Here is a 57,671-nt window from a genome sequence, read left to right as displayed (position 1 = left end):
ATCAGATCGGCAGTGTGCTCAGCGCCGCCGCCGGATGGATCGCGTTGTGGGCGGTCGCCGGCACACCGGCGAGGCGAGCCGACACGTCGGAGGATGTGCTGGACCGGCTGGCCGATCTCGTCGGGCGGCAGTGGGAGCGGGAGGCGGTTCGGCGGGGGCTGCGTGGCACCTCGCCGATGCGGATCCGGTGGCGGATCACCGAGCGGCCGGTCGGCGTACCGCCGGATGAGGTGACCGACCTCGGTCCGGCGCGGGTGACCCGGTTGCGTCTCGCGGGGGAGGTCCAGGACCTGGCCGAGACGTGGCGGCGGCTGCCCTTCCGGCGGCTCGTCGTGATCGGACGGCCGGGTGCCGGCAAGACGTCGGCGGCGGTTCTGCTCACCTGCGGGCTGCTGGCCGACCGTCGGCCGGGCGAGCCGGTGGCGGTGCTGCTGGATCTGGCCGGGTGGCGTCCGTCCAGCGAGGAGTTCGAGGCCTGGCTGGGGCGGACCCTGGCCGGGCGGTACGGGTTGCGGGCGGCCGCGCGGGAGGCCGGCCGGCTGGTCGCCGAGCGTGGTGTGATCGCGGTGCTGGACGGTCTGGACGAGATGCGGCCGGAGGACCGGGCGGCCGCGGTGACCGTGCTCAACGAACTGGTCGACCTGCCGCTGGTGGTGATGAGCCGGGCCGAGGAGTACACGGCGACCGTCACGGAGACCGGTGAGCCGCTGCACCGGGCGCTGATCGTCGAGTTGGACCCGTTGAGCCCGCAGCAGGCGGCCGGATATCTGCCGGGCGGGCAGGCCGGGGATGCGGATCGGTGGGCGCCGGTGGCCCGGGAGCTGGTCCGGAATCCGTCCGGTCCGCTGGCGGTGGCGTTGTCGAGTCCGCTGATGACGTATCTGGCGCGGACCGTGTACCGGGTGCCGGGTTCGGATCCGGCTGAGTTGATCGAGTTGGCCGAGGGCGGTGAGCTGGAGCGGAGGTTGTTCGACAGGTATCTGCCGGCGCTGTATCCGGAGCGTGGAGCGGCGCGGTCGCGGTTCGCGGCGGGCAGGGCAGCGGCGTGGCTGCGTTTTCTGGCCCGGCATCTGGATCGGCAGGCGCAGCAGGATTTTGCGTGGTGGCGTATCGGCTGGGTCTCCGGCAAGCCGATTGCTGCCGCGCGGGTGGCGGTGCTGCCCGGGATCGTGGTGCCGTTCCTGCTGTTCTTCGCTCTGACCGGCGAGTTCGGAATCGAGACGTTGCTCTTCGCCGCCGCGATCTTCGGATTCGGGTATTTTCTTCCGGGCGCGAGTGCTCCCGAGGAGCCGCGCCAACTGCGGTTTCAAGCTCGGCGTCTGCGGACGGCCGCGGTCGGCGGGATCCTTTTCGTCGCGCCGATGATGTTCGCCCAGGAGTTGCTGTTCCCGGTCGGGCCGTGGGTTGTGATGGTGCTGTCGGTCGCCTCGGTGGTCGTGGCGTTGTGGGCGACCCGCTCGGTCTGGCGTGAGGTGGCGCTGTGGGGCGTGTGGCTGGGGCGCGGGGGCCGGCCGAGGAACGTGGCGCCGGTGCTGCTGGCGGGGGTTCAGGGGCCGGCGATGGCTTTTCTGGCAGGGCTGGCGCTGTGCCTGGTGCTCGGTCTGTGGAATGACCCCGAGGCGCGGGATCCACTCGGACCGGCGTTGTTCATCGCTGTGACGATGTCGGTCGGCCTGGGTGTGCCACTGGGTCTGGTGTTCGGCCTGGCCTCGGCGTTCATCCGGCCGGCGCCCGTGGACGAGTTGTGGGATCCGGAGCGGACGCTGCGTGGTGACCGCGCGGCGTTGCTGGTGCCGCCGCTGCTCATCGGTGCGGTGGCGATGGTCGGCGTGGGGGCCGGCGGGTCGGCGGAGATGTGGGATCTGGGTCCGGCGCCGTTCTGGTACGTCGTCCGGGCCGGCCTGATCGCCGGGGCGCTCGGATGGTTCGTGGCGATCGCGCTGGGCTCGTCGGCGTTGTCGGCCTGGCTCACGTACACGGTGGTGCGGTTGTGGTTCGCGGCTCGGGGGTGGCTGCCGTGGCGGCTCATGCCGTTTCTGGCGGATGCGGCTCGGCGTGGGGTGTTGCGGCGTAACGGGGCGGTCTACCAGTTCCGGCATGAGCGGTTGCGGGGCCATCTGGCTGAGGCAGGCGGTGTGCGGCGCCTGGAGTGACACCGGGACCGGCGCCGCACACCTGGCTCAGTGGTTGCCGCCGGTCGGGCCGAAGGCGGTGAAGAAGCGGTCGCGGAAGGTGTTCATCGGCCAGACCGGGGCGTCGGTCGCGGGCTTGAGGCTGGGGGTCCAGTTCCAGCTCGCGATGCGGTCGAGGACGGCCGGGTCCTTGGCGACGATCGTGATCGGTACGTCGTGGCTGGCGTTGTCGCCGGTGACGACGCTGGACGGCTGGTGGTCGCCGAGGAAGACCAGGACCAGGTTGTCGTTGCCGTATTTCTCGACCCAGGAGATCAGGGTGGTGAGGGTGTAGCGGATCGACCGGCCGTACTCGCGGCGGACCTTGGCGGCGCTGGTCCAGATGTCGGCCTTCTGGGCGCCGTCGGCGGCGATCGCGTTGTAGACCGAGCCGTCGCCGACCTGGTCCCAGTCCATGAACGTGGGGATCGGGGCCCACGGGGTGTGGCTGGAGATCAGCGGCATTTCGATCATCAGTGGTTTGCGGCCGGGTCGGTTGTATTCGACCTCGTTGAACTGCTTGAGGGTGTACTGGTCGGGCATCTGTGACCAGCTGAACCTGGGGCCCTGGTAGGAGAGGTTGCGGGAGTCCCAGATCCGGTTGTAGCCGTAGAACTTGCCTTCGGGGAAGGCGCGGGTGGCGCCGGGCATGACGCTGACGGTGTCCCAGCCGGCCTTCTGCATGGCGCTGGGGATGGTCAGTCGGTCACTGGCGGTGAGGTTGCGGTAGCGGGACTGGTTGTTGATCCACAGTCCGGACAGCAGCGTGGAGTGGGCGAGCCAGCTGTTGCCGCCGTAGGTCGCGGAGGTCAGCCAGCCGCTGCGGTAGGCGAATCCGGCTGCCTTGAGTTGGGCGTCGCCGTCTTCGAGGACGGCCGTGGTGCCGGCGGCGAGGCTGGGTGATTCGACGGCGTTGCGGCCGTAGCTCTCGACGAAGGTGAACATGACGTCCTTGCCGCGCAGGGCGGTGAGGATCTGGTCGGCCGGGACGTTCTTGTACGGGTCGGTCTTGATCTCGTCGGCGAAGGCGGCCTCGTTGGCGATGCCCTCCTTGGCCTGCCAGGCGCGGTCCCAGGCGTAGGTGACCGAGGTGCGGGCGGCGACCGGGACGGCCGGGATGAGCTGGACGCCGAGGGCCAGGGACAGCATCCAGGCGGAGGCGATGCCGGCGGCGGCCAGCGCGGATCGGCGGCGGTGTTCGGTGATCAGGGCGGCCAGTCGGAGTACGGCCCAGACCATCAGGGCGATCACGGCGGCGCCGAGTGTGATCGCGCCGATCGCGGCGCCCCAGGCTCCGGCGGCGCCGTAGGAGTCGCGGATGAAGTTGAAGGTGTCGTCGAACAGTTCCCAGTCGAGGATGACGTCGAACGGGCGGGCCAGGGTGTTGAACCAGCCCATGTCGAGGCTCTTCTGGATGAGCAGCCAGCCGAGGCCGGCGCCGAGGATCGAGCCGACGACCAGGCGGGGGCGGCGGGGGAGCGCGATCATCAGAAGGATGCCGAACGCGGCTTCGATCGGGATGCGGGCGAAGTTGCCGAGGGTGAGGCGGCGTAGGACGTTCGGGTAGAGCAGTGCGGCGAAGACCAGGGCGCCGGCCAGGATGTTCAGTCCGTGGAACATCGCTCGGGAGCGCAGGATCCGTCGTACTCGGCCCGGGGTTTTCTCGACCGGTTCGGCGGTGACGGCCGCAGGGACCTCATCGTCGGCCTTCTTGTCCGCCGACTTTTCGGAAATATCCGAATTGGAAGAGGTGTCTGCGCTGACCGGGTCCGAAGGGGCTGCCGGGTCCGAAGCCGGATCAGAAGGGGTCGCCGGGTCCGAGGCCGGGTCCGACGGGGCCGAAGGGGTCGCCGAGTCGGAGGCGATTTCCGCCTCGGAAGGGGTTTCCGCGAGGTTCTCCGAAGGGTCGGCGGCCGGTGTGGTGTCGACCGGTTTCTCGGACGGGTTCTCCGAGTCGGGGTTCTGGGGCGGGTCGGCGAGGTCTGTCGGCTGCACGTCATGGGACACGCATGTCGGCGCGGGATGGTTCAGGGGTGGGTTGGAAACATTGGGTGTCCAGGGTCTCAGCCTCTTGCCAATTTCCTATAGGGACGATAGGAAAAGTAGTATGAGCCGTACCCGATCCGCCGTCGCCGCCACAGCTCTCGCCCTAGTCGTCCTCACCGCCTGTTCGTCCGGGAGGTCCGGGAAGACGGAGGCCGGTGCCGAGGCCGGCCGGCCGGTCAGCGGCGGATCGCTGACCTGGGCCGTCGAGACCGAGCCGATCACCTTCAACCCGCATCAGTACGCCCAGGCCAAGGCCCGTCTGCTGGTCTGGAACACGTTCGAGGCCCTGCTCACCCACGACGGTCAGGGCGGCTACCTGCCGTGGCTGTCCACCGGCCACGAGGTGTCGGCCGACGGGAAGACCTACACGTTCAAGCTGCGTACCGACGTGACCTTCACCGACGGGACGAGATTCGACGCCGAGGCCGTGAAGGCGAACATCGACCAGTTCCGCGTCGACGGGTACAACCCGACCGTCCTGGCCGTGCAGCTACGCAACCTGGACCAGGTCGAGGTGGTCGACCCGGCCACCGTCGCCTTCCACCTCAAGCAGCCCGACGTGCTGCTGCTCGACTTCCTCTCCTCACCGCAGGGCGCGCAGGTGTCGCCGAAGTCGCTCAAGGAGGCGAAGAACCTCAAGGCCGGCGGTCCCGAGCTGGCCGGTACCGGACCGTTCCTGCTGGACCACTACACCGCCGGGCAGGAGGTCGTGTTCACCAGGAACCCGGCCTACGACTGGGCGCCGGCCAACGCCGGGCACAGCGGGGCGGCCTACCTCGACCGGATCACCTACCGGTTCCTGAAGGAGTCGTCGGTGCGGGTCGGGGCGCTCACCTCCGGCCAGGTGCAGATCGTCGAGGGTGTCCCGGCCACCGACGAGGGCCTGATCACCGCGAACCCGCAGCTGTCGCTGTCGCGGGGGCTCAACTCCGGGTCGGCGTACTCGTACTACTTCAACACCACGCACGCCCCGTTCGACGACCTCAAGGTGCGGCAGGCGTTCCGCGAGGCGGTCGACGTCGACGCGGTGCTCACCGGCGTCTACCGGGGCAGCGCCACCCGGGCGTGGAGCGTGATCGGTCCGACCAGCCCGTTCTATGACAAGTCGCTGGAGAAGACCTACGGCGGCGATGCCGCGAAAGCCAACCGGCTTCTCGACGAGGCGGGCTGGACGACGCGGGACGCCGACGGCTTCCGGACCAAGGACGGCAAACGGCTGACGGTACGGCTGGTGCAGTCGGCGCCGTTCGTCCGGGATCGCCGCGACGTGCTGGCCCAGGCCGTGCAGGCGCAGGTCAAGCAGAGCGCCGGCATCGATCTGAACGTGGCCGTGGTCGACCAGGGCACCGCCACCCAGGCGCTCGCCGACGGGCAGTACGAGGTGTTCGACAACTCCCGGGCCGACACCGACGCCGGGGCGGCCCTCAACCTGCTGCTGCACTCGGCCGGCGCGATCAACCGGACCGGTTTCCAGGACCCGGTGCTGGACAGGCTGCTCGAAGGCGGGCAGGCCGGCGCCGACCAGGCCCAGCGGCTGACCGCGTACCGGCAGGTGCAGAAGCTGACCATCACCGATCAGGCGCTGATCCTGCCGCTGTACGCCCCGGCCGACCAGGTCGCCGCCGACACGAGAGTCGGCGGGCTGGGCTTCGAGCCGACCGCCGGTGTGCCGGGCAGTGCCTACGACCTCTGGCTCAGCCGGTGACCAGGGTGATCGCCCGGCGGATCGTCTCCGGCGTCGTCGTGCTGTGGGCGGCGGCCACCGCGGCGTACCTCGCGCTGCTGGCCGCCCCGGGCGACATCGTCGACAGCCTGATCGGTGACGGTGCCGACACCCCGCAGATCCGGGCCCAGATCATCGCCGAGTGGCACCTCGATCGGCCCGCCGTCGTGCAGTACCTGGACTATCTGTGGCGGGCCGTCCAGGGTGACCTGGGCCGCTCCTACCTGCTGCAGCGGCCGGTCGGCGAGGTGATCGGCGACCAGATCCCGCCCACCTTGAAACTGGCCGTGGCGGCGGCCGTCTTCGGGGTGGTGCTGGCCCTGATCCTGGCCGTCACCACCAGGCACCGGTGGGTGCGGCGGGCCAGCTCCACGGTCGAGTTGATCATCGTGTCCACTCCGCCCTTCCTGATCGGGATCGTGCTGCTCAGCGTGTTCTCGTTCCGGTTCGGGCTGTTCCCGGTCTCCGGCGACCGGGGCTGGGCGGCGCTGGTGCTGCCGGCCGTCACGCTCGGCCTGCCGATCGCCGGGGTGCTGGCCCAGGTGCTGCGCGACGGGCTGGACCGGGCCCTGGACGAGCCGTTCGCGGTCACCGCTCGGGCCCGTGGCCTGCGGGAACGAGCGGTCCTGGTCCGGCATGCGCTGCGTCACGCGCTGATCCCGGCGGTCACCCTGCTCGGCTGGCTCACCGGTGTCCTGCTCGGCGGCGCGGTGATCATCGAGCAGGTCTTCGGGCGGCCCGGGCTCGGCCAGGTCACCCTGCAGGCCGTCGGTAACGGTGACATGCCCGTCGTGTTGGCCGTCGTCGTGTCGGCCGCTGCCGCCTTCGTCGTGATCAACACGGCGGCCGATCTCGCGTACCTGATCATCGATCCGCGGTTGCGAAGGAGCTGACCAGTGACGCTCGCCCTGTCCCGGCCGGTGGTGCGCCGGCTCACCCTGCGACGGCCCCGGCCCGGTCTCGCCGCCGCCGGGCTCGTCCTCACGCTGGCGTTGGCCGCGGTGCTGTGGCCGTCGCTGTTCGCCGGTGACCCGCTGGCCGCCGACCCGCTGCGGGTGCTGGAGGCGCCGTCGGTGGCGCACTGGTTCGGCACCGACCAGCTCGGCCGGGACGTGTTCGATCGGGTGGTGCACGGCGCCCGGCACTCGCTGAGCATCGGTGTCGCGGCCACCGTCATCGCGGTCGGCGCGGGCATCCTGCTCGGGTTGATCGCCGGGCTCGCCCACCGGGTCGCCGACGAGGCGCTCAGCCGCGGGTTCGACGCGCTCGCCGCGTTCCCGCTGGTTCTGCTGGCGCTGCTGTTCATCGCGATCGCGGGTACCGGCACGACCAGTCTGATCGTGGCCATCGGTATCGCCACCACACCGCACTACGCCCGGGTGGTGCGGGCCCAGACGCTCGTGGTGCGGCAGGCGCCGTACGTCACGCACGCCGTCGCCTTCGGACAGTCGCGGCTGCGGCTGGCGCTGCGGCACGTGCTGCCCAACGTGCTCGGCCCGATCCCGGTGCTGGCGATGATCGGGCTCGGCGAGGCGGTCCTGATCGCGGCCGGTCTCAGTTTCCTCGGGCTCGGTCCGCAGCCGCCGTCGCCGGAGTGGGGCGCGATGCTCTCCGAGGGCCGCGGTTACCTACACATCGCCTGGTGGGCGTCGGTGCTGCCGGGAGCGGCGGTCACCGCCACCGTCATCTCTCTCACCGTGATCGGTCGGTATTTCCAGAACCGGTTCGAAGGGCGACCGGCGTGATCGAGTGCACCGCCGCGAAGCACGGGCCGCGAGAGCACGCCAAGGAGGCTCAGTCTTGATCCACGTCGAGAACCTGCGGGTCACCTTCACCGGGAAACGGCAGGTCGAGGCGGTACGCGGGGTCGACCTCACGATTCGCGAGGGGGAATGTGTCGCGCTCGTCGGCGAGAGCGGCTCCGGCAAGAGCGTCACCGCGCGCAGCCTGGTCGGACTGGCCGGTCCGCATGCCCGGGTGCAGGCCGACACGTTCACCGTCGACGGCCGGGACGTGCGCGGGTTCGTCGCCCGGGACTGGCGGCGGCTGCGGGGCCGGTTCGCCGGGTTGATCCTGCAGGACGCCCTGGTCTCGCTCGATCCGCTGCGCACCGTCGGCGCGGAGATCGGTGAGGTGCTGCAGACCCATCGCATCGGTGAGCGTCGGGACCGGCCGCAGCGGGTCCGGCAGTTGCTCACCGACGTGCACGTGCCGGAACCGGATCGGCGCGCCCGGCAGTACCCGCATCAGTTGTCCGGCGGGTTGCGGCAGCGGGCCCTGATCGCGTCGGCCATCGCGGGCGGGCCACGGCTGCTGATCGCCGACGAGCCGACCACGGCCCTCGACGCGACGGTGCAGGCGCAGATCCTCACCCTGCTCGCCGAGCGCCGCGCCGGTGGCGAGACCCTGCTGCTGATCAGCCACGATCTGGCGGTCGTGTCGAAGCTCGCCGACCGGGTGCTGGTCATGAAGGACGGCCGCGTCGTCGAGGGCGGCGACACCCGCACCATCCTGGTCGGCGCCGGTCACCCGTACACCAGGGAGTTGATCTCAGCCGCCACCGGGAGACGGCGCGGGACCACCACCGAACCCGGCGACGTCGTCGCCGAGGCGACCGCGCTGCGCAAGGTGTACGGCGACCGCACCGTCGTGAAGGACTTCGGCCTGACGATCCGTCGCGGGGAGATCATCGGGCTGGTCGGCGAGTCGGGGTCGGGTAAGACCACCGTGGCGCAGCTGCTGTTCGGGTTGGTGGAGCCGACGTCCGGGCATGTGCGGTTCGAGGGCGCCGACTTCAGTGGGGTGCCGGAACGTGCCCGCCGGCCGATCCGCCGTCGTCTGCAGTTGATCGCGCAGGACCCGCTGTCGGCGTTCGACCCGCGGTGGACCGTGCGGCGCATCGTCGGCGAGGCGCTGCCCCGCGGCGAGGACCCGGAGCCGTACCTGGTCCGGGTCGGGCTCGGCGCCGACGTCCTGGACCGGTATCCGCGGCAGCTGTCCGGTGGGCAGCGGCAGCGCGTGGCCGTGGCTCGGGCGATCGCCCCACGACCGAGTCTGATCATCTGCGACGAGCCGGTCTCGGCCCTCGACGTGTCGGTGCAGGCGCAGGTCCTGGACCTGCTGGCGGGGATCCGCGAGACCGACGGGACCGCGCTGCTGTTCATCTCCCACGATCTGGGCGTGATCCGCGACCTGGCCGACCGGGTCCTGGTCATGCAGGACGGCCGGGTCGTCGAACAGGGCCCGGTCAAGGCCGTCTTCGACCATGCCGGTCACGAGTACACCCGGGCGCTGCTGGACGCCGTGCCCACTTTGGAGGTTTCCCGATGACATTGCATCTCGCGGTCGCTCTGGCCGGTGACTCGTTCGCCGCCGGTGACTGGATCGGCCAGGTCCGTCGGGCCGACGAGGCCGGGCTCGACTTCGTGACGTTCGACGACACGTTCGGGCGGTACGGGCCGGACGCGGTGCAGGTCGCCGCCCGGGTCGCGCCGCTGACCCGGCACGTCGGCCTGGTGCCGGTGGCCACCACCACCCACACCGAGCCGTTCCACCTGTCCACCGCGCTGGCCACCCTCGACTGGGTCAGCCGGGGGCGGGCCGGCTGGCAGGTGCGGATCTCGGCGGATCCGGCCGAGGCGGCGCTGCTCGGCCGGCGCGAGCCGCTGCCGGTCGACGAGCTGATCGGTGAGGCGTCCGACGCGATCGAGGTGGTGCGGCGGCTCTGGGACAGCTGGGAGGACGACGCGATCATCGCCGACGTCGCGACCGGCCGGTACATCGACCGGGAGAAGCTGCACTACATCGACTTCACGGGACCGCACTTCACGGTCAAGGGGCCGTCGATCGTGCCCCGGCCGCCGCAGGGCCGGCCGGTGGTCGCCGCGCTCGCCCACGGGCCGCAGGTGTGGGACGCGCTGGACGCCGACGTCTTCTTCGTGACGCCGTCGGACGCCGACGAGGCCGCTGCGATCGTCCGGAGGATCGTGCCGGAGAAGAAGATCTTCGCCGACCTGGCCGTCGACGGGACCCGCACACCGCAGGACCTGGCCGACCTCGTGCAGAACTGGTGGGTCGCCTCCGGGGTGGACGGGTTCCGGCTTCGGGTGGCCGACGTCGCCGACGTCACCGACGAACTCGTCCCGGAACTGCGCCGCCGTGGCCTGTTCGAGCCCTCCACCAAGCCGGTGCTCCGCGAGCGGCTCGGCCTGGGCACCGCAGTCAACCGCTATCAGGAGGCCGGACGTGCCTAAGCAGATCATCCTCGCCGCGCACTTCCCGGGCGTGAACAACACGACGGTGTGGAGCGACCCGCGCGCCGGCAGCCAGATCGACTTCGACTCCTTCGAATACCTCGCGAAGACCGCCGAACGGGGGCTGTTCGACTTCTTCTTCCTGGCCGAGGGGCTGCGGCTGCGTGAGCAGCGCGGCCTGATCCACGACCTGGACGTGGTCGGCCGGCCGGACACGATCACGGTGCTGACCGCCCTGGCCGCGGTCACCGAGCACCTGGGGCTGGCCGGGACGCTGAACGCCACCTACCACGAGCCGTACGAGCTGGCCCGTCAGCTGGCCACCCTCGACCACCTGTCCGGCGGGCGGGCCGCGTGGAACGTGGTCACCTCCCCTGGCGCGTTCTTCGGCGAGAACTTCCGGCGCGGCGGGTTCCTCGACCATGCCGACCGTTACGTCCGGGCCGGGGAGTTCATCGAAGCCGCCCGGACGCTCTGGGACTCCGACGCCGGAGAATTCGCCTACCGCGGCGCGCAGTTCGACATCAAGGGCCGCTTCGGGGTGCCGCGCAGCCCGCAGGGGCATCCGATCATCCTGCAGGCCGGTGACTCCGACGGCGGCCGGGAACTGGCCGCGAAACACTCCGACGCGATCTTCTCCCGGCACCACCATATCGACGACGCCCGGACCTTCTACCGTGACGTCAAGGACCGGCTCGCGAAGTACGGCCGGACCGAGGACAGCCTGAAGATCATTCCGGGGGTGTCCTATGTGCTCGGCGACAGCGACGCCGACGCCCAGGAGAAGGCCCACCACATCCGGCGCCGGCAGGTCAGCCCGCAGACCGCGATCCTGCTGCTGGAACAGCTGTGGAACACCGACCTGTCCGGCTACGACGCCGAAGGGCCGCTGCCGGACATCGACCCGGTCGTGGACGAGGACGACACGATCATCAAGGGCCGCGCCGGCATGTACCCGGACCGGCTGGCCACCGCCCGCGACTGGCGGGCCCGGGCCGAGGCGAAGAACCTGTCGATCCGGGACCTGATCATCGAGGTGACCGGGCGGCAGAACTTCATCGGCACCCCGGCCCGGGTCGCCGAACTGCTCGACGAGTACGTGCAGACCGACGCCTGCGACGGCTTCATCCTCGTCTCGCACCTGACCCCGGCCGGGCTCGACGACTTCGTGGACCAGGTGGTCCCGCTGCTGCAGGAACGCGGCGTGTTCCGGACCGAGTATTCCGGCACCACGCTGCGCGCCAACCTGGGGCTGTGATGCGCCCCGGCCGCTGCAGAACCCGATCACCGAGAAACAGAACCGGGCCGGCCTGGAACTGTTCGCCTCCGACATCGCCGGAGTGTTACGCCGACTGAAAGGGCGGTAGCCATGCCCGTACCCCTCTCGATCCTCGATCTGGCCCCGCTGGTCTCCGGCGGTGACGTGCCGGACGCGCTGCGCCGCACCCTCGACCTGGCCCGCCGGGCCGAGCAGTTCGGCTATCACCGCTATTGGGTGGCCGAGCACCACTTCACGCCGGGTGTGGCCAGCTCGCAGCCGGCGCTGCTGCTCGGCCAGATCGCCGCGGTCACCGACCACATCCGGCTCGGCTCCGGGGCCGTGCAGACCGGCTTCCAGACCGGCCTGTCCATCGTGGAGCAGTTCGGTCTGCTCGACGCGCTCTACCCGGGCCGGTTCGACCTCGGTTTGGGCCGGTCCGGGCAGGCCCGGAAGGAGGCCATCCGGGAGGCCGAGAAGCACCGGACGCCGCAGGAGGAACGCGTCGTCGACGGGCTGCTGATCCCGAAACCGTTCTCCTGGGCGCCGATCTTCGCGTCCAAGCGGACCGCCCTGGCCGGCAGTTTCCTCACCCAGCCGGGCGCCGAGCCGCTGGGCCTCGACGACGTTCTCGACCAGATCTCCGCGCTGCTGGCCGGGCCGGTCGTCGACGACGAGGGCAACGAGGTGACCGCCACCCCGGGCGCGGGCGCCGATCTGCAGGTGTGGCTGCTCGGCAGCTCCGGCGGGGAGAGCGCCCGCACGGCCGGGGCGCGGGGGCTGCCGTTCGCCGCGAACTACCACGTCGCCCCGGCGAAGGTGCTGGAGGCGGTCGCGGCGTATCGGGAGTCGTTCGTGCCGTCGGCGGCCCTGCCCGAACCGTACGTGATGGTCTCCGCCGACGTGCTGGTCGCCGAGGACGACGCGACCGCACGGCATCTGGCGAAACCGTTCGCCGTCTGGGTCCGCAGCATCCGCACCGGCCTCGGTGCCGTCCCGTTCCCGAGCATCGAGGAGGCCGAGGCGTTCACCTGGACCGAACAGGACCGGGCGATCGTCGCCGACCGGGTCGACACCCGGTTCGCCGGATCACCGCAGACCGTGGCAGAACGGCTCCAAACTCTGCAACGGGTCACCGGCGCCGACGAACTGCTGGTCACCACCATCACACACGACCACACCGACCGCGTCAGGTCCTTCGAACTGCTCGCCAAGGAGTGGTCGGCCTGACCGATCCCCTATGATCGGCGAGTGCCGGGTATCGAAGATCATGAAGTTGCGAGCCGGCCGCGGGCGATCAGCCGTCCGATGCGGAACCTGCTGGCGGGCTTCTACACGTCGGTGCTCGGCAGTCAGATGACCCCGGTGGCGCTGGCCTTCGCGGTCCTGGCCAGCGGCTACGGCGTCGCCGGTCTGGGCCTCGTGCTGGGCGCCGGCCGGCTGCCCGTCGTCGCGTTCGTGCTGATCGGCGGCGTCCTGGCCGACCGGCTGCCCCGGCGCACCCTGCTGCTGATCACCGACGTGGTGTGCGGCGTCAGCCAGGCCGTGCTGGCGGTCTGGATCTTCACCGGCCGGGTGCCGCTGGCCGCCCTCATGGGCTTCGCCGCGATCGACGGGCTGTGCAGCGCGTTCTTCCGGCCCGCGCTGGCCGGCATCATCCCGTCACTGAACGAGCCGGGCTCCCTGCAACGGGCCAACGCGCTGATCGGGTTCGGTCGCTCGGTGGGCCGGCTGCTCGGCCCGGCCACCGGCGGTCTGCTCGTCGCCGCCTTCAACCCGGGCGTGGTGATCGCCTTCGACGCCGCGTCCTACCTGATCAGCGCCCTGTTCGTGCTCGGCGTCCCCCGGGACGCGCCCGCGCCGCGGTCCCGGCCCACCGGCCTGATCGCCGACCTGCGTGAGGGGTGGACCGAGTTCCGGTCCCGACGGTGGTTGTGGACACTGGTGGCGCAGTTCGCGCTGATCCACCTCGCCGTGCTCCCGGCGTACATGGTGCTCGGCCCGCAGATCGCCGCCGACGGGCTCGGCGGCGCACGCGGCTGGGGGCTCATCCTCGGCGGGTTCGGGGCCGGCGCCGTGGTCGCCGGGCTGGTGATGGCCCGCTTCACCCCGCACTACCCGCTGCGGACCGGAGTGTTCGGTGTCTTCGGGTTCGTGCTGGCGCTGCTGACCCTCGCCGTGTCGGCCCCGCTGCCGGTCGTCATCGCCGGCGGGTTCGCCGCGGGCCTCGGCATGGGCGTCTTCGTCACCCTGTGGGAGACCAGTCTCCAGGCGAACGTGCCCCGCGAGGTGCTGTCCCGGGTCGCCGCCTACGACTGGTTCGGCTCACTCGTGACCTTGCCTCTCGGCTACGTGCTGGTAGGGTTCGCGGCCCCGGCCGTCGGAGTGGTGCCGCTGCTGGTCATCGGCATCGTCGTGGTCATCTCGACCAGCCTCGCCGTGCTCGCTCTGCCCGACGTCCGCAACCTGACCAACCCGCAGGCGACGACCTGACCCCGGAGGTTCCGATGGCCCGCCGCTGGATCCGGCCGCGACGCTGGTCGCCGCCCGCCCCCGTCGCGGCCGCGGCCACCGGGCCACTGCGGGTGCGGCGACTCATCCCGACCGGCGGGACCGGACCCGAGGACGTGGTCTTCGACGAGAACGGACGGGTGCTCACCGGCCTGGCCGACGGGCGGATCGTGCGGATCGACCCGGACAGTGGGGAACGGACCGTGCTCGCCGACACCGGCGGACGGCCCCTCGGGCTGCACCCGCGCGCCGGCGGCGGGGTGCTGGTCTGCGACCACGACCGGGGGCTGCTCGCCGTCGCCTCCGACGGGACCGTCGACGTGCTGGTCGACACGGTCGACGGTGCGCCGCTCACCTTCGCCAGCAACGTCGTGGAAGGCCCGGACGGCACGATCTGGTTCACCACCTCGAGCACCGCCTGGAACCTCGACGATCACCTCGGCGACGTGTTCGAGCACTCCTGCACCGGGCGGCTGCTGCGCCGCGACCCGGACGGGACGGTCACCGTGCTGCGGGACGGGCTCAAATTCGCCAACGGGCTCACCCTGACCACGGACGGTTCGGCGTTGCTGGTGGCCGAGACCGCGGGCTATCGGATCCGGCGGTACGGGCTGGACGGAACCGAATCGATGCTGGTGGAGAATCTGCCCGGCTTCCCGGACAACCTGTGGCTCGGCAGTGACGGGCTGCTCTGGGCCGGGATCGCGGCACCCCGCGACGCGCTGCTCGACCGGATGCTGCCGCTGCCCGGGTTCCTGCGGCTGCTGGTGTGGAACCTGCCGGCGGCGGTGCGGCCCAAGGCGGTCCCGATCGCGTGGGTGATGGCCTTCGACTCCGACGGCCGGATCGTGCACGACCTGCGGTCCGCCGACGGCGGGTACGGGTTCGTCACCTCGGCCGCCGAACACGACGGGACCGTGGTGGCGGGCAGCCTGACCCGGCCGGAGATAGCCGTCCTGGACCACCCCGGCCCGGCGGCCGCGCCGCGGCCGTGACGGGCCGCCTGCCTCGCGGGGTAGGCCCGGGACGGTCCCGATCGCCGGGGGACGGCTCCGCTCGTACAAAAGAGTGATTTATCGGTTTTCAAGATCTTCCCGGGTTTTTGCGGATCACCCTGGTCGGGTGGAGATTCGGCAGCTCAGCTACGTCGAGGCGGTGGCCCGCTACGGCGGATTCACCCGCGCGGCCGGTCGGCTGCACGTCGCCCAGTCGGCGGTGTCGGCGCAGGTCCGGGCTCTGGAGATCGAGCTCGGGGTGACCCTGTTCGCGCGGACCACCCGCAAGGTGGCGCTGACCCCGGCCGGGGAGATGTTCGTGGCCCGGGCCCGCCGCATCCTGGCCGAACTGGACGGTGCCCGTGGTGAGATGGCCGAGATCACCGCGGTGGTCAGCGGCCGGGTCACCCTCGGCGCCACCGCCGGCCTCGGCCCCTACGACCTGGCGGCCGCGCTCGCCGCGTTCCGCGAACGGCACCCCGGCATCGCCGTGCGGCTGCGGTCCGGGCGGGTCACCGGGCTGCTCGGCGCCTGCGACAACGGCGAACTCGACCTGGTCGTCGGCCCGGTCCACGCCGACCTGCCACCCCGCTTCGACGCGGTGCCGCTCGCCGACGAACAACTGCTGCTGGCCCTGCCACCCGGACACACGATGGCCCGCGGCGGCCGGCTCACCCTCGGCGAGGTCCGCGACGAGCCGTTCGTGAGCATGCCGCCGGGCAGTGGCCTGCGCTGGATCCTGGAGGACGCGGCCCGGTCGGCCGGTTTCCTGCCCCGCGTGCATTTCGAGACCCACAGCCTGGACGGCGTCCGCGAACTGGTCGCCGCCGGACTCGGGGTGGGACTGCTGTCGCGGACGGTGGCCGAGATCCCGGCCGGCCCGCCGATCGAGGTGCGTCACCTGCACCCGCCGCCGGCCCATCCGCCGATCGGCGTGATGCGGCAGCGGGACCGGATCCTCGGTCCCGCCGCCCAGTCACTGCGTCATCACCTGGTCGAGGCGGCCGGCCTCTCGGTCGAGGTCCTCCAGTAGGTCACTTGCCTTCGATCGGCAGGCCCGGCGGGTTGACCTCGGCCTTGGTGACACTCTCGTTCGTCAGGTTCCAACGCTCCAGGATCTTGGCGTAGTCACCCGACGCGATCAGCTTGTCCAGTGCCGCCGCGTACGCCTTGACCAGCCCGTTGTCCTTCTTGGTGGTGAGCGCGATCAGGCCCTGCAGGTCCTTGCCGGCGCCGGAGTAGGTGCCGACGATCTCGGTCTGGCCGGTGGTCGCCACGTGGTAGGCGGCCGACGGGCTCGGGCCGAGGTGGATGTCGATCTGGCCGGAACCGAGCGCCAGGTAGACCGCCTGGTTGGTCTGGTAGTACTTGATCTCGACCTCAGGAAGGCCGGCCTTCTTCACCTCTTCGGCCCACTCGACCAGGATCTTCTCCTGGTTGGTGCCGGAACTGACCGACACCTTCTCACCGGCGATGTCCTTCGGTTCGGTGATCTTCAGGCCGGAGCCCTTCTTCGCCAGCCAGGCCAGGTTGTCCAGGCGGTAGGTGACGAAGTCGTACTTGAGCTTGCGCTCCTCGGTGACGGTGATGTTCGACGCGCCGAGCTGGTACTTCCCGCTGTCCAGGCCGATGAACAGGTTCTCCCAGGAGGTGTTCTCCAGGACCGGCTCCAGGCCCAGCGTGCTCGCGATGGCGACGGCGATGTCCGGTTCGTTGCCGATCAGCGTCTTGTTGTCGGTCGCGGCGAACGCCAGCGGCGGGAACCCGGAACCGGCGGCGCCGACCCCGATGACCAGCTTGCCGGACGCCTTCACGTCGGCCGGCAGCAGCGCGGCGGCGGCGTCGTCCCGGGCCGGCCGGATCCGGTTCTGCTCGGGCGTCAGGTTCAGCGAACCGCCGGCCGCGGCGGCCGATGGGTCGGCCGCCGCGGCGTTCACCGGCGACTTCTCCTCCGGCGCGGCGCAGGCGGTCAGGCTCAACGTCACCGCGGCAAGAGCGACGATCCATTTTGTACGCACGGAGAACTCCAGTTTTCACGAAGAGGCGGGGGTCAGACCAGGACCTTGGACAGGAAGGCCCGGGTACGTTCGTGTCGCGGGTTGTCGAGGACCTCGGCCGGGGTGCCCTGCTCGACGATCCGGCCCTCGTCGATGAAGACGACCGTGTCGGCGGCCTCCCGGGCGAAGCCGATCTCGTGCGTGACCACGATCATCGTGGTGCCGCTGGCGGCCAGGTCTCGCAGCACGTCGAGCACCTCACCGACCAGCTCCGGGTCGAGCGCCGAGGTCGGCTCGTCGAAGAGGATCAGCTTCGGCTCCAGGGCCAGGGCGCGGGCGATGGCCACGCGTTGCTGCTGGCCGCCGGACAACTGGCGGGGGTAGGCGTCGGCCCGGTCGCCGAGTCCGACTCTGGTCAGCAGGTCGCGGGCTCGTTCGTACACCTGCGCCCGGGGTCTGCGCTGCGCCGAGATCGGCGCCTCGGCGACGTTCTCCAGGGCGGTGAGGTGCGGAAACAGGTTGAAGTTCTGGAAGACGAAACCGATTCCGGCGCGCTGCCGGAGGATCTGCCGCTCGCTCAGCTCGTGCAGCCTGTTGCCGACCTGGCGGTAACCGATCAGCTCGCCGTCGACCCGGACCCGGCCCGAGTCGACCTTCTCCAGATGGTTGATGCAGCGCAGCAGAGTGGACTTGCCGGAGCCGGACGGTCCGAGGATCACGGTGACCGTGCCGGCCTGCGCCGAGAGCGAGACGCCCCGCAGCACGTGCGTCCGGCCGAACGACTTGTGGACGTCGGTGATCTCGATCATCTGCGGATCGCCGCCTTCAGCTTCTGCAACGGGGTGGGCGGCAGCGTGCGGACCGCGCCGCGGGCGAAGTGGCGCTCGGTGTAGAACTGCAGGATCGACAGGAGCGCGGTGAGGATCACGTACCAGACCGTCGCGACCATCAGCAGCGGCACCACCCGCCCGTTGCGGCCGTAGATCACCTGGACCTGGTAGAAGAGCTCACCGATCGCCAGGATGTACACGATGGACGTGCTCTTGAGGAGGTTGACCAGCAGGTTCGCGGCGTTCGGCAGGATCGCGCGCATCGCCTGCGGCAGCACGATCCGGTAGAACTGCCGGCCCTTCGGGATGCCGAGGGCGGCCGCCGCCTCGTGCTGGCCGGCGTCGACCGACAGCAGGCCGGCCCGGATGATCTCGCCGGCGAACGCCGCCTCGTGCATCGACAGGCCCAGCAGTGCGGCGCCGAACGAGCTGATCAGGCTGACCGTCGGGAACGAGACGCCGGGCCCGAACGGGATGCCGACCTGCAGCGTGTCGTAGAGGTAGCCGAGGTTGGCCCAGAACAGCAGCTGCACCAGCAGCGGCACCGACCGGAACACCCAGATGTACGCCCAGCTGACCGCGGACAGCACCGGGTTGGCGGAGAGCCGCATCGCCGCGAGGGGGATGCCGCCGAGGAAACCGAGGACGGCGCTGCCCAGGGTGAGCAGCAGGGTCAGGCCGAGCGCCTCGACGACCGACTCCTCCAGGAAGTAGCCGGCGAACGTCGCCCAGTCCCAGCCGGGGTTGGTGACGAGCCCGTGCACGAACTGCGCCAGCAGCACCAGGACCAGGGCGGTGCCGGCCCAGCGCCACGGGTGGCGTGCGGGCACCACGACGAGGTGGTCGTCGGGTGGGTCGGCGTTCTTGGTCTCCGGTGTGGTCAGGACGCTCACGGGTGCACCTCCCATTGGTGCCCAAACGCTAAGCAGCCGCACCCATGACCCACAATGCCTATCAGGTATATATGTTTAAGGACATCGTTGCGAACGTTAAGGTATTGCCAGTAACCCCATAGATGCGATAGGAATACGGGGCATTCGCCGGTACCTCTGCCTGGAGACTTCCTTGACCACCACGCTCGCACCCGCGCCGGCCGCTCCGCCGTCGCCGGCCTCGCAGGCCGGGAAAGCGACCCTCGCGCCCAGCGGCGGGCTGCGCCGCCGCCTCGCGCTGCGCCTGCTCGCGCTGGCCGTGCTCTACGTGTTGTGGGAGGTGACGGCCCGAGTGATGAACAACCCGGCCTTCATCCCCGCACCCGGTGCGGTCTGGGATCAGCTGATCACCACCTCGACCACCCACGACGGGGTCCGCGGATACAGCGGCCACCTGCTCATCGAGCACCTCGGCGTCTCGCTGCGGCGCATCGTCATCGGGTCGGTCATCGGCATCGTCGGCGGGCTGCTCATCGGCGTACTGCTCGGCACCGTCGGCTGGCTGCGCGTGGTCGCCGAACCGGTCATCACGTTCGTTCGGGCGCTGCCACCGCTCGCCTACTTCAGCCTGTTCATCATCTGGTTCGGCATCGACGAGACACCGAAACTGTGGCTGCTCTCCATCGCCGCCCTGCCGCCGGTCGCCGTCGCCACCGCGGCCGCCGTCCACAACGCACCCACCGGCCTGGTCGAGGCCGCCCGAGCCCTCGGCGCCGGCCGCCGGCAGAGCATCCGTGACGTGGTGCTGCCCAACGCGCTGCCGGAGATCTTCACCGGGATCCGGCTCGCCGTCGGTGTGGCGTACTCCTCGGTCGTCGCCGCCGAGACCATCAACGGGGTACCGGGCATCGGCGGCATGATCCGCGACGCCCAGCGCTACTCCCAGACCGACGTGGTGGTTCTCGGCCTCTTCGCCATCGGCCTGTCCGGCCTGCTCATCGACGCTCTGTTGCTCACCGCCGAGAACAGGCTGATCCCCTGGCGCGGACGCGCCTGACATCGCCACTTTGTCGAAGGAACCCCTTGTGAAGAAGCTCCTCGCCCTCGCCTCCGTCTTTCTGCTGACCGCGTGCGGCAACGGCGCCGCCAGTGGTGGCGCCGACCCCGAACAGAAGTCGATCCGGATCGCCTACCAGGCCTTCCCGTCAGGTGACCTGATCGTCAAGAACCAGGGCCTGCTCGAGAAGGCCCTGCCCGACTACAAGATCACCTGGACCAAGTTCGACTCCGGCGCCGGCATCAACACCGCGTTCGTCGCCGACAGCCTCGACATCGCCGCGATCGGCTCCAGCCCGGTGGCCCGCGGCCTGTCCGCCCCGCTGAACATCCCCTACCAGGTCGCGTTCGTCCTCGACGTCGCCGGCGACAACGAGGCCCTGGTCGCCCGCAACGAATCAGGTGTCACCGACGTGGCCTCGCTGCGCGGTAAGAAGGTGGCCACCCCGTTCGCGTCCACCGCCCACTACAGCCTCCTCACCGCCCTCGACAAGGCCGGCGTCAAGGAATCCGAACTGACCATCGTGGACCTGGAACCGCAGGACATCCTGGCCGCCTGGACCCGCGGTGACATCGACGCCGCCTACAGCTGGCTGCCGTCCCTCGACGAACTGAAGAAGACCGGCAAGGTGCTCATCACCAGCCGCGAACTCGCCGCCGGCGGCAAGCCCACCCTCGACCTCGGTGTCGTCTCCACCGCGTTCGCCACCGCCCACCCGGAAGCCGTCGACGCGTGGCGCAAGGTCGAGGCGCAGGCCCTGACCATCATCGCCACCGACCCGGACGCCGCGGGCAAGGCGGTCGGCGCCGAACTCAACCTCTCCGCCGACGAGGCCAAGGCCCAGCTGTCGCAGGGCGTCTTCCTCAAACCGGCCGACCTGTCGTCGCCGGAGTGGCTCGGCACCGAGGGCGCGCCCGGCAGACTCGCCGACAACCTGGTCAGCGCGGCCGAATTCCTCAAGTCCCAGCAGAAGATCGACGCCGTACCGACCCTGGCCGACGTGCAGAAGGCCATCTACGTCAAGGGCCTGCCCGGTGTCCTCAGCTGACGCCACCCGGCTCGTCGACGCCGAACCGGTCGCCGCGGCCGAAGCCATCAGAATCGACGGGGTCACCCACTCCTACGGTGACGTGACCGCGGTCGGGCCGATCGACCTGACCGTCCCGCAGGGCGAGTTCCTCGTCCTGGTCGGTGCCTCCGGCTGCGGCAAGAGCACGCTGCTGCGGCTGATCGCCGGCTTCGAACAGCCGACCGACGGGACGATCCACACCGACGGGACGGCCCCGGAACCCGGACGCGGCGCCGGACTCGTCTTCCAGCAGCCACGGCTGTTCCCCTGGAAGACCGTCGGCGGCAACATCGCCCTGGCCCTCGAATACGCCGGACAGACCGTCACCCCGGCCCGGATCGACGAACTACTGGCCCGCGTCGGCCTGCACGACGTGGCCCACCGGCGCACCTGGCAGATCTCCGGCGGCCAGCAGCAGCGGGTCGCCATCGCCCGCGCCCTCGCGGTCGACAACCCGCTGCTGCTGCTCGACGAGCCGTTCGCCGCCCTGGACGCGCTGACCCGGGAGAAACTCCAGGACGACCTGCGTCAGGTGAGCGCGTCGACCGGACGGACCAGCGTCTTCGTCACCCACAGCGTGGACGAGGCGGTGTTCCTCGGCAGCCGGGTCGTGGTCCTCACGCCACAGCCCGGCACGATAGCCCTCGACCTTCGGATCGACCTGCCCCGCACCGGTGTCACCGCCGACGACCTGCGGGCCCTGCCCGAATTCGCCGCCCTGCGCACCGAGGTGGGCCACGCCATCCGAGACCGGGTGACGGTCTGATCCCGCACTCCGGGCCTGACGGGCGGCGCGAGATCACGCTGCCCGTCAGGCCTTCTTCACCAGGACCTTCCGGCCGGACGCCGTCACCGTGTAGGCGACCGACTTCTTCGTCCACGGGTTGGTGGCGTACACCCGTACCCCCGAAGTGATGTTCTTGACCTTGACCACGTCGACGCCGCCGGCCGCCTGATCGGTCTCCGACGCGTCACGCCGGACCAGCTTGCGCAGCGTCGCCACCTTGATCTTGCCGCCCTTGGCGGCTCGGCGGGTGTCGGCCGCGCCGCTCACCGCCGCGGTGCGCACCATCCCGGACATGTCCAGGTAGGCGAGGCCCTTGGCGAACGTCTTCGCGTCGACCGTCGTACCCGCCTCCGGCAAGGTCACCGTCTGCGGCCCGTACCGGTAGTCGATCTGCTGGGACAGCGTCGCCTCGTCCTCCTTGAACTCGGTCGACGCGGCGGTCAGCACCGACGAGGCGTCGGTGTGCAGAGTCACCGTGCCGACCGTGGTGTCCGTGAAGACGTAGTCCACCGAACCGTCGTCGTGCACCGTCTTCGTCCCCGCTCCGGTGCCCGCTCCGGCGACCGGCGAGACCAGCTCCAGCGGGGACGGCGCGTCGTCCGCCAAGGTCAGCGTCGGGTCGGCGGTGAACGTGTACGTCGCCGTCGGCCGGCCGATCATCTTCAACGCCGCCTTCGTACGGCTGTCGTCGGAGATCGACTCGTAGCCGCCGGCACCCTCGTCCAGGAAGACACTCGTCGCCGGCTGCCCCTGCACCGCGAACGACGCCGTCAGCAGACCGTGCTCCCGGTCGGTGACGATCGTCTGCCAGCCGGTCGCCGTCGTGCCGCCGAACGTGATGTTCAAGTCCAGATCCGAGGCCCAGCCCTGCGCCGACGCGGTGTCGGTCGCCGCGGCCACCGCCTGAACCGCCGCCTTCATCTGGGCGGCGGACAGGTCGGTGGTGGTGTCGGCGGCATACGCGGCGGCCGGGGCGATCAGGAGGCCGGCGGCGACCGAGGCCGAAGCGAGCAGGATCGCGGGGCGAGACAGCACGGACATGCGAGACCTCGGAAGATAGCGGGGGAGGGGCGCCGCTAGGATCGGCCGCCCATCCCGCCGGATGAGGATCTCCCGCCCGCGTTATACCTCGCTGCCGCTGCCGCTGCCGCTGCCGGGCCCGCGTTGCGGCTGCCCGCGTTGCGGCTGCCCGCGTTGCGGCTGCCGGGGCCCGCGTTGCCGATTCCCGCGGGCGTCGGGCTCGGGCTTTCTGGCGGCGGGCGCTACGGCTTGCGGGCGACCGCGCCGTACTCGTCTACCTCGCGCAGATCCTCGCCGGCGGCGTCGGCGGCCGGACGCCACTTCGAGCAGGGGACGAGGCCCGGCTCCAGAACCTCGAGGCCGTCCAGGAAGCGGGCGATCTCCTCCGGGTGGCGCAGGTGGTAGCCGAGCGGCGCGTTCGCGTTCCACACCCCGATCGCCTCCTCGAACGCCGGACCGTCGATCACGTTGGTGCCGTCGGCGGTGAGGAAGTAGCTACCCGACGGCAGCCGGTCGAGTAGACCCCGGACGATCGCCACCGCCTGATCGATATCGGGCACGTGACCGAGAATGTTCATCAAGATCAGGCCGACCGGCCGGCTCAGGTCGAGCGTCGCGCTCGCCGCCTCCAGGATCTTCTCCGGATCGTGCAGGTCGGCGTCGACGTAGTCGGTCTTACCCTCGGGCGTGCTGGTCAACAGAGCCCGGGCATGCACCAGGACGAGCGGGTCGTTGTCGACATAGACGATCCGGGTGTCGGCGGCCGCGGCCTGCGCCACCTGATGCGTGTTCTCCGCGGTGGGCATGCCCGTACCGATGTCCAGGAACTGGCGGATCCCCGCCTCTTTCACCAGAAAGGTGACAGCCCGCTTCAGGAACGCCCGCGAGTGCCGCGCCACCACGGTGATGTCCGGGTACAGATCGGCGAAGTCGTCGCCGACCGCCCGGTCCACCGGGAAGTTGTCCTTACCGCCGAGCCAGTAGTTCCACACCCGCGCCGAGTGCGGCACGCTGGTGTCGAGTTTGGCGGCAGCGTCACTGTCGGTCATGGCTACGGCTCCCGTCGGCGGGCTTCGCGGTTGGCGCAGAGCATACGCCGCCCACCTGCGGGGTCCACACCGGACGGTCCTCACTCCCAGGTGCCGGCCCCGCCGATGATCATCGCGGCCAGGACGACCACGATCCCGCAGGACACCGTGCTCACCGCGATCCCGCCGGCATACCGACGCCAGCGCGGCACGAAACACAGGAACAGCGAGGTGAGCAGCCCGACCGGAACCAGATAGACCTCCAGGACACCGCCCAGCCCGGCGTGTTCGTGCTCCCGCCCCGGCCCGGCCACGACCGCGGCGATCGTCAACCCGAGCACGACCACATGGGGTACGGCAGCGGCCACCGCCCCGACCCATGACCGCTTCCGCGGCCCGCCGTCGACCCGGGCTCCGGCTGTCGCCGTCCGCTGGGGCGCCGGTTGCGCCGACGCCCGCTCCCTCTCCATGGCCGTCCTCCCGCCCCTGCCTTCCCTTCGGCAGTCCCACCGACCTGCTGAGACCCGCCCCGCTGTCTCGACCACCCCTGACGAGGCGGCGATCGAAACGCGCGCCCTGACGAGGCGGCGATCGAAAAGCGCGGCTGGTCGTGGGAGCTGTCCGAGGTGGGTCGGGGCGGCTCCCACGACCGGCTGGATCTTGGTGGGGTGGCTCCGCGAGCCGGCCGGAAGGGAGGGGCTAGGCGGGGATCGGGCGTAGGAAACGGGCGTCCAGTTCGGCGGCCGGGACCGGGCGGGCGAAATGGTAGCCCTGGGCGGTGTCGCAGCCCAGACCGCTGAGGGCGGCCGCCGTCCGGTCGTCCTCGACGCCCTCGGCGACGACCGTCAGGTTCAGGTTGTGGGCCAGGTCGACGGCCGAGGCCACCAGGGCGTGACTGGACGTGTCGGCGACCATGTCGGCCACGAACGAGCGGTCGATCTTGAGTTCGTCGACGGGCAGGAGCTTCAGGTAGGTGAGGGACGAGTACCCGGTGCCGAAGTCGTCGATGGACGTCTTGACTCCCAGAGCGCGGATCTGGCGCAGCGCCTCGATGGTGGTGGTCGGGTCGGAGAGCACGGTGTGTTCGGTGATCTCGATGCAGAGCAGTTCACCCGGCACCCCGGCCGTGGACAGCAGCGTCGCCAGCCGGCCCGGGAACGACTCGTCGAGCAGGCTGCGGGTGGAGACGTTGACCGCAACCGGCACCCGGTGCCCGGCGTCGAGCCAGGTTCGGGCCTGCTCCAGGGCGATGGTGAGGACCCGCTCGGTGAACGGGTGGATCAGGCTCGTGGTCTCCAGCACCGGCACGAACTGTCCGGGTGGCACCGGGCCACGGGTCGGGTGATGCCAGCGGGCCAGCGCCTCGACCCCGGACAGCGTGCCGTCGGCGAGCGACACCTTCGGCTGGTAGTGCAGGGTGAACTGGGACGCGTCGGTGAGACCGCGTCGCAGGTCGCCGAGGAGGGTGAGCCGGTCGGCGCTGTCCTGGCCGGTGTTGCCGCTGAACCGGCGGAAACTGTCGTGCTGCTGCTTCGCGTCGTGCATGGCGCTGTCGGCGTGTCCGAGCAGGGTGCTGACGTCGTCGTCGGCCGCGGCGGTCGCCGCGCCGATGCTGATCTCCAGGTCGACGGTGAGGTCGTCGAGCTGGAACGGTTCGTCGAAGGTCTCCCGCAGGCGCGCGGCCACACAGTCGGCCCGGGTCGGGTCGAGGTCACGCAGCAGGATGGCGAACTCGTCGCCGCCGGTGCGGGCGACCACGTCACCGTCGCGGACGACCGCGGACAGCCGCCAGCCCGCCTCGGCCAGCAGCCGGTCGCCGATGTGCGGGCCGAGCTGGTCGTTGACGTGCCGGAACCCGTTGATGTTGACGGTCAGCACGGTGATGCCGGGTGCGGTACGGGCCGGCCGGGCCGCCGACAGTGCCCGGTGCAGGTGCGCGGTGAACGCGGCCCGGTTGGGTAGCCCGGTCAGCAGGTCGGTGGCGGCCATCGACTCGACCTGGCGCCGGTGGGCCCGGGTGTGCCAGCCGAACAGGCCGAGCGCGAGCAGGCTGAGGGTGAACGTGACGATGCTGCCCCAGAGCAGCCGCCGGGAGTCCTGCCGGGCGGTGTCCTGGTTACGTTCGTACCGCTGCTGGTATCGGTCCCGCAGTTGCAGCAGCCGCTCGGTGTTGCGCTGGTGGCTGGGTTCGATGACGGTGTCGAGGGTGTTGATCGCCTTCACCGTCTCGCCCCGGTCGAGCATGTTCAGGAACCAGATGATGTCCTGACGCAGATTGATCTGCCGCTGGGCGATGGTGCCCGCCTCGGCCGCGTCCCCGGTGTCCGGTGCCGAGCCGGCGATCGCCAGGGTGGCCTGGTGGGCCTGGTCGTCGACGGCGAGTACCCGCTGACGTTCCGGCCCGGACGGGTTGTCGGCGGTCGCCTGGATCAGCGACATCTCGTACGCCGACAGGTAGGCGGCCTCCTGGTAGGCGGTGACCCGGTCGCTGTCGCGGAGGATGTCCTCGACGATCGCCGAGTGCCGTCCACTGTCGACCAGCGAGTATCCGGACAGCATCGCCAGCGACCCGACGAGCGTGCCGATCACCCAGCGTCGGGTCCGCCGCAGCCGTCCGCCGTTCGTGCCGGTCATCCGCCCACCACCCGGTTCCGGCCGGCGTGCTTGGCCTCGTACAGCGCCTCGTCGGCGAGTTTCTGCAGCTGGTCGGGGTTGGCGTGGGTGAGTGGGGCGCCCGAGGCGACGCCGACGCTGACGGTGACGATCCCGTTGTCGGCGAGCGCGTGCGGCTCGGCCAGCCGGGACACCGCGTGGCAGGCCCGTTCGGCGACGGTGTACGCGTTCTCGGCCGCCGCACCCGGCATGACGATGCAGAACTCCTCACCGCCGTACCGTGCGACCAGGTCGGTGTTGCGGACGCTGGACCGCAGCGCCTCGGCGACCAGCCGCAGGCATTCGTCGCCGCCCTGGTGGCCGTAGTGGTCGTTGTACTTCTTGAAGTCGTCGATGTCGATCATGGCGACGCCGATCGGCTCACCGGACCGGTGCGAGCGCCGCCACGTCTCCTCGAGGAACGAGTTCAGCTTGCGTCGGTTCGGCAGGCCGGTCAGCGGGTCGGTGACGGTCAGCAGTTCGAGCCGCTGACCGGCCTCGGCCAGTTCCTCGGTACGTTCCGCGACCGCTCGTTCCAGTGAGGCGTACACCTGCGCGTTCTCCAGGGAGACGGTGAGCTGCCCGGCGATGAGCAGCACCGCGTCCAGCCGCCCGGCGGAGAACGCGCGCCGGCTCAGCCGGTTCTCCAGCACCAGCACGGCCCGCGGCTGCCCGTGCGCGATCACCGGCACCACCAGCAGCGAGCAGTGGTCCAGCCCGGCCAGGTACGGATCCCGGCCGACCCGATCGTCGAGTGTCACGTCGTCGACCAGCATCGGCTCGCGGGTGCGTTCGGCGTACCGGATCGCGGTCAGCGGCAGCAGCCCCCGCTCGGCGGCCTCCTCGGCGCTGAGTTCGGGCCGGTCGTCGTCGGCCGGCAGGACCCAGCGGTTCGTCCGGTCGTCGTGCAGTACCACGTGTACCGCGGTGGCGCCGGTCATCGCGCCGAGCACCTGCTGCACCCGCACCCGCAGCCGGTCCACACTGGTCTCCGAGCTGAGTGCCCGGGCCGCTTCGAGGACCGCCATCAGGTCGATGACCTCGGTGGACAGGTTGATGCTGTGCGAGGCGCCGATGGTGCCGGGACGGGCCGGGGCGGTGCTGCCGAGGGCCGAGCCGAGGGCCGGGTACGCCCGTTTCATGGCGTGCACCTTCGCGGCGGCACCCCATCGGGCGTACCCGGGAAGGGCTTCGCCGAGCAGTCGGGAGCCCACGTGCTCCAGCCCGTTGTCGAGGTAGAACCGGGCGGCCAGCTCGGTGATCAGCGGTGCGTGCCAGGACCGGCCGGCGGTCGCGGCGTCGGACATCGCCTCGTCGTAGGCGGCGGCCGCGGCGGTGAAGTCGCCGTGCACGGCGGCCCGGGTCGCCTCGGCCAGCCGGTGCAGGTGCCGGAAGTTGCCGGGCTGCCCGGCGGCGCGCGCGGCCAGGTAGTCGAGGCCGCGGTCGAGCGCGGCCAGAGCGTCGTCGCGGTCGGCGCCGGTGGCGGTCCGGGCGGTCACCGCGGCGGCCAGGACGGCCAGCAGGTTCGCGGGTGCGTGCAGGTAGACCCCGGGTACCGCGGCGATCAGCGGCATCGTCGCGGCGCTGTACCGGACCAGCGACGCGTCGTCGCCGAGGATCGCCGCGACCAGAGCCCGCATGGTGGTGAAGTAGCCGGCCGCCGCCTCGTTGCCCACCAGCGTGTCCAGGTAGGCGTCGTCGAAGTCGCCGGTGCCCTGCAGGGTGCGCACCACCATGTCGGCGGTCACGAACATCGCGGTGTCGTGACCGGCGCCGATCCGCTCGCCGAACGCCATGGCGGCCTGCGCCTCCCGGGCGTACGGCTCGAGGTCGGCCGAGTGGTCCAGCATCTGCGGTACCGACGCGTAGTACGTGTAGAACGCGTTGCGCAGGTCACCGCCGCGCAGCAGACCGTCGCGGGCCTCGTGCGCGGTGCGGATGCTGCTCTCCAGCGGCTCGAACCAGGGTGCGGTGGCCACCGCGTGCAGGAACTTGACCTGTGAGGTCTCCGGCTCGTGGCCGTGCTTCAGCCCGGTCGCCAGCACATGCGTGGTGGCCCGGTGGGCGGCCTCGTAGTCACCGCTGCCGGCGATGGTGACCACGCCGAGGTTGCCGAGCACACCGGTCAGCGCCGCGCACACGCCGTGCTCGGCCCACATTTCGGCGGCCTGCGCCACCAGCCAGGCCATCGTGATCCGGTCGCCGAAGAACGCGGCCGGGGACAGCCGGTTGATCACGTGCGCGGCGGCCAGCAGCCGCGGGTCGGTGATCTCCGGGCGGTCGGTGTCCTCGGTGGTGGCCAGCCAGCCGTAGAAGCCGGCCATCCCGGCGCCGATCCGCGGGCCCATCTCGGCCGGACCGGACGGCACGTCGAAACCGAGCCGGTCCAGCGTGCCCAGGCCCAGTTCGAGGGCCTCGGCGAGCATCCGGCGGTTGGTGAGGGCGCCCAGCTGCTCGGCCACCGGACCGGCCAGCCGCACCGGGTCGGTGACGGTGGCGGCCAGATCGGCGAAGACCCGGTCGGCGTCGTCGAAACGGCCCAGCGCGCACAGCGCCGAGTGCCAGGCGGTGCGCGTTTCGGCGTACCCCTCATCGATTTTGTCGACCAGCCGGGCCGCGACCGCGAGATGAGCCTCAGCCGACGTGTGGTTGGCGACCAGCCGGGCCGCCGCGGCGGCCTTACGCAGCAGCGACGCCGCCGCGCGGCGCTCGCCGGGCGGAGCCGTCCCCGGAACCAGCAGCACGTCGGCGGCGGCCAGGTAGAGCGGCGCCGCCTCGGGCGCCGGGGTCAGTCGCCGGGCCAGCGACAGGCTCAGCCGGGCGCGTTCGTCCGCGGTCAGCCGGCCGAACGCGGCCTGCTGGACCCGGTCGTGCCGGAACCGCGCCGACGTCTCGCCGACCACCACGAGGCCGTCGTCGACCGCGGCCGTGAGCGGCGCGTCGAGCAGTTCGAGAGGTACCTCGCCGCCGACGCACGCCATCCGGTCGATCGCCCGGCGGGTGTCCGCGGGCAGCGCGGCGATCCGGGCGGTGAGCAACTGAACCACGTCGCCGTGCCCGACGAAGTCGCGGACCGCGGCCGGATCCCAGCGCCAGCCGTCGCCGTCCGGCACCAGCACAGCCTCCCGGCGCAGCGCGTTCAGCAGCTCGACGGTGTCGAACGGATTGCCCTCGGTACGCCCGGCGAGCACCGCCGCCAGCCGTTCCGCTTCGGGCAGCCGCAGCATGTCGGCGATCAGCGCGCCCAGGTCGGCGACGTCCAGGTTGTCCAGACGCACCTCACCGGCGTCACCGCGTTCCCGGTGCAGGCGGGCCAGCACCGCGGTCAGCGGGTGTGCCTCGTCCACCTCCTGCTCCCGGTAGGCGCCCAGCACCAGCAGCCCCGGCACGTCCGGGTTGTCCAGCACGTCGTCGAGGTAGCTGAACGCGGCCCCGGTCGCCCATTGCAGGTCGTCGAGGAAGAACACCAGTGGAGCGCCGTTCGCGACGGTACGCAGCAGGGTCATGCCGGCCTGCCGGAGCCGGGCCAGGAACGCGCGCGGGTCGTCGCTGTGTTCTGGTGCCACGTCCAGCAGCGTCCGGAACGACGGCATCAGCGCCGCGATCAGCCCCGCGTCCGGGCCGAGCGCCTCCCGCAACCGGGTCCGGACCTCGGCGACCACGTCGTCGGGCTCGGCGAGCAGTTGGTCGCCGAGCCGATCGAACGCCTCGCGCACCGCGCCGCCACCGGTGTCGTGGTGGAACTGGTCGAACTTGCCGGTGACGAACCGGCCACCGGCGGCCGCGACGGCCGGGCGCAGCCGGTCCACCAGGGCGGTCTTGCCCACCCCGGGCGGGCCGGTGACCAGCGCCAGCGCGCTGCCGGTGTGCACGCCGGCGAGCAGCTCCCGCAGCGCGGCCAGCGGCGCCTCCCGGCCGATCAGCTGGGCCGGTGGGGTCAGCCGGATCGGGAAGTCCCGTTCGCCGAGCACGGTCAGGTGCCCGGCGCGCAACCGCTCCAGGTCGTGGGCGAGCCCTTCGCCGCTCTGGTAGCGCTGCTCCGGCTCCTTGCTCAGCAGACGGCCGATGATCTCCGACAGCAGCGCCGGGACCAGCGGATTGACCTCGGTCGGTGCGACCGGCACCTTCGCCAGGTGGTCGTGGACCAGACCCAGCGGGTCCCGGTCCCGGCCGAACGGCGGCTGCCCGGTCGCCAGCTCGTACAGCGTGGCGCCCAGCGAATAGAGATCACTGCGGTGGTCGACCGGGCGGCCGGTGCGGCCGGTCTGCTCCGGCGCCAGATACGGCAGCGTGCCGACCAGGCCCTCGCCGGCCGTCGCGCCGGGGCGCGTCGCCAGCTCGAAGTCGATCAGCGTCGGCCGCTTCGTCACCGCGTCGACCAGCACGTTCGCCGGGCTCACGTCCCGGTGCACGACACCGCGCCGGTGGATCCCGGCGAGCACTTGGGCCAGGCTCAGCCCGAGGTCCAGCAATGCGTCGGTCGCCCAGGGCGTTTCCAGATCGGAGAGGGTACGGCCACCCGTGTCGACAAGTTCCAGAACACCGTCCGGGCCGCCCCCGGCCAGCTTCGGCGTACCGTCGACGGACTCCAGGCGGCGCAGCACCGCGATCTCGTTGCGCAGACGGTCGGCGGCCCCCGCCCCGAGCGGCTGCTTACGAACGACCAGGGTTCCGTCCGCCAGCCGCACCCGACTGACCCGGGTGCGGTCACTGTCGTACAGCAGCTCGTCCACACGCTCTGAAGTCACGCGCTGCCTTTCGGCCCGCACGTGCCGACCATGAGCGTTGCAACCCCCCTGCCACCGACCACGCCCTGGTCCGGCCATCCCCCACCGTCCAGGGGATGGCCGGACGTTCTCATCGGGTGATGGACCACCAGACGGTGGTGTCCGGGGGCAGGATCACGTTGTCGGCGGTGCCGTCGAGCGGGCCGCTGGCCAGCAGGATCTCGCCGGGGCGGCCGACCGCGACCGGCTCGGCGCTCATGTTGACCGTGCAGTGGAAGACCGGTGCGCCGGGCACCGCGCGTTCGAAGGCGAGCACCCCGGCGGGCGCGGGCGCCCAGGTCAGGTTGTCGGTCGGGGCGAGCGCCGGGTTGTCGCGGCGGATCGCCAGGGCCGAGCGGTACAGCTCGAGCGTCGAGCCGGGCACGCCGGCCTGCGCGGCGACGCTGAGTCCGGCCCACGACGCGGGCTGGGGGAGCCAGCTGTCGCCGCCGTCCGGACCGAAACCGTAGGGGGCCTCGGCGCCGCTCCAGGGGATCGGCACCCGGCAGCCGTCGCGGTAGCCGTCCTGGCCGGTCGCGCGGTGGAAGGCCGGGTCCTGGCGAACCTCCGGCGGCAGGTCGATGACCTCCGGCAGGCCGAGCTCCTCGCCCTGGTAGACGTAGGCGGAGCCGGGCAGTGCCAGCATCAGCGCGGACGCGGCACGGCCACGGCGCAGACCGGCCTCCTCGTCGACGGCGGTGGGTTTGCGGCCGGCGGCGTCGCCGTCGATCTTCTGCATCAGGCGGGTGGTGTGCCGGACCACGTCGTGGTTCGACAGCGTCCACGTGGTGGGCGCGCCGACCGCACGCATCGCGGCCAGCGAGTCCTCGATCATCTCGCGCTGCTCGTGCACGTTCCAGGCGGTGCCCAGGTAGCTGAAGTTGAACGCCTGGTGCAGCTCGTCGCCGCGGACGTAGTTGGCGACCCGGGCCAGCGAAGGCGCCCAGGCCTCGGCGACGGCGATGCGTTCGCCGGGGTACTCGTCGAGGATCTTGCGCCAGTCACGGTAGATCTCGTGCACGCCGTCCCGGTCGAAGAACGGGCTCTCGCCGGCGCCCAGCAGGTGCCACTCGCCGGTGTCGCCGATGTCCGGCAGGCCGGCCTCCTTGACCATGCCGTGCGCCACGTCGACCCGGAAACCGTCGACGCCCAGGTCGAGCCAGAACCGCAGGATGGTCTTGAACTCGTCCCGGACCGCCGGGTGCTCCCAGTTGAAGTCGGGCTGCTCGGGGGCGAACAGGTGCAGATACCACTCGCCGTCCTCGGTGCGGGTCCAGGCGGGACCGCCGAAGATCGACGGCCAGTCGTTCGGCGGCAGTTCACCGTCGGTGCCCTGGCCGGGGCGGAAGTGGTAGCGCTCGCGGAACGGCGAGCCGGGGCCCTCGGCGATCGCCCGTTTGAACCAGTCGTGCTGGTCCGACGAGTGGTTGGGGACGAGGTCGACGATCACCCGCAGGCCGAGGGCGTGCGCGCCGGAGATCAGCTCCTCGGCGTCGGCGACGGTGCCGAAGATCGGGTCGACGGTGCGGTAGTCGGAGACGTCGTAACCCGCGTCCGCCTGGGGCGAGGCGTAGAAGGGGGAGAGCCACACCGCGTCGACACCCAGGTCCCGCAGGTACGGCAGCCGGCTGCTGATGCCGGGCAGGTCACCGATGCCGTCGCCGTTGGAGTCGGCGAAGCTGCGCGGGTAGATCTGGTAGATGACCGCGTTGCGCCACCACGATGCGGGGGGCGCCTCCACGGTGGGCGGTGCGATCAGTTGATCCGTCATGGCGACGAACGCTAGCAGCTTACTAACACGTGTTACATAGCCGAGCTGCTGATTTCTTGCAGCAAGTTCTTGCAAGAGGCCGTTATGCCGGTTTCGCGGTAGATTCCCGAACGATCAGCGAGGTGCCGAGAGTCTGGTGCGGGTGCTGTTCCTCGCCCCTGATTACCGAGATCAGGAAGTCGGCGGCGATCCGGCCCTTGGTCACGATCGGCTGCCGCACGGTGGTCAGCCGGGGACGGAACCAGGAGGACTCCTGGAGGTCGTCGAACCCGGTCACGGACACCTCGGCGGGGACGTTTATTGCAAGTTCTTGCAAGGCATCCACGGCCCCGTAGGCGAGCACGTCGGACAGCGCCAGCACGGCCGTCGGTTGCTGCTCACCGGACATCAGCTCGCGCGTCGCCCGGTAGCCCTCGCTCCGGGTCACCGGCACCTCGGCCAGCTGGACGTCGGCCATCGTCAGACCGAAATCGGTCAGCGCGTCGGTGATCCCGGCAAGCCGGCGGGCCAGCGGTCCCCGGTAGCCGCGCTCGCGGACGAGTGCCCCCGGATCCATCGACAGCACGGCCAGTCGCCGGTGCCCCAGGTCGAGCAGATAGCGGGTCACCTCACGGGCCCCGCCCCGATCGTCGACCTCGACACTCGGTGCGCCCTCCAGGCGATCACTGTCGATCAGCACGAACGGGATGCCCCGCCGGGTCAGTTCGGCGACCTCACCACGGTCCGCCTCCAGGCCGCACACGATGAAACCGTCGACCGCGGCGTACGGAATGGCCTTGAGCACCGAATCCTGCAGGGGCGGAGTCAGCAGCAGCGTGTAACCCTCCTGGTCGCACACCTGCCCGGCGCCCATCAGGAACCGTGCGTAGTACGGGTTCTCCAGGATCCGGGCCAGCCGCTGGGGGAGTAGCACCCCGATCGAGTTGGTGGTGCCGGCCTGCAGCATCCGGCCCAGCGTGCTCGGGGCGTAGCCGAGCGCCTCGGCGGCGGCCAGGATCCGCTCCCTGGTCGCCGCCGAGATCCGCTGCGGATTGTTGAACGCGAAGGACACCGCCGACCGGGACACGCCCGCCGCCGCCGCGACGTCACTGGACGTGGCCTTTCCCGACGGCATGGGCGGCACACTATCCCACCGCGGTCACCGGGACCCGTACCGCCGCGTCGAAGAGGTAACCCAGCGTGTTGAACTGCGCAACGTCCGGTTGGGTGTTGCCGCACACGTCGGTGGCCCGGGCCAGCAGCACGTGCTCGCCCGGGGTCGGCGTCCAGTCGTACTCCCAGCGCTGCCACACCCCGCCCGGCGTCGCACCGTAGGGCCGGGCGCGCCGCCAGGTCGTACCCCCGTCGGTGCTGATCTGGACCTCGCGGATCGGGCCGTCGGCCGACCAGGAGCGGCCGGTGAGCCGGGTCCGCACCCCGGCCGGGAAGGTCGCACCGGGGTCCAACTCGAACGCACTCTTGATCGACTGCCTGTCGAACGGCCGGCCCTCGGCCGGGAAGTCCGGGCCGAACAGCCGGTAGAACTGCGTGTTCCACGGGGAGAACAGCGGTTCGGCGGAGACCTCGATCTTCCCGACCCACTTGATCGAGGAGATGCCGACCCAATGGGGTACGACCACCCGAACCGGGAAACCGTGGTCGGGCGGGAGCGGTTCGCCGTTCAGCTCGTAGGCCAGGATGACGTCGTCGAACGCCTTCCGCACCGGGAACGGGCGACGGACCGGGCCCAGGTCGACGCCGCCGCTGACGAAGTGCGGGTCCAGGCCGATCGGCTGTACGTCGACGGCGTTCCGGGAGATGCCGGCTCTGCGGAGGACCGTCGACAGTCGGACGCCCTTCCACTTGCCGACGCCGATCGCGCCCAGCGTCCAGGCCGTACCGGAGACGGTCTGCCCCTGCTGCGAGGTGTAGTAGCTGCGGCCGTTGCCGGCACATTCGATGGCGACCGGCGCGGTCACCGACGGCAGCTTCTTGAGATCATCGAGTCCGAAAGACGCCGACCCGGTGCCGGTCCCGGAGATCTCCAGCTGCCACGAGCCGGCGTCGATCGTCGGCGTCACCGTGTGGTTGCGCACGAAGAAGCGATCCACCGGAACGTAGTATCCCTGGTCCTTCAGGGCCGAGAAACGGGTCTCCGCGTTGGTGCCCAGGGGCCGGAAGAGATCAGCCGGCAGCGGTTTGACGATGGGGGTCGCGGCAGCCGCCGGTGATCCCGGAATCAGTGCTCCGGCGCCCGCTGCCGCGGTCAGCGCCAACAGGTCCCGCCGGGAGAACCCGCGCGTCCGCCCGGCAAGGAAGTCACGCAGACGGTGCTCGTCGTATGCACGCTCGCTCATGCCGAGGGATCCTATCGATTGAGTAGGATAACTGGATAGTCCCGTCTCGGAACAGGGCGATGCCGGGTGGCCGTTGCGGCCACCCGGCATCTCTGGCGGTGAGTAGAGCCTCTTACCTAGCGGTTCTGGTCACCCGCGGTCTCGGTGATCTGGGTGCGGTTGACCGCCTCCCAATCGGTCTGCGGCCGCGTCGCCGACGATTCGGCGCTCTCGACGACCGCCTGCGGCCGGCCCGGCCACCAGAACCGGTCCCCGGTGAGCGTCGCCAGAGCCGGAACCAGCACGGTACGCACGAGCAGCGTGTCCAGCAGCACCCCGATGCCGACGATCACCCCGATCTGGGTGAGCGTGACCACCGGCAGCACCCCGAGCACCGCGAACACCGCCGCCAGCAGGATCCCGGCGCTGGTGATCACGGCCCCGGTGACCGCGAGCGCGTGCACCATGCCGTCGCGGGTGCCGCGGGTGGCCGCCTCCTCCTTGGCCCGGGTGACCAGGAAGATGTTGTAGTCGACCCCGAGCGCGACCAGGAACAGGAACGAGAACAGCGGCACCGAGTTGTCCAGGGCCGGGTAGTCGAACACGTTCCGGAACAGCCACGCCCCGGCGCCGAGCGAGGCCAGGAAGCTGACCACCACGGTGACCATCAGCAGCACCGGGGCGACCAGGGCCCGCAGCAGCGCGACCAGGACCAGGAACACCACGGCCAGGATCACCGGGACGATCACGAGCAGGTCGTGGCGGGCCGCGTCCCGGGTGTCGAGCGCGGTCGCGACCGAGCCGCCGACCAGCGCGTCACCGTCCAGCCCGGCCCGCAGCGCCCGGATCGTGTCGAACGCCTCGGCGGTGTCCGGTGCGGCCTCCAGTACGGCGCTGATGCTGACCTGCGTCGCGTTCTGCTCGGCGATCCGGGCCTGGGCGACGCCCTCGGTGGCCGACACGGTGGCCAGCACCTGCTCCGCCTTGGCCGGTTCGGTCAGGATCACCGCGGGCCCGGCGGCACCGGCCGGGAAGTACTTGGAGAGCGTCTCCAGACCCTGCACCGACTCGGCCTCGACCCGGAACTGCTCGGTCTGCGAGAGGCCGACCTTGGTGCCGAGGCCACCCAACGCGAGCAGGCCGAGAACGACCATCGACGCCGCGGTGACCATGACCGGGCGGCGGACGACACCACGGCCGACCTTGGCCCAGAAGCCCTTGCCGTCCTCCGGACCGGACTCGCCGACCCGCGGGATGAACGGCCAGAACAGCTTCCGGCCGCAGATCACCAGCGCGGCGGGCAGCACGGCGAGCGCGAACACGGCGGCGATGGCCACCCCGGCGGCCGCCGACACACCGAGTGCGGTGTTGCTCTTCAGGCTGGCCAGCAGCAGGGTGAGCAGGGCCAGGATGACCGTGCCGGCGCTGGCCGCGATGGCCGGCCCGGCCCCGCGCAGCGCCTTCGCCATCGCCTCGAACCGGTTCTCGTATCTGTGCAGCTCCTCCCGGTAGCGGGAGATCAGCAACAGCGCGTAGTCGGTCCCGGCGCCGAACACCAGCACCGTGACGATGCCGGCGGTGGAGCCGTTGACCGCCAGGTCGGTGTGCTGCGACAACAGTGCGATGACCTTGGCGGCGAGCTGGTCGGCGAACCCGACGACGAACAGCGGGACGATCCACAGGATCGGGCTGCGGTAGGTGACCAGCAGCAGGATCGTGACGACCACCACGGTGACGATCAGCAGTTTGGTGTTGGCGCCGCTGAAGCTGTTGGACAGGTCGGCACCGAAGCCCGCACCGCCGGTGACCTGCGCGGTCACTCCCGCCGGCAGCCCGTCCCCGACCTTCGCCCGCAACTCGGCGACGGCGTCACTGGTGGCGTTGGCGTCACCGGTGGCCGGCAGCGGCACGGTGACGATGGCGGCCTTGCGATCCTCGGACAGGATCGGCCGGCCCAGCCCGGTGACCGTGACCAGGTCGGCGTCGGTGAGCGCCGCCCCACCCTTGGCCACCACGATCAGCGCCGGGTTGGTCCGTCCGGACGGCAGTTGTTTCTGCAGCTCGGCGACCCGCGTCGACTCAGCCGAGGACGGCAGCGACGAGGTCGGGTCGTTGTCGGTCTCGGTGGTCCCGGCGAACCCGAACACGAGCCCGCCGAGCAGCAGGGCCAGGAGGAGCGTCGCCCATGCCCGTCTCATTGCAGGTGCCCCCTAAGGCATTTCTTCAAGACTGAGAATCTTTACAATCGAGATTGTTCACCACCGGGAGCTGATCTGCAACACTTACCCCCGTGGAAGGAACCGAGACCGCGGAACGTGCGCGGTTACGCAGGGAGCTCGTGGACCTGCTGAACACGTACAGCGGCGAGGCGCAGCACATCGGGCACGCGTTCGCCAACCAGCACCGGCTGCACGCCACCGACATGCATGCGCTGCTCGCCGTCATGCACGCCGAGCGCCGCGGCGAGCCGCTCACCCCGGGCCGCCTCGGCGAGGCGATCGGCCTGACATCGGGCGCGACGACCGCCCTGATCGACCGCTTGGAACGCGGCGGCCACCTACGGCGCAGCCGGGAGAGCGCCGACCGCCGGGTGGTCCATCTGCGTTACGCGGACGCCGGCATGGCCCTCGCCCTGTCGTTCTTCGCCCCGCTGGCCCCCCGCACCGACGAGGTGATGTCCCAGTTCGGCCTGGACGAACTCCACACCATCGAAAAGTTCCTCCACGGCATGATCGGCGCCCTGACCTCCTACCGCGACGAACTCCGCCGCCCCTGACTCCATTCAAGATCAAGATCCCGTTCGGGTACGGCCACAACCCCAACAACCACACCCATCCCGCCCCGAACCGACTCCGTGCCGCCCCGAGGCGGCTCCGTTGCCGTCTCGAATCGGCCCCGTGCCGTCTCGAATCGGCCCCGTGCCGTCTCGAACCGACCTCGTGCCGTCTCGAACCACCCATCCCGAACCGAACCAGCCTCATCCCGAACCGCCTGAAGCCACTCCAGACCGACACGCGCCCCCGGCACCGAACCCCACCCATCCGGTCGAGTCAGCTCAAGGTGTGGCCCCGGGTCCGCGTGAGGCGTATGTCCGGTCTGGCCTGCTCAGGGTGTGGTCCCGGTCCGCGTGAGGCGTGTCCGTCCCGGTCGGGCCTGCTTAGGTGTGGTCCCGGGTCTGCATTGCTTTCCTTCTAGTCCGGATTGATCGCCAGGCGGCGCGGTCATGGGTGCTTCCGCGCGGTTTTAGCGTTACTGTCGCGCCGCCGAGGTCGGAGTATCGCTGACACCGATACGAGAGTCGACGCCGCCGCCGGAGACCCGGCTGGATCCTGATCCCGGAACCCCAGGGGCGCGCCCGTCCAACCGACTCGGCCATGGCGTGCCTGTGGGAAGCGTTTTCCTGCCGGGTCGGTTCAGTCATGACGTTTTGTCCCGAATTCGGGCGCCCGGCGGGCGGGTTGGGTCATGACGTGTCTGTCGAAAAGCGGGCGTCAGTCAGGCCGGATCAGCCGAGGCATGTGCTGGTCCGGATCGAGCCGAGGCGTGTGCCGGCCGAGACATGAGTCGGCCCGGACCGGCGGACGCATGCAGGCCCGGATCGGCGGAGGCGTGCGGGCTCGGATCGGCGGAGGCGTGCGGGCTCGGATCGGCGGAGGCGTGCGGGCTCGGATCGGCGGAGGCGTGTCGGCTCGGATCGGCGGACGCATGCAGGCCCGGATCGTGCCGAGGCGTGTCGGCCGGAAGGCGTGCGCCTACCGATCCGGACCGGTCGAAGCGTGCTTGCTGGAACGTGTGCCTGCCGGGCCGAACTGCCTCGTGAACCGGGTCGCCCGCAGGACCAGTGGGCAGCCCACCAACAAGGATCGCGGCCGTCACGCGCCGCCCGGTCCATCTCGCCCAAGGCGCGACCGCCGGGCCGAATCGGCCAAGACGGGCGACGCCTGCCCGAGATCCCGTGCCGGGGCGGGCCGCCGGAAACCGGTCGCGCCCGCCCGAAAGCGCCGGGTCACGGGGCAGGGCCGGGCCGGGAGGTCAGCGGGCCAAGGCGGCGTATCGGCCCTCGGCCTCGATCTGCCCGAGGTCCCGTGCCGGGGCGGGCCGCCGGAAACCGGTCGCGCCCGCCCGAAAGCGCCGGGTCACGGGGCAGGGCCGGGCCGGGAGGTCAGCGGGCCAAGGCGGCGTATCGGCCCTCGGCCTCGATCTGCCCGAGGTCCCGTGCCGGGGCGGGCCGCCGGAAACCGGCTGCGCCCGCCCGAAAGCGCCGGGTCACGGGGCAGGGCCGGGCCGGGAGGTCAGCGGGCCAAGGCGGCGTATCGGCCCTCGGCCTCGATCAGGGCCTCGTGCGTGCCCGACTCCAGGATGCGGCCGTGGTCGATGACGGCGATCTGGTCGGCGTTGCGGACCGTGGACAGGCGGTGGGCGATCGTCACCGTGGTGCGGCCCCGGGACAGTTCGTCGAAGGCTCGCTGCACGGCCCGTTCGGTCTCGTTGTCGAGGGCGCTCGTAGCCTCGTCGAGCACCAGGATCCGTGGGTCACGCAGCAGCGTCCGGGCGATGGCGATGCGCTGTTTCTCGCCGCCGGAGAATCGGTGCCCCCGGGAACCGACCATCGTGTCGTAGCCGTCGGGTAGGGCCGCGATCAGGTCGTGGATCTGGGCGGCTCGGGCGGCCCGCTCGATCTCGGCGTCGGTCGCGTCCGGTTTCGCGTAGCGCAGGTTCTCCCGGATGGTGGTGTGCAGCAGATACGTCTCCTGGCTGACCACGCCGACGGTCGCGGCCAGGTCGTCCAGTGACAGGTCACGCAGGTCGACGCCGTCGATCGTCACGCGACCCGACGTGGGGTCGTGGAGGCGGGCGATCAGGGCGGCGATCGTGCTCTTGCCGGACCCGGTCTCGCCGACGAGAGCCAGCGACGTACCCGCCGGGACGTCCAGACTCACTCCGGCCAGTGCGGCGGTGGGGCTCTCCCCGTACACAAAAGTGACATCCTCGAACCTCAGGTGGCCCCGCACCCGACCGAGCCGGACGGGTGCCGCCGGCTCCTTGATCTCGACCGGCAGGTCGAGATATTCGAAGATGCGCTGGAACAGCGCGAGGGACGCGGTCAGGGTGACGCCCACGTCGAGCAGGCTCATCAGCGGCCGGAACAGCCCGGCCTGGAGCCCGGTGAACGCGACGAGCGTGCCGATGCTCATCGCCCCGGCCGCGAACGGCAGCCCCGCGGCCAGATAGATCGACGCCGGGATGACCGCGAACACGATGCTCATGGTCGCCATCCGCCAGCGCCCGGCCAACTCGGAGCGCAGCTCCAGGTCGATGAGGCGGGCCGACGAGGCGGTGAACCGCTCGGTCAGCTGGCCGCCGGCGCCCATCGTCTTGGCCAGCTGGATGCCACTGATCGACAGGCCCTCGTCGATGATCACGTTGAGGTCGGCCAGCTCACGCTGCCGCTGCGCGGTGATCGCCTGACGCATCCGGGCGACCCGTCTGGTCCAGTAGATCGCCGGTGGCAGCGCGACCAGCGAGACCAGGGTGAGCTGCCAGGACAGCGCGGTCATCGCGACCAGGGTGGCGATCACCGTGGTCAGATTGGCCGCCACGGACGTGGCGGTCGACGTGACGACCTGCTGCATGCCGCCGATGTCGTTGGTGATGCGGGACTGCACCTCGCCGGTGCGGGTGCGGGTGAAGAAGCCGACCGACTGCCGTTGCAGGTGCGCGAAGACCTGGGTGCGCAACCGGTGCATGACACGTTGGCCGACGGTCGTGGAGATCCAGGTCTGCACCACACCGAGCGCGGACGTGGCCGCCGCGATGCCGACCATGCCGGCCACCAGCAGAATCAGCAGCCGCACGTCGGACTGCGGCAGAGCGACGTCGATGACCTCGCGCAGCAGGAACGGCGAGCCCATCGAGATGATCGACGAGAGGACGATGACGGCCACGACGACGGCGAGCTGCCGCCGGTGGCCGATGAACAGTGCGCCGATCCGGCGCAGCGGGACGGCGCGGGCCTGCGCCTTCTCCGCGGGGGTCAGTGTGCGTGCCGCGCCGCGGCCTTTTCCATCTGCCAAGAACAACCCTCCTGGGTACGGCCGAAGTGGCCCCGTCGTCACGCGGAGGGCGGATCGACGAGCCACCGGAACAACGCTGAGGTTACCTCACCATGAGGGAACAACGGTAGCCGCTGTTAGATTGTTCCCGTGGAGGAGAACCTGCTCGAGGTGTTCTGGGCGGTGACCCGACGGCTGCGCGTGCAAACCAAGATCGCACTGGAGCCTTGGCACGTGTCACCGTCGCAGTCCCGCGCGCTCGGGGTGCTGTCCAGGCACGGTGAGATGCGGCTCAGCGCGCTCGCCGAGCACCTGCGGATCGCGCCGCGCTCAGCCACCGAGGTGATCGACGACCTGGAGAAACGCGGCCTCGCCATCCGTAGGCCGGACCCGTCGGACCGGCGCGCGACCCTGGTCGGCCTGACCCCGCAGGGCGTCTCCACGATGCAGGCGATCAACGAGGCCCGGGCCGCCGAGGCCGACCGCCTGTTCGCCGGCCTGGACCCGGCCGACCGAGCCGATCTGACCCGCATCCTCCGTCGGCTACGCGACGCCCGCTGACGGTCCGGCCCGCGTCCTTCGTCGGCTACGCGACGCCCGCTGACGGTCTGACCCGCGTCCTTCGTCGGCTACGCGACGCCCGCTGACGGTCCGGCCCGCTCGGCGAGCCGGGCCGACCAGTGCGCGAGGCTCTTCCGCCGGCGGCCACATCCGGGTGATCGGCGGCGCCGCGGCGATGATCCCGATCCCGGACCCGAGCATCCATCGCCATCGGCGAATCGGATGTCACCGAGGGTTCGATTCCGGCGGGATGTCGGCCCTGACGGAAGCGCCGCTAGTGCGACGGACGTGCCAGCGTGGACACGCAACCGGCGGCGCCGGCGGCGGCGAACAGGGTCAGGTACAGGCTGGTGGGCGCGACCAGCAGGCCGGTCGCCTCCAGGATTCCCACGCCCGCGATCGCGGCCAGGAACCACACCAGGGACACCCGGGCCACGTGACCGAGGGCCTCGCGGCCCGGGCCGGGGCGCCGCGACGGCTGCCGGCCGGGGTGGATGCGCAGCGACTCGGCGAACTCGTCGGCGGCCAGTGCGAGGGAGGCCGCGTCGATCGCGGTACTCATCGCCCGATCGAACTTCCGCAGTGCCGCCCGAGCCCCCGTGTGACCGAAATCGATCGCCAGCGCGTGTCCGAGTGCCTCGCGGGCGCTCAGCGGTCGGCCGATCGCGAACAGCGCCAGCCCGTAGGTGACGTACAGGTCGGCGTCGTAGCGGGCCATGTCCGCCACGACTCGCAGTCCCTCGGCGGCGTCGGTCGGCAGACCGGCCGCCAGCTGCGCCTCGGCCAGCCGGTTGTGCAGGCGCGGGTTGCCCGGGTCCTCCCGGCAGGCGGCCGCGGCGGCCGCGATCGCCTCGGCGTGGTCGGCCAGGCGGGAGCGGGCCTGGCTCAGCCAGAACAGCGACTCCACGTCGTACGGGTCCAGGTGCCACGCGGCTTGCGCGGCGAGCAGGGCGCCGTTCAGGTCGTCGAGGTCGAGACGGGCCCGGGCCATCCGGTGCCAGGCGCCGACATTCTCCGGCTCCCGCCCGACGAAGGGCGCGAGCAGCCGTTCGGCATTGTGGGCGCGGCCGCGGGCGAGCAGGGCATCGGCCTCGGCGAGAAGGGGCTCGGTTCGCACGCCGCCTTCGATCGGCAGCGCGCATGTCCGGTTGTGATTAGCCCGCGGTGCACCTGCGTTGCAAAACCCCCGCGACCCCGGCCCGCCCTTCCGGCACCCACCGCGCCGCCGGCTCTCCGCCCGTTTCAAAACCCTCATCCGGTACGGACGACGAGCCCCCACCACACCTGAGGCGTCCACGGGCCCCCACTGAACGGCGGAAGCCCTCGCCGGTCGGGGCGCGGGGCAAGTCCCCGACCCGTCGCGCCGCACCCGCGGTCCAGCACGGGACCGGGGATACCGAAGGCAGCGTCGGGTGGCGGCTCGCGGTGGCTGTTGAACGCGGAGATGCGGTACTGAAGCGGCGTCGGGTGGCGGTTTGTGGTGGTTGTTGAACGCGGAGATGCGGCGTCGAAGCGGCGTTGAGTGGCGGCCCCTGGCCAGCCGTCGTCGTTCGGGCGCGGGACTGGCCCGCCCACGGTGTGCGGGACGACTCGAACGGCGGCCGTCTGCGGTCGGGGGCGCGACAGGTCGGTGATTCGGGTTCGCAGCCCAGCGGTCGCGTTTCGGCCCGGCGCCGTGGCTACCTCGCGGGGTAGCCACGGCGCCGAAGTAGCCGTACCGAATCAGGCGGTTTTGAACTTTTCGAAATGGACCACCTCGTCAAGCGGGCGGCGTTTCGGCTGGGACCAGCGTCCCTTGCTCGGATGACCGATAGGGATCAGTGCCATGGTCAGCGCGTCCTCGGGGAGGCCGAGCAGTTCGCGGACGTCCGCCTCGTGGCCGATGTGCAGCGTGGTGAGGGTCGCGCCGAGGCCGTAGGCGCGGGCCGCGAGGATCAGGTGCTGGATGGCGCCGTAGATCGACGAGCCGAGGCGCGGGTTGGTGGACTTCGCGGCGCCGAGCATCACCGGGATGATCCAGACCGGCGCATCCTCGAGGTGGGCGGCCAGGTGGTCGGCGGCGAGGAAGCTGCGCTTGCTCATCGGGCCGCCGTCCGGCGCGCCGAGGATCTGCTCGCGGCGCGACCCGTAGTGGCGCTCCCAGCCCTCCCGGTACCAGCCCGCGATCTGCCTCTTCGTGTCCTGGTCGCGGACCACGATCCAGGCCCAGAACTGTCCGTTCCCGGCGGACGGCCCGCGGATGGCGGCGTCCAGGATGGCGCGGATCACATCGTCGTCGATCGGCTCGGTGGACAGGTAACGGCGGGCCGGCGTCGAGTGCAACGCCTCCAGCAGGGGGACGCTGTTCGGGTCGGGAGAGGTCATGTCCGGCAGCCTACTGGCCGGTAGGGAAAGGCGCGTCGCTTCCCCTGGCCTCCGGAACAGTGACCGACATTGATCAGTTATCTGATCGTTTTCGGTCTTGCCGGGTTGGGTCCGTCGGAGGTCACAAGGGCTGGGTGCCGGCATAGGCGCCGGACGGGCGGAAGCGGCTGGGCCGGTCGCCGTACTCCTCCAGGGCGTGGGCCAGCCACCCGGCGGTCCGCGCCACCGCGAAGATCGCCTCGCCGGCGTCCGCCGGCATGCGGTGATGCAGGGCGAGTGCGGCCAGCGCGAGGTCGACGTTGGCCGGCGTGCCCGATCTGGTACGCATGGTCGCGTCGAGTTGCAGCGCCGCGTCCTTGACCGGTCCCTCGTCGAGCAACTCGAACAGGGTCGTGGCCCGTGGATCGCCGCCCTGGTAGATCGGATGACCGAAACCGGGCACCGGAACCCCCGAACGCAGGCGGTCGGAGATCGTGGCGACCGGGCCCGGGCCGTTGACGGCCTCTTCCAACAGGGGGTACGCGAGACCGCTCGCCGCCCCGTGCAGCGGCCCGTCGAGGGCGGCCAGGCCGGCGCTGACCACCGCGTACGGGTGGGCGCGGGTGGACGCCGCGACCCGGGCGGCCAGAGTCGACGCCGCGATGTCGTGGTCGGCCAGCAGGACCAGGGCCGCGTTGAGCAGGCGCGATCCGGCCTCGCTGGGTTTCTCCGAGGTGATCCGCAGCCACAGCGTCTCGGCGAACGACACCGGCCCGGGCGGGATGATGTTGATTCGGGGTGGCAGGCCCTGGACCATGGCGGCGAGCAGCTGCCGCCCGGTAGCGACCACGGCGGGCGGGGACGTGTCGAAGCGCAGCGGGTCGGCCGCGGCCGCCGCGGCGACGGTGACCCGTAGCCGGTCGGTGAGGCGGGCCGTCTTCGGCAGGCGGCTGGTGATGTCCGTGACGAGGCCGCACAGATCGGGGTCGACCGGGAACGGGACGTCGTCGAGCTCGCCCGTCCACAGCAGCGAGGCGACCGACTCGAAGCCGGTCGAGCGGGCCAGGACGGTGGCGTCACGGCCACGGAAGTAGAGCTTGTCGTCCTTGATCAGGGTGATGCCGGTCTGGATGCCCGGGGTGGCGGTGCGTTTCCGGCCGGCCACGAACGCGTCGACGTCGGCTTTCGTGAACAGGCTGTTCTTGCCGTCGGCATTGCGGCGGCTGGTGAGCAGACCACGGCTGACATACGCGTAGACGGTGGCCGGCTTGACGCCCAGCAGGATAGCGACCTCTTCGGTGGTCAACAGCGTTTGCGCGGTCATGTCGCCATCCTCTCATGTTGACTGGATCAATATTGACATCAACACTTGACGAATCCAGATTGAAGTCATGTTGACAGTCAATCCAGGACTTGCCGGTGTCGTCGCGTTCGACACCGAGATCGCCGAACCCGACCGGGACGGCGGGGCGCTGCGATACCGCGGTGTCGACATCAACTCCCTCGCCGGGAACGTCTCCTACGGCGATGTGTGGGGGCTGCTGGTAGATGGTGACTTCGCGCGCGGACTTCCGGTAGCCGAGCACCTCCAGCCTGTGGACAACTCGGGTGACATCCGCGCCGACGTGCAAGCGGCGGTGGCCCTGCTGGCTCCCCGGTGGGGCCTGCGGCAGCTGATCGACATCACGGACGAGCAGGCCCGGGATGACTTGGCGCGGGCATCGGCGGCGGTTCTGTCGTACGCGGCCCAGGCCGCCCGGGCGATGTTCCCACCGGGCGCCCGCAAATCGTTCCCCACGTCCGCCGGAGGCGGCCCCTCCACTCCGGGCCGGGATCGCCGCGGGCCGGTTTCCGGGGACGCCAGGTGGGCGGCGGGGGACACCTCGCGGGCGGCAGGCGGTGGTGCCGGGCTTCCCGGTGTGTCGCAGCGTGCGTTCGAGTCCGGTGGTGCGGGGCTTCCCGGTGTGTCGCAGCGTGCGTTCGAGTCCGGTGGTGCGGGGCTTCCGGGTGTGCCGCAGCGTGCGTTCGAAGCTGGTGGTGCCGGGCTTCCTGCGGTGCCGCGGCGGCTGATCGAAGCCGGGCGGACGGCCACGGAGCGGTTCATGATCGAGTGGCAGGGTGAGCCGGATCCGCGGCACGTCGCGGCCATCGACAGGTACTGGATCTGTGCGGCCGAGCACGGCATGAACGCCTCGACGTTCACCGGTCGGGTTGTCGCGAGCACCGGCGCCGACGCACCCGCGTGCCTATCCGCGGCGATCGCCGCACTGTCCGGCCCGTTGCACGGCGGCGCGCCGTCCCGGGCACTCGGAATGATCGAAGCGGTCGAGTCCGGAATCGACGCCCGCCGCTACGTCCGGCAGGTTCTCGACGCCGGCCAGCGGTTGATGGGTTTCGGTCACGCCATCTACCGTGCCGAAGACCCGCGGGCCCGGATCCTGCGCCAGACGGCTCGGGAACTGCACGCGCCCCGCTACGAGGTGGCCCGCGAACTGGAGCTGGCCGCCCTGGCCGAACTCCGGGAACGCAAACCGGACCGGGTCCTGGAGACCAACGTCGAGTTCTGGGCGGCGGTGATCCTCGACTTCGCCGGTGTCCCGGCCGACCTGTTCGCGGCCATGTTCACATGTGCCCGTACCGCCGGGTGGAGCGCACACATCCTGGAACAGAAACGCCTCGGCAAGATCATCCGCCCGTCCGCCGACTACGTGGGGCCCGGCGAACGTGACGCCCACACGGTGGCCGGCTGGCCCGCGTCCCGCTAGAAACCCTTCACCGGGTTCGACGTCGCGCTCGCTCTCGGGGGGTTGCGCCGCACGCGCAGTCGCAACCCCACCAGACCGGCGGAAGTTGCCGGTCGACGGCGACCATGTGAGTTTCGAGCTTCGTGCGGAGCGCGGCCTCACGAGACCGACACGCCGTCGGCGCCGGGCGCGGCGTGGCTGTGTCGTCTTGCGACACCGGGCTGCATCTGGCTCTGGTGCTGCTCGACATCAAGTCCGATGCGAGGTCGTCGCTGTCGTCACAGTCGTCGGTGGTTGCCGACTGGCGGCCACCTCGTGAGTTTGCGACCTCGTGCGCGGCGCCACTCCACCGGATCGATGAAGCGGCCCGACCGGCACTGATCTTGCGCTGGTGCAGTCGCCCGCGGAGTTCCGGAGAGGCTTGCCACAATGCCGACACAACGGACAACCGCATCCAAAATGGTGGCGTCTTGGTTATCGGGTCGGATGGCGCCGCCGAGCACGGCGCCCCGGCCGGCGGTTCACCGGCCGTGCCGATCATGCGGAAGGCGTTCGATGGTTGTCACCTCCCGAGGACCCGATCCCGGCGGCTCGCACGAGAACCCGCCCGGCTCGGAACAGCCGGAACGGCCCGCCCTGAAGATGATCGCCAGAGTCGCGACCGCAGTGCTGAGCACCAGGGTGGCAAATGCGATGCGTGGCACCAGGGCGGCGACTGCGGTGCCGGATTCCGGGGCGGCGAGTGCGGCGCCGAAATCCCGGACGGCGGGTGCGGTGCCGGGTGCCGGGACGGTGACTGCGGTGTCGGGTTCCGGGATGGCGGGTGCGGTGCCGGGTGCCGGGACGGTGACTGCGGTGTCGGGTTCCGGGATGGCGGGTGCGGTGCCGGGTGCCGGGACGGTGACTGCGGTGTCGGGTTCCGGGATGGCGGGTGCAGTGTCAGGTCGCACGACGGTGAGTGCGGCGCCGGGTGTCGGGGTTGCGGTTCTGGGCCGCGCGACCGCCGCCGTGAAACGTGAGGCCCGCCGTCGCCCGGCGCTGAGCTTGGCGCTCGTGGTGGCCGGGCTCGGCGCCGTGATCGTGTCGGTCTCCGGTCCGGGAGCGGCGGCGCCGGAGTTCCGGTCCCCGCCGGTCGCCGCCATGTCGACGCCTTCGGTGCAGGTGTCCGCCGCGGCGGTCTACACCGGTCTCGCCCCGTACGCCCCGCCGGCCCCGGCCCCCGCCCCCGGATCGCTCTCGCCGAGCCCCCGGACCTCGGGGCCGGACGGCCGGAGCGGCCCGCCGTCGCCTGTGCCGTCGTTGCCCGACGACGACGCCACGGTGCTGTCCGGGATTCGTGAGCTGCCGCCGGAGAAGACGCCGACCGGCGCCGCGACGAGGACGGCCGCCGAGCCGGCCGGGCGGATCGCACCGGTGACGGCTACCGTCGCGGTCACCGAACCCCGCGACGGCGCCAGTGTCTCCGCGACGACGACAGTCACCGGAACCGCCGACATGCCCGCCGATCACCAGGTCTGGCTGCTGTCCCGGCACGGTTCCGGTTCATACCGGGTGGAGGGGGCCTGCCCTGGCGACCGCAACTTCACCTGCGCCTCGGTAGCCCTGGACGGCGGTGGCGACGACACGTTCCAGCTCACGACGGTGGTCGTCGACCCGGCAATCGCACGCACCCTGCAGGCAGGCGAAACCCGCGCAACCCTGCCCGCCCACCTGGCCGGCGGCGAGGTGACGGTCCACCGCGCCGCAGCCTGAGACCCTCGTCGAGCACGCCCCACAAGCGGACCGGATGGAGCGGTGCGGTCCACAGGCGGTGCGGTCCACAGGCGGTGCGGTCCACAGGCGGTGCGGTCCACAGGCGGTGCGGTCCACAGGCGGTGCGGTCCACAGGCGGGACGGTCCACAGGCGGGACGGCCACAATCGGGACGGCCCACGGGCGTACCTGATGGAGCGGTCCGGGCGGTGCCCCCTCGGCATCCGCCCGGACCGTGCCCCCTCAATCTGGTTTCAGGCGGCGACCCGGGCCAGCATCGGGCGGACGAGCCCGGCGAATTCCTCGGGGCGTTCGATCTGCGGCATGTGGCCGGTGCGCGGGAACATGTGCGACTGCGCATGTGGGAACGCCACCCGCGCCGCGGCGAGATGCCTGCTCGGCAGGATCAGGTCGCGGTCACCCCAGACGATCATGGTGGGTTTGGTCGATCCGGCGGCTCGGGCCAGCAGGTCGGCCCGCCAGGCGGCGGCCACGCCACGGAGCCCGCCGAGTTCCTTGGCGATCTCCAGGTAGACCGGTGCGAAGTCCGGCTGTCGGGAGATCTTGATGGCCATCGCGACACGTTCCGGAGTGACCAGGGCCCGGTCGGCGAAGATCATGCGTTCCATCCGGGGCGCGGTGATCCGGTCGATGCGGCGCAACATCTGCCGACCCAGCCCGGGTACGGCCAGCATGCGCAGCGCGACGGTCACCTCCTTGCCGAAGCCCGCACTGTTGACAAGCGTCAGCGTCGACACGCGGTCGGGCGTGGCGGCGAGCATGCTCATCGAGACGGCACCGCCGAGCGAGTTGCCCATCAGGTGCACGGGCCGGGTTTCGCCGATGGCGTCGAGCGTCGCCCACACACCGTCGGCGAGTACGTCCAGAGTGGTGCTGGCCGGCATGCGCTGGGACAGCCCGAACCCGGGCATGTCCACGCTGATGACACGATATTCGTTGTCGAGAAGCGGGTGCTGCAGCGCCCAGTCCTCCAGGCTGCGACCGATGCCGTGCAGCAGCAGGACCGGCGGGGCGTCCGGATCGCCGCTCTCGTGCAAACGGATGCGCGTACCCCGTACCTCCTGGAATCTCATCTTCTGCTCACCGCCGGACGCGCGCCGCGGGAGGAGGCCGCGACGGTGGCCGCGCGGACGATCCGGGCGTGTCCGACCGGCAGCAGCCGGGCGAGAAGATCCGGCGCCTTGGCGCTGGTCGCGATGAGCAACCTCGCCTTTCGCTTCGCGACGGCCCGCAGGATCTGTTCCGCGGCCTTCTCCGGCGGATAGCTGAGCAGCGCGGCGAAGAGTTTCTGGTTGGGTTCGATCTCTTCCGGCGGTACGTGTGACCCGACCAGTGCGGACTCGGCGATACGTGTCTTGATCCCGCCGGGGTGAACGGTGGTCACACCCACCCCGTTGTCGACGAGTTCGCCGCGCAACGATTCGCTGAGCCCGCGCAGTGCGAACTTGCTCGCGCAGTACGCGCTCTGCCCCGGCGGTGCGATCAGCCCGAACAGGCTCGACACGTTGACCAGGTGCCCGCCGGGCGTGGCGGTGAGCGCCGGCAGCAGCGCGTGGGTGAGCAGCATCGGCGCCCGGAAGTTGACGTTCATGACCTGCTCGAACTGGTCGACCGACACCTGATCGAACCGGCCGCCGAGCGCGATGCCGGCGTTGTTGACGAGCAACCCGATGGCCGGCTGTTCGGCGAGTACCCGGGCGGCGACCGATTCGACGGCGGCCCGGTCGGCGAGATCGGCGACGAGCGTGTGCACATTGAGCGCCGGATGCGAGGTGCGGATGCGGGCGGCGACCGGTTCGAGCCGGCTCTCGTCGACGTCGACCAGGACCAGGTCGCTGCCGCGATGGGCCAGGCCATAGGCGACCTGCTCGCCGATGCCGCTGGCGGCGCCGGTGAGCACAGCCGTACGACCGGCGAACCGGTATTCGGGAAGTCGGGTCATGAAACCACCTCCGGGGAGCGGACGGACGCGGGACGGCGGGTGAACTCCATGTCGCGGGTGACGTCGGCGCGCGGTGTGGTGAGCACGTCGCGCAGATAGTTCTGCCGGACCAGCCACGGATCGCGATCGCCCTGATGGGGGAAGGCGTCGAGGGCGCGCTGCACGTACCCGGACGACAGATCGAGCAGTGGACGGCCGGTGCCGCCGGGCGCGGTCGGTGTCGCCGACACGTAGCCGTGACGTTCCATGTGACCGAGGAGTTTCAGCAGGTAGCGGTGGGACAGGTCGGCGCGCAGCGTCCAGGACGCGTTGACGTAGCCGATGCAGTAGGCGAAGTTCGGCACGCCGCCGAGCATCAGGCCGCGGTAGGAGGCGGACTTCCCCACGTCGACCGGTTCGCCGTCGACCGACAATCGGATGCCGCCGACCGGGAGCAGGGACAGACCGGTCGCCGAGACGACGATGTCGGCATCGAGTGTCGTTCCCGACCGGAGGCGGATGCCGCCCGGGACGAATGTGTCGATGTGGTCGGTCACCACCGACGCGCGGCCACCGGCGATGGACCGGTAGAGATCCGCTGACGGGATCACGCAGAGCCGCTGGTCCCAGGGGTCGTAGCGCGGCTTGAAGTGCTCGTCCACGTACCCCGGATTCTTGAGGAAGTGCACGGCGACGGCCCGCAACGCGCGCCGGACCAGCTTCGGCCGATGTTTCGCGAGCTGGTAGAAGCCTTGCGTGACCAGGATGTTCTTGGCGCGGGCGACCCGGTTCGCCGCCTTCGGCGGCAGGATGCGGCGGGCGACGTCGGCGACCAGGTCGCGGTTCGGCAGCGGAGTGACGTACGTGGGGGAGCGCTGGAGCATCGTCACGTGCGCCGCCTCGGCGGCCATCGCCGGAACGAGCGTGACAGCGGTGGCGCCACTGCCGATGACGACCACGAGCTTGCCGCGATAGTCGAGGTCGTCCGGCCAGAACTGTGGATGCACGATCGAGCCGGTGAAGTCGGTCAGCCCCGGAAAGTCCGGTTGGTAGCCTTCCGCGTAGTTGTAGTAGCCCGCGCAGCCGTAGAGGAACGCGCACGTCAGGACGTCACCACCGGACGTGTGCACGGTCCAGCGGGCGTCCGCCGACGACCATTCGGCGCTGGTCACCCGAGTGCCGAAGCGGATCTTCGCGGTGATGCCGGCCTCGTCGGCGGTCTCCTGGATGTACCGGCGGATCTTGTCGCCGGCGGCCATCGACTCGGGCTCGCGCCACGGCCGGAACGGGTAGCTGAGGGTGTACATGTCCGAGTCGGAGCGAACCCCCGGATAGCGGAACAGATCCCAGGTGCCGCCGATGGCGTCGCGCGCTTCGAGGATGGCGTAGGTGTCGTGCGGGCGCTGTTTCCCCAGACGCCACGCGGCGCCGATCCCGGAGAGGCCGGCGCCGATGATCAGTACGTCGAAGTGCTGGTCAGCCGCCATACGATTCCCCCTGTGGTTCGCCCTGCAATTCCCCTCGCGGTTCGCCGCGCGTGTCCCCAGGAGGTTCGCCGCGCGTGTCACCCTGCGATTCCCCTCGCGGTTCGCCGCGCGTGTCCCCAGGAGGTTCGCCGCGCGTGTCACCCTGCGTGTCCCCTCGTGGTTCGCTCCGCGTGTCCCCACGTGGTTCGCCGCGCGCGTTTCCACGCGAATCGCCCTGCGCGGCCTTCTGCGAATCGCCCTGTGGAAACCAGGGCGGAGCGCCCGTGCCGGAGATGCGGATGCCGCCCCACGGGTCGGGATCGCTCAGTTTGACCGCCGTCTCCGGCGAGCCCGGCACGACGATGGTCGCCTTGCGCAGGCCGGCGCCCACACGTTCGCGCAGCATGTCGTGTGGTCCGGTGCGTCCGGCCCAGCGGAACCGGCCTTCGATCGGCTCAAAGCGTGCGGACATCCGGATCTCGACCGGGACCGGGCCGTCGTCCAGGCGCAGAGTCGCCGGGCCGCGGTACTCCTCGTCAGTCGAATCGACTGCATCAACATCGACTGCATCAACATCGGCTGCATCAACATCGGCTGCATCAACATTGATCGCGTCAACGTTGATCGAATCAAGGTCTCCGCTCACTGATCTCTCGCCCACCCTTCGTGTGCGGCAAGTCCACCCGGGATGTCAGCGGCCCGGCGCATGCCGGCGATACCGCTCCAGAGGAACGTCGTCAGGTAGTCGCCGAGCGCCTCGCGGCTGATCGGCTGCTGTTGGCGCAGCCACCAGTCACCCACCGACTGCACGTAGCCGACCACGCCGTACGCCCATGGCAGCGCCGCCCCGGAGTCGAGACCACGGGCCCGCAACCGGTCGCCGAAGATCCGGGCCAGGCCGCTGGCCACGGTGTCCACCACGTCGGCGACCACGTCCCGGTGTCGGGCGATGTCCGGCTGGTGCACCACGAACCGGTACAGGTTCAGGTCGGCCTCGATGTGCGCCAGGTAGACGTCGATGGCGGCGGCGACCACCGCACGCTCCTCCCGGACGGCGGCGACCGCCGGGACCATCGCCTCGAGCAGGGTTGCGCCCGCCTGCTGGCCGACCGCGAGCCACAGTGCCGACTTGTCGGCGAAGTAGCGGTAGAGGACCGGTTTGCTGACACCGGCGTGTGCCGCGATGGCGCCCATGCCGACGTCCGGGCCGTGCAGGCGGATCGCCTCGATCGCTGCCGTGGTCAGTTCGGCGCGGCGCTGCTCACGGTGATCGTCCCAGCGGCCCCGGCGGCCGTCGGAGCGATTCGCGGCGGAAGATCCGGAAGAGCCGGGATTGACGGACGGTGTGGCCGAGTTCATAGTACAAGAAGTAACTGTTACCGCCGGTAACGTCAAGTGTTCTGGAGGACCGGATGACCACCACTCCTACCGACCGGGACCGCACCGCCACCCGGCTGCTCCGCTCTTCGGCCGAGCACTCGTACGACCCCGAGGTGGAGATCGACTGGGAGGCTCCGCTCGTCCCCGGCAAGTACTTCGTCCCGCCGCACCGCTCCAGCCTCTACGGCACCGCCCTCTGGGAGCGGATGACCGAGGAGCAGCGGATCGAGCTCACCAAACACGAGGTCGCGAGCATCGCCGGCCTGGGCGTCTGGTTCGAGACGATCCTCATGCAGCTGCTCATCCGGGAATACTTCAAACAGGACCCGACCGCGCCGCACGCCCAGTACGCGCTCACCGAGATCGCCGACGAGTGCCGCCACTCGGTCATGTTCGGCCGCATGATCGCCCGGCTGGACGCGCCGCTCTACCAGCCGACCGGTGTCAACCAGTGGCTCGGCAAGTGGATCGCGCACACGGGTGTCGGGCCGCGGATGTACGCGGCCATCCTGATCGCCGAGGAGATCCTGGACACCCTGCAGCGCGAGGCGATGAACGACGAGAACGTGCAGCCCCTGGTCCGGATGGTGTCCCGCATCCACGTCGTCGAGGAGGCCCGGCACGTCAGGTACGCCCGTGAGGAACTGGCCCGGCAGATCCGTGCCGCCGGTCGCGGACGACTCGCCTTCGACCGGCTGGTGATCGGGCGAGCCGCGTACCTGACCGGCACCCGCCTGATCGACCCGCGCGTCTACCGGGCCGTCGGCCTCGATCCGGAGGAGGGTCGCCGCGCCGCCCGCGCCAACCCGCACCACCGGGAGACGATGCGCTGGGCGGGCGAGCGGATCGTCGCCTTCCTCACCGACCTCGACCTGATCGGCGGCCCCGGAACCGCCCTCTGGCACGCCTCCGGCCTGCTCCCGCGAGCCGCCGCCAGGCCCGCCTGAGCCGTCCGCGAAGAGAGTCCGGGTCTGGACCGCGAGTCGTCGCCGAGGCCCGTCTGAGCCGTTCCCGGAGAGAGTCCGGGCCCCTCCCGGTCAGACCGCAGTCGTCGCCGAGGCCCGTCTGAGCCGTTCCCGGAGAGGGGTCGGGTCTCCTTCCGGTCGGGCCGCGAGTCGTCGCCGGGCCTGTCTGAGCCGCCCCCGGAGAGAGTCTGGGCCTCCTCCCGGTCAGACCGCGAGCAGGGAGGACGCCCGCTCCTCGTCGATGCCGCCGCGCCATGCGGCGAGGGGCAACGTGATGTCGGAGCGGGGCGCGCCGCGTTGCGCCCGGGATGCCGCGTACACCTCGGTCACCGGGACGAAACGGTCCCACGACGGCGGGACGGCCGGGCCGCGGAGCACTCCGAACTCGGCCAGCCCGATCAGGATGCCGTAACGCTGGTACCGGTCGGTGGCGGGCACGATCCGGGCGCGGGCCATCTCCTTCTCCAGGGCGCCGGGGGTCTTCCCGGCGGGCAGGCGCCGGATCAGATCGAGCAGGGCCCGCAGCCGCTCCCGATCGTCGCTGGTCGGCGCGGGCAGACCCTCCTGGACGGCCGCCTCCAGGTCGGGCAGGTATTTCGCCGGCCGTTCGTTCCACGCCCAGCCTAGCGCGAGTCGCACCAGCTCGTGCGTCACGTCGAGGTGCGACAACGGATCAAGACCACAATCAGGTACGCCGTCCGCACCACCCGGCGCCTCGCCGAGGAACCGGCCCCACCCGTACGAGATGATCGTCTGCCGTCCCCGCGGCGCACTGCCGAGCCCGGCGACGAAGGCCGCCCGAACCGCACGCTCGTCGAGTGCCGCCACCAGTTCGACGACCCGGTCCACGATCCGACGGCTGGTCCACTGCTCGGTCGCGCCGACCGGCCAGCCGTCAGCACGTGCCGCAGCCAGGTCGGCCGCCGTCGCCGCTTCGGAAAGGCCCTTCACCGATCCGGTACGGGACACCCGATACCCGTGACACCGCATCAGCCGGGCCAGTTCGTCCCCGGCCGGAACCCGTCGCGGACTGTGGGTCATCGTTCCTCCGTCGTTCAGCGCGGGTGGCGGGCGAGGTGTCCGGGTGGCCGGTGAGGTGTCGGGGTGGCGGGCGAGGTGGCGGGCGAGGTGTCGGGGTGGCGGGCGAGGTGGCGGGTGAGATGTCCGGGTGGCGGGCGAGGTGGCCGGTGAGGCGTCCGAGTGGCCCGGTCAGCCGCCGACCAGCGGGACCAGCCGGATGAAGGCGATGCTGTCACCGTCGCGCAGGTCGATCAGCTCGTCGAGGGATTCGATCTGGCGGCTGCCGGTGATCATCACGAATCCGTTCCGCTCGAAGGCCGCACACGCGGCGTCTGCCTGCGCCTCGCCGTCGATGTGGGTGCTGCCGGGCAGCCGGAAACCCTGCGGGGTCTCGGTTGCCGCCACCGGCCGGACCAGGCCATGGAAGAGGCCGCCGGTCGCGTGGAACCGGGCCACCTCCTCCCGGACCCGCTCCCGCAGCAGCTCACGGGCGGTCACCACGTCGGGCAGGCCGGGTAGCACCCAGGAGCTGATCTCCCGTCCGGCCATCGTCTCGTCACGCAGCAGCGCGTCAGCCATCGTTTCTCCAGGGGTGAGCTCGTAGCAGGGGAAGGTCATCGGCCGGTCCGGCCAGCGCCGGCCGAAGGGAAGGTCATCGGCCGGTCCGGTCAGCGCCGGCCGAAGGGAAGGTCATCGGCCGGTCCGGCCGGGCCGCTCGAAGGGAAGGTCATCGACCGGCACCGGCCGGGCCGCTTGAGGGGACCGGCCCGGCCGGCGCCGGTCGTCCGGCGACCGACGAGGGGCCGTCAGCGGGGCAGCTGGTGCAGGATGGTCGGATCGGTGATGGTGTCGTCGGCGGCCAGTAGGAACGCCTTCGACAGGATCAGGGACAGGCGGTCGTCGTCGTCGAAGGGGAGGGCGACCCGCGGTGTGCCGCGGGCGGGAACGATGCAGAGGTAGGCGTCGTTCGGCTCCATCAGGATGTTCGCCGAGCCTAGGTGGATCTTGTAGACGGCGCGTGAGCCGCGGACCTGCAGGAAACGGTCGGTCAGCTCGCACTGTGCACCGATCTTCAGCCGGGGCAGCAGGCGGGCCAGGACGTCCCGCCGGACCTCGGCGCCGCCGGACAGGTCGCCGACGCTCGCCGACTCCCAGTAGTCGCGGAAGCGGTGCTCACCCCGGTCGGCCCAGGTCTCGTCGGCGGCGATCGACGTCACGCCGATGAACAGGTCGACGTCGCGCATCGCCTCGCTGAACACCCGCGCCGGCACGTCGGCGAGTGGTGACAGCTCCCAGCGGCGGCCGTCACGCCGGGCGAACCGCACCTGGTCGGTGGAGCAGAAGTCGATGTCGATCTGATGCGGCTCACGGCCGGCGACCTCGTGCCCGAACGTGACCTGCCAGCTGCCGGACGCGAACTCCTTGGTGGCGTCGCTGTCGTAACCGCCGTCCCAGACCCCCAGATAGGCCGCCGACCAGCCGCGGACCCGCATCAGCGCGTTGGCCTGCCGATACCGCAGGATGTGGCCGGCGAACCGGTTCGAATACACCCGGGTCTGCTGCTCGGCCGGGGTCAGCCGGTAGACCTCCCGGAACGCCTGCTTGAACGGCTGCCGCAGACCGGACGCGGCGACCCGGTCCCGCCAGGCGGCGACCTCGGCGGCGTCGGCCTCCACCGGATGCCACAACCGCACCAGGTGCTCCGGGCCGGTCACCCCGGCGAGCGTCCAGCCGTCGGGAGCCGGCTCGGGCAGGCCGGTCACCCAGGTCGCCCGGTCGGCCGAGACCTGCCAGATCAGCCGCCGCCCGATCGACCCGGTCACCGGATGGTCGAGGTAGCGCTCCCGCCACGTCTCCCAGGCCCAGACCCGGTCCTGGGCGAGCAGGCCCTCGACTCGGGACCGCTCGGTCGCCAGCGTCTTGTTGACCTCTTTGACCAGGGCCTTCATCGCCGGGGTGGCGCCCGTGCCACGGGGTCGCCGGTTCACCGCCCGGTCACCGTCGATCTCGACGAACAGCTCGGGCCGCCGACCGCCCGAGGTCAGACCGTGGTCGTCGACGGCCAGCTCCAGGACCTCGCCGGGCGCCCAGCCGCGGGCCGTGCCCAACCGGTCCAGAGCGGCGCCGACCCTGGTCCGCAGCGGTTTGCTGCGGGCGGTGAGAGCCAACCGCGCCAGCGCCCGGACCGGGGTGAGGCCGGGCCGGTCGGCGAGGATCTCCACGGCGGCCGCCGCGGTCCGGGCGGCCCGTGGGTAGGACGCCCGGCCATACGGCTCGCCCGCGGTCACCGCCACCCCGGGCCAGCAACCCGGACACCTCCTCGCC

46 protein-coding genes (2 of these 46 only partly in view) are annotated in these 57,671 nt (G+C 71.0%); 19 read left to right on the top strand and 27 right to left on the bottom strand.

Annotated features, from left to right (window positions below; all coding sequences use genetic code 11):
- On the top strand, nucleotides 1-2,153 hold the 3' portion of the coding sequence (locus tag Q0Z83_RS28600; protein ID WP_317786317.1) for a hypothetical protein. It extends 109 nt beyond the left edge of the window; 2,153 of the gene's 2,262 nt are visible here — the last part of the coding sequence; its start codon lies off the left edge, out of view; the stop codon is at nucleotides 2,151-2,153.
- 27 nt (nucleotides 2,154-2,180) lie between these two features.
- On the opposite strand, the gene Q0Z83_RS28595 is transcribed toward Q0Z83_RS28600, so the two are convergent.
- Nucleotides 2,181-3,791 (bottom strand): sulfatase-like hydrolase/transferase, encoded by a 1,611-nt coding sequence (locus Q0Z83_RS28595; RefSeq protein WP_317786316.1) that lies wholly within the window; start codon nucleotides 3,789-3,791, stop codon nucleotides 2,181-2,183.
- 487 nt (nucleotides 3,792-4,278) lie between these two features.
- Between Q0Z83_RS28595 and Q0Z83_RS28590 the strand changes: the two genes are divergently transcribed.
- The 10 genes from Q0Z83_RS28590 (at nucleotide 4,279) to Q0Z83_RS28545 (ending at nucleotide 15,990) form a co-directional block, all read left to right on the top strand.
- Nucleotides 4,279-5,922 carry an ABC transporter substrate-binding protein gene (locus Q0Z83_RS28590; RefSeq protein ID WP_317786315.1) on the top strand — a complete coding sequence of 548 codons (1,644 nt, stop codon included), beginning with the start codon at nucleotides 4,279-4,281 and terminating at the stop codon, nucleotides 5,920-5,922.
- A complete protein-coding gene (locus Q0Z83_RS28585; protein WP_317786314.1) occupies nucleotides 5,919-6,833 on the top strand; it encodes an ABC transporter permease in 915 nt (304 codons plus the stop codon). Before Q0Z83_RS28590 ends, Q0Z83_RS28585 begins: the two co-directional genes overlap by 4 nt.
- Before the next feature lie 3 nt (nucleotides 6,834-6,836).
- Nucleotides 6,837-7,685, top strand: a complete 849-nt coding sequence (locus tag Q0Z83_RS28580; protein WP_317786313.1) for an ABC transporter permease — start codon at nucleotides 6,837-6,839, stop codon at nucleotides 7,683-7,685.
- 55 nt (nucleotides 7,686-7,740) lie between these two features.
- Complete coding sequence (gene nikE / locus Q0Z83_RS28575) at nucleotides 7,741-9,270, top strand: nickel ABC transporter ATP-binding protein NikE (RefSeq protein WP_317786312.1); 1,530 nt, start codon at nucleotides 7,741-7,743, stop codon at nucleotides 9,268-9,270.
- Nucleotides 9,267-10,193: an LLM class flavin-dependent oxidoreductase gene (locus tag Q0Z83_RS28570; RefSeq protein WP_317786311.1), complete on the top strand. Its 927-nt coding sequence runs from the start codon at nucleotides 9,267-9,269 to the stop codon at nucleotides 10,191-10,193. Before nikE ends, Q0Z83_RS28570 begins: the two co-directional genes overlap by 4 nt.
- Complete coding sequence (locus Q0Z83_RS28565) at nucleotides 10,186-11,451, top strand: NtaA/DmoA family FMN-dependent monooxygenase (RefSeq protein WP_317786310.1); 1,266 nt, start codon at nucleotides 10,186-10,188, stop codon at nucleotides 11,449-11,451. The genes Q0Z83_RS28570 and Q0Z83_RS28565 overlap by 8 nt, the downstream gene beginning before the upstream one ends.
- Nucleotides 11,452-11,562: 111 nt before the next feature.
- Entirely contained in the window at nucleotides 11,563-12,681 is a 1,119-nt protein-coding gene (locus tag Q0Z83_RS28560) for an LLM class flavin-dependent oxidoreductase (RefSeq protein ID WP_317786309.1), read from the top strand.
- Nucleotides 12,682-12,759: 78 nt separating this feature from the next.
- A complete protein-coding gene (locus Q0Z83_RS28555) occupies nucleotides 12,760-13,944 on the top strand; it encodes an MFS transporter (RefSeq protein ID WP_317786308.1) in 1,185 nt (394 codons plus the stop codon).
- Nucleotides 13,945-13,958: 14 nt separating this feature from the next.
- Nucleotides 13,959-14,957, top strand: a complete 999-nt coding sequence (locus tag Q0Z83_RS28550) for an SMP-30/gluconolactonase/LRE family protein (protein ID WP_317786307.1) — start codon at nucleotides 13,959-13,961, stop codon at nucleotides 14,955-14,957.
- Nucleotides 14,958-15,084: 127 nt separating this feature from the next.
- Entirely contained in the window at nucleotides 15,085-15,990 is a 906-nt protein-coding gene (locus Q0Z83_RS28545; RefSeq protein WP_317786306.1) for a LysR family transcriptional regulator, read from the top strand.
- Nucleotide 15,991: 1 nt separating this feature from the next.
- Here the strand turns inward: Q0Z83_RS28545 and Q0Z83_RS28540 are convergent, their stop codons facing one another.
- The 3 genes from Q0Z83_RS28540 to Q0Z83_RS28530 are packed head-to-tail and all read right to left on the bottom strand — an operon-like array spanning nucleotide 15,992 to nucleotide 18,677.
- Nucleotides 15,992-16,975, bottom strand: coding sequence for an ABC transporter substrate-binding protein (locus Q0Z83_RS28540; RefSeq protein ID WP_317786305.1), 984 nt, complete (start codon nucleotides 16,973-16,975; stop codon nucleotides 15,992-15,994).
- A 32-nt stretch (nucleotides 16,976-17,007) separates the two neighbouring features.
- Nucleotides 17,008-17,763: an amino acid ABC transporter ATP-binding protein gene (locus Q0Z83_RS28535; protein WP_317786304.1), complete on the bottom strand. Its 756-nt coding sequence runs from the start codon at nucleotides 17,761-17,763 to the stop codon at nucleotides 17,008-17,010.
- On the bottom strand, nucleotides 17,760-18,677 hold the full coding sequence (locus Q0Z83_RS28530) for an amino acid ABC transporter permease (RefSeq protein WP_317786303.1): 918 nt from the start codon (nucleotides 18,675-18,677) through the stop codon (nucleotides 17,760-17,762). The genes Q0Z83_RS28535 and Q0Z83_RS28530 overlap by 4 nt, the downstream gene beginning before the upstream one ends.
- 172 nt (nucleotides 18,678-18,849) lie before the next feature.
- Between Q0Z83_RS28530 and Q0Z83_RS28525 the strand changes: the two genes are divergently transcribed.
- The 3 genes from Q0Z83_RS28525 to Q0Z83_RS28515 are packed head-to-tail and all read left to right on the top strand — an operon-like array spanning nucleotide 18,850 to nucleotide 21,548.
- Nucleotides 18,850-19,713: an ABC transporter permease gene (locus Q0Z83_RS28525; RefSeq protein ID WP_317786302.1), complete on the top strand. Its 864-nt coding sequence runs from the start codon at nucleotides 18,850-18,852 to the stop codon at nucleotides 19,711-19,713.
- A 28-nt stretch (nucleotides 19,714-19,741) separates the two neighbouring features.
- The gene (locus Q0Z83_RS28520) at nucleotides 19,742-20,761 is read left to right on the top strand and encodes a taurine ABC transporter substrate-binding protein (RefSeq protein WP_317786301.1); all 1,020 of its coding nucleotides are present in this window, start codon (nucleotides 19,742-19,744) and stop codon (nucleotides 20,759-20,761) included.
- Complete coding sequence (locus Q0Z83_RS28515) at nucleotides 20,748-21,548, top strand: ABC transporter ATP-binding protein (protein ID WP_317786300.1); 801 nt, start codon at nucleotides 20,748-20,750, stop codon at nucleotides 21,546-21,548. Before Q0Z83_RS28520 ends, Q0Z83_RS28515 begins: the two co-directional genes overlap by 14 nt.
- Nucleotides 21,549-21,593: 45 nt before the next feature.
- On the opposite strand, the gene Q0Z83_RS28510 is transcribed toward Q0Z83_RS28515, so the two are convergent.
- The 9 genes from Q0Z83_RS28510 to Q0Z83_RS28470 form a co-directional block, all read right to left on the bottom strand.
- Nucleotides 21,594-22,610 carry a hypothetical protein gene (locus tag Q0Z83_RS28510; protein ID WP_317786299.1) on the bottom strand — a complete coding sequence of 339 codons (1,017 nt, stop codon included), beginning with the start codon at nucleotides 22,608-22,610 and terminating at the stop codon, nucleotides 21,594-21,596.
- 221 nt (nucleotides 22,611-22,831) lie between these two features.
- On the bottom strand, nucleotides 22,832-23,638 hold the full coding sequence (locus Q0Z83_RS28505) for an SAM-dependent methyltransferase (RefSeq protein ID WP_317786298.1): 807 nt from the start codon (nucleotides 23,636-23,638) through the stop codon (nucleotides 22,832-22,834).
- A gap of 80 nt (nucleotides 23,639-23,718) precedes the next feature.
- Nucleotides 23,719-24,087, bottom strand: a complete 369-nt coding sequence (locus tag Q0Z83_RS28500) for a hypothetical protein (protein WP_317786297.1) — start codon at nucleotides 24,085-24,087, stop codon at nucleotides 23,719-23,721.
- Nucleotides 24,088-24,316: 229 nt separating this feature from the next.
- Nucleotides 24,317-26,251, bottom strand: a complete 1,935-nt coding sequence (locus tag Q0Z83_RS28495; RefSeq protein WP_317786296.1) for a putative bifunctional diguanylate cyclase/phosphodiesterase — start codon at nucleotides 26,249-26,251, stop codon at nucleotides 24,317-24,319.
- Nucleotides 26,248-31,017, bottom strand: coding sequence for a diguanylate cyclase domain-containing protein (locus tag Q0Z83_RS28490; RefSeq protein WP_317786295.1), 4,770 nt, complete (start codon nucleotides 31,015-31,017; stop codon nucleotides 26,248-26,250). The genes Q0Z83_RS28495 and Q0Z83_RS28490 overlap by 4 nt, the downstream gene beginning before the upstream one ends.
- Nucleotides 31,018-31,126: 109 nt before the next feature.
- On the bottom strand, nucleotides 31,127-32,806 hold the full coding sequence (locus Q0Z83_RS28485) for a glycoside hydrolase family 13 protein (RefSeq protein ID WP_317786294.1): 1,680 nt from the start codon (nucleotides 32,804-32,806) through the stop codon (nucleotides 31,127-31,129).
- Between the two features lie 82 nt (nucleotides 32,807-32,888).
- A complete protein-coding gene (locus Q0Z83_RS28480; RefSeq protein ID WP_317786293.1) occupies nucleotides 32,889-33,920 on the bottom strand; it encodes a LacI family DNA-binding transcriptional regulator in 1,032 nt (343 codons plus the stop codon).
- A gap of 10 nt (nucleotides 33,921-33,930) precedes the next feature.
- A complete protein-coding gene (locus tag Q0Z83_RS28475; RefSeq protein WP_317786292.1) occupies nucleotides 33,931-35,142 on the bottom strand; it encodes a sulfite oxidase in 1,212 nt (403 codons plus the stop codon).
- A gap of 116 nt (nucleotides 35,143-35,258) precedes the next feature.
- Complete coding sequence (locus Q0Z83_RS28470; protein ID WP_317786291.1) at nucleotides 35,259-37,319, bottom strand: MMPL family transporter; 2,061 nt, start codon at nucleotides 37,317-37,319, stop codon at nucleotides 35,259-35,261.
- A gap of 92 nt (nucleotides 37,320-37,411) precedes the next feature.
- On the opposite strand from Q0Z83_RS28470, the gene Q0Z83_RS28465 reads away from it, so the two are divergent.
- Nucleotides 37,412-37,897 (top strand): MarR family winged helix-turn-helix transcriptional regulator, encoded by a 486-nt coding sequence (locus tag Q0Z83_RS28465; protein WP_317786290.1) that lies wholly within the window; start codon nucleotides 37,412-37,414, stop codon nucleotides 37,895-37,897.
- Nucleotides 37,898-39,413: 1,516 nt separating this feature from the next.
- Here Q0Z83_RS28465 and Q0Z83_RS28460 read toward each other — a convergent pair.
- Entirely contained in the window at nucleotides 39,414-41,159 is a 1,746-nt protein-coding gene (locus Q0Z83_RS28460; RefSeq protein ID WP_317797153.1) for an ABC transporter ATP-binding protein, read from the bottom strand.
- A gap of 165 nt (nucleotides 41,160-41,324) precedes the next feature.
- On the opposite strand from Q0Z83_RS28460, the gene Q0Z83_RS28455 reads away from it, so the two are divergent.
- Nucleotides 41,325-41,735 (top strand): MarR family winged helix-turn-helix transcriptional regulator, encoded by a 411-nt coding sequence (locus tag Q0Z83_RS28455; protein WP_378078526.1) that lies wholly within the window; start codon nucleotides 41,325-41,327, stop codon nucleotides 41,733-41,735.
- Between the two features lie 274 nt (nucleotides 41,736-42,009).
- On the opposite strand, the gene Q0Z83_RS28450 is transcribed toward Q0Z83_RS28455, so the two are convergent.
- From Q0Z83_RS28450 to Q0Z83_RS28440, 3 genes are all read right to left on the bottom strand, one after another.
- Complete coding sequence (locus Q0Z83_RS28450; protein ID WP_317786289.1) at nucleotides 42,010-42,852, bottom strand: tetratricopeptide repeat protein; 843 nt, start codon at nucleotides 42,850-42,852, stop codon at nucleotides 42,010-42,012.
- A gap of 605 nt (nucleotides 42,853-43,457) precedes the next feature.
- Nucleotides 43,458-44,099, bottom strand: coding sequence for a nitroreductase family protein (locus Q0Z83_RS28445; protein WP_317786288.1), 642 nt, complete (start codon nucleotides 44,097-44,099; stop codon nucleotides 43,458-43,460).
- 121 nt (nucleotides 44,100-44,220) lie between these two features.
- A complete protein-coding gene (locus tag Q0Z83_RS28440) occupies nucleotides 44,221-45,402 on the bottom strand; it encodes a citrate synthase (protein ID WP_317786287.1) in 1,182 nt (393 codons plus the stop codon).
- Nucleotides 45,403-45,469: 67 nt separating this feature from the next.
- Here Q0Z83_RS28440 and Q0Z83_RS28435 point away from each other — a divergent pair, with 67 nt between their 5' ends.
- Entirely contained in the window at nucleotides 45,470-46,843 is a 1,374-nt protein-coding gene (locus tag Q0Z83_RS28435; protein ID WP_317786286.1) for a citrate synthase 2, read from the top strand.
- A gap of 500 nt (nucleotides 46,844-47,343) precedes the next feature.
- On the opposite strand, the gene Q0Z83_RS28430 is transcribed toward Q0Z83_RS28435, so the two are convergent.
- The gene (locus tag Q0Z83_RS28430; RefSeq protein WP_317786285.1) at nucleotides 47,344-47,772 is read right to left on the bottom strand and encodes a hypothetical protein; all 429 of its coding nucleotides are present in this window, start codon (nucleotides 47,770-47,772) and stop codon (nucleotides 47,344-47,346) included.
- A 4-nt stretch (nucleotides 47,773-47,776) separates the two neighbouring features.
- Here Q0Z83_RS28430 and Q0Z83_RS28425 point away from each other — a divergent pair, with 4 nt between their 5' ends.
- Complete coding sequence (locus Q0Z83_RS28425; protein WP_317786284.1) at nucleotides 47,777-48,574, top strand: hypothetical protein; 798 nt, start codon at nucleotides 47,777-47,779, stop codon at nucleotides 48,572-48,574.
- Between the two features lie 253 nt (nucleotides 48,575-48,827).
- Here the strand turns inward: Q0Z83_RS28425 and Q0Z83_RS28420 are convergent, their stop codons facing one another.
- From Q0Z83_RS28420 to Q0Z83_RS28400, 5 genes are read right to left on the bottom strand one after another with little or no spacing between them, the layout of a single operon-like run.
- Nucleotides 48,828-49,667, bottom strand: a complete 840-nt coding sequence (locus Q0Z83_RS28420) for an alpha/beta fold hydrolase (protein ID WP_317786283.1) — start codon at nucleotides 49,665-49,667, stop codon at nucleotides 48,828-48,830.
- On the bottom strand, nucleotides 49,664-50,536 hold the full coding sequence (locus Q0Z83_RS28415) for an SDR family NAD(P)-dependent oxidoreductase (protein ID WP_317786282.1): 873 nt from the start codon (nucleotides 50,534-50,536) through the stop codon (nucleotides 49,664-49,666). Before Q0Z83_RS28415 ends, Q0Z83_RS28420 begins: the two co-directional genes overlap by 4 nt.
- Entirely contained in the window at nucleotides 50,533-52,002 is a 1,470-nt protein-coding gene (locus Q0Z83_RS28410; protein WP_317786281.1) for a flavin-containing monooxygenase, read from the bottom strand. The genes Q0Z83_RS28415 and Q0Z83_RS28410 overlap by 4 nt, the downstream gene beginning before the upstream one ends.
- Complete coding sequence (locus Q0Z83_RS28405; RefSeq protein ID WP_317786280.1) at nucleotides 51,992-52,627, bottom strand: DUF4873 domain-containing protein; 636 nt, start codon at nucleotides 52,625-52,627, stop codon at nucleotides 51,992-51,994. Before Q0Z83_RS28405 ends, Q0Z83_RS28410 begins: the two co-directional genes overlap by 11 nt.
- The gene (locus Q0Z83_RS28400) at nucleotides 52,624-53,340 is read right to left on the bottom strand and encodes a TetR/AcrR family transcriptional regulator (protein ID WP_317786279.1); all 717 of its coding nucleotides are present in this window, start codon (nucleotides 53,338-53,340) and stop codon (nucleotides 52,624-52,626) included. The genes Q0Z83_RS28405 and Q0Z83_RS28400 overlap by 4 nt, the downstream gene beginning before the upstream one ends.
- Before the next feature lie 53 nt (nucleotides 53,341-53,393).
- On the opposite strand from Q0Z83_RS28400, the gene Q0Z83_RS28395 reads away from it, so the two are divergent.
- Nucleotides 53,394-54,308: an AurF N-oxygenase family protein gene (locus Q0Z83_RS28395; RefSeq protein WP_317786278.1), complete on the top strand. Its 915-nt coding sequence runs from the start codon at nucleotides 53,394-53,396 to the stop codon at nucleotides 54,306-54,308.
- A 222-nt stretch (nucleotides 54,309-54,530) separates the two neighbouring features.
- Here the strand turns inward: Q0Z83_RS28395 and Q0Z83_RS28390 are convergent, their stop codons facing one another.
- From Q0Z83_RS28390 to Q0Z83_RS28375, 4 genes are all read right to left on the bottom strand, one after another.
- Nucleotides 54,531-55,367: a hypothetical protein gene (locus Q0Z83_RS28390; RefSeq protein WP_317786277.1), complete on the bottom strand. Its 837-nt coding sequence runs from the start codon at nucleotides 55,365-55,367 to the stop codon at nucleotides 54,531-54,533.
- A gap of 168 nt (nucleotides 55,368-55,535) precedes the next feature.
- On the bottom strand, nucleotides 55,536-55,925 hold the full coding sequence (locus Q0Z83_RS28385) for a hypothetical protein (protein WP_317786276.1): 390 nt from the start codon (nucleotides 55,923-55,925) through the stop codon (nucleotides 55,536-55,538).
- Nucleotides 55,926-56,152: 227 nt separating this feature from the next.
- Nucleotides 56,153-57,295 carry a DUF4132 domain-containing protein gene (locus tag Q0Z83_RS28380; protein WP_317797151.1) on the bottom strand — a complete coding sequence of 381 codons (1,143 nt, stop codon included), beginning with the start codon at nucleotides 57,293-57,295 and terminating at the stop codon, nucleotides 56,153-56,155.
- Between the two features lie 46 nt (nucleotides 57,296-57,341).
- Nucleotides 57,342-57,671, bottom strand: the end of a protein-coding gene (locus tag Q0Z83_RS28375) for a hypothetical protein (RefSeq protein WP_317786275.1). The gene runs 714 nt beyond the window's last position; only the last 330 of its 1,044 coding nucleotides appear in the window; its start codon lies beyond the right edge, outside the window; its stop codon occupies nucleotides 57,342-57,344.

It is taken from the genome of Actinoplanes sichuanensis, assembly GCF_033097365.1.
Taxonomy (GTDB): Bacteria; Actinomycetota; Actinomycetes; order Mycobacteriales; family Micromonosporaceae; genus Actinoplanes; species Actinoplanes sichuanensis.
Note: the sequence above shows the minus strand (reverse complement) of the source record. Positions and strands in the feature narration are given on the sequence as shown.

What these genes read in the sequence shown, in the direction of transcription:
- Q0Z83_RS28475 (WP_317786292.1), bottom strand. Translation starts at nt 35,142, where the DNA reads ATGAGCGAGCGTGCATACGACGAGCACCGTCTGCGTGACTTCCTTGCC.
- Q0Z83_RS28400 (WP_317786279.1), bottom strand. Translation starts at nt 53,340, where the DNA reads ATGAACTCGGCCACACCGTCCGTCAATCCCGGCTCTTCCGGATCTTCC.
- Q0Z83_RS28550 (WP_317786307.1), top strand. Translation starts at nt 13,959, where the DNA reads ATGGCCCGCCGCTGGATCCGGCCGCGACGCTGGTCGCCGCCCGCCCCC.
- Q0Z83_RS28435 (WP_317786286.1), top strand. Translation starts at nt 45,470, where the DNA reads ATGTTGACAGTCAATCCAGGACTTGCCGGTGTCGTCGCGTTCGACACC.
- Q0Z83_RS28495 (WP_317786296.1), bottom strand. Translation starts at nt 26,251, where the DNA reads ATGACCGGCACGAACGGCGGACGGCTGCGGCGGACCCGACGCTGGGTG.
- Q0Z83_RS28535 (WP_317786304.1), bottom strand. Translation starts at nt 17,763, where the DNA reads ATGATCGAGATCACCGACGTCCACAAGTCGTTCGGCCGGACGCACGTG.
- Q0Z83_RS28470 (WP_317786291.1), bottom strand. Translation starts at nt 37,319, where the DNA reads ATGAGACGGGCATGGGCGACGCTCCTCCTGGCCCTGCTGCTCGGCGGG.
- Q0Z83_RS28590 (WP_317786315.1), top strand. Translation starts at nt 4,279, where the DNA reads ATGAGCCGTACCCGATCCGCCGTCGCCGCCACAGCTCTCGCCCTAGTC.
- Q0Z83_RS28500 (WP_317786297.1), bottom strand. Translation starts at nt 24,087, where the DNA reads ATGGAGAGGGAGCGGGCGTCGGCGCAACCGGCGCCCCAGCGGACGGCG.
- Q0Z83_RS28560 (WP_317786309.1), top strand. Translation starts at nt 11,563, where the DNA reads ATGCCCGTACCCCTCTCGATCCTCGATCTGGCCCCGCTGGTCTCCGGC.
- Q0Z83_RS28480 (WP_317786293.1), bottom strand. Translation starts at nt 33,920, where the DNA reads ATGCCGTCGGGAAAGGCCACGTCCAGTGACGTCGCGGCGGCGGCGGGC.
- Q0Z83_RS28555 (WP_317786308.1), top strand. Translation starts at nt 12,760, where the DNA reads ATGCGGAACCTGCTGGCGGGCTTCTACACGTCGGTGCTCGGCAGTCAG.
- Q0Z83_RS28410 (WP_317786281.1), bottom strand. Translation starts at nt 52,002, where the DNA reads ATGGCGGCTGACCAGCACTTCGACGTACTGATCATCGGCGCCGGCCTC.
- Q0Z83_RS28415 (WP_317786282.1), bottom strand. Translation starts at nt 50,536, where the DNA reads ATGACCCGACTTCCCGAATACCGGTTCGCCGGTCGTACGGCTGTGCTC.
- Q0Z83_RS28570 (WP_317786311.1), top strand. Translation starts at nt 9,267, where the DNA reads ATGACATTGCATCTCGCGGTCGCTCTGGCCGGTGACTCGTTCGCCGCC.
- Q0Z83_RS28440 (WP_317786287.1), bottom strand. Translation starts at nt 45,402, where the DNA reads ATGACCGCGCAAACGCTGTTGACCACCGAAGAGGTCGCTATCCTGCTG.
- Q0Z83_RS28420 (WP_317786283.1), bottom strand. Translation starts at nt 49,667, where the DNA reads ATGAGATTCCAGGAGGTACGGGGTACGCGCATCCGTTTGCACGAGAGC.
- Q0Z83_RS28595 (WP_317786316.1), bottom strand. Translation starts at nt 3,791, where the DNA reads ATGTTCCACGGACTGAACATCCTGGCCGGCGCCCTGGTCTTCGCCGCA.
- Q0Z83_RS28510 (WP_317786299.1), bottom strand. Translation starts at nt 22,610, where the DNA reads ATGTCCGTGCTGTCTCGCCCCGCGATCCTGCTCGCTTCGGCCTCGGTC.
- Q0Z83_RS28395 (WP_317786278.1), top strand. Translation starts at nt 53,394, where the DNA reads ATGACCACCACTCCTACCGACCGGGACCGCACCGCCACCCGGCTGCTC.
- Q0Z83_RS28385 (WP_317786276.1), bottom strand. Translation starts at nt 55,925, where the DNA reads ATGGCTGACGCGCTGCTGCGTGACGAGACGATGGCCGGACGGGAGATC.
- Q0Z83_RS28445 (WP_317786288.1), bottom strand. Translation starts at nt 44,099, where the DNA reads ATGACCTCTCCCGACCCGAACAGCGTCCCCCTGCTGGAGGCGTTGCAC.
- Q0Z83_RS28485 (WP_317786294.1), bottom strand. Translation starts at nt 32,806, where the DNA reads ATGACGGATCAACTGATCGCACCGCCCACCGTGGAGGCGCCCCCCGCA.
- Q0Z83_RS28505 (WP_317786298.1), bottom strand. Translation starts at nt 23,638, where the DNA reads ATGACCGACAGTGACGCTGCCGCCAAACTCGACACCAGCGTGCCGCAC.
- Q0Z83_RS28380 (WP_317797151.1), bottom strand. Translation starts at nt 57,295, where the DNA reads ATGAAGGCCCTGGTCAAAGAGGTCAACAAGACGCTGGCGACCGAGCGG.
- Q0Z83_RS28390 (WP_317786277.1), bottom strand. Translation starts at nt 55,367, where the DNA reads ATGACCCACAGTCCGCGACGGGTTCCGGCCGGGGACGAACTGGCCCGG.